Source organism: Variovorax sp. MHTC-1, assembly GCF_003984645.1.
In the GTDB taxonomy this organism is placed as follows: domain Bacteria; phylum Pseudomonadota; class Gammaproteobacteria; order Burkholderiales; family Burkholderiaceae_C; genus Variovorax.
Genome location: NZ_RWKI01000016.1, coordinates 56,292 through 110,620, shown reverse-complemented (window position 1 = coordinate 110,620; position 54,329 = coordinate 56,292). Strand labels below are relative to the sequence as shown.

The following is a 54,329-nucleotide window of genomic DNA, read 5'->3' as shown; positions in this document are numbered from 1 at the left end:
TGTTCTACATGGGCACGTAGCATCCTTGCTCAGACTCGGCGTTGGAAGAAGCGGTCAATTGACCGCTTGCAATTGAACTGCAACCGAGGCCAACTGCCCGGGACGGCGGAGAGGATTTGGTGCGTCGTCAGTCGATGCAATCAGGATGTCCGTGAGCATGCTTGATGGGTCATTGGGTTGAAGTCGCGAGGCTGCCTGTAGCTTCTGCAGGGCCGTCCGAAAGGCGATGGCGTCTCGAAACTGGAGGCCAGGGACGTACTTCCGCTCCTGGCGCTTCCCGTCAGAAGCGCAGACCTCACTCCTCCGCCTGCAACGACAGTGCGACATGGCGGACCTGCGGAACAAACCCCCCATCGAACAGGGAAGAGGCTTCCCCTCATTGAGATGAGCCCCGTCTCCTTGGCGCAGGTAGAGCCGTCTCGTTCCAACTGCAATCGCACGTCCGCACCAGGCACCAACTCAATTGTCGGTGGCGGAGGAATCAGCTTCTCGAAAACCGGAATCGAGCTTGATGCGAACACGTTGCAGAAGCCGACGTACAGACCGTCCCTCAACCAAGCAACATGCAGAGGTCGAGCCGTTTGGTTGCGAACGGTGTAGTACAGGATGTCGTTGCCTGTCGATTTGGTTGCGTATTCTTGTATCCTCCCGCCTCCAGGCAAACCGACCGCCCTGGCGCGGTGCTAACAGCAATGAGGGGCTGAGGGCGATGGCTTTGGTGAATGTAGGGCGCGCGCTCGCGCTTGTCTGGACCATCGCGGTCGGACTTATCGGATGTGGCGGGGGTGGTGGCGAGGCGCCTGTGTCGGATTCCTCCGCGTCCTTGACAAAATCCGAAGAGACCGCCTTTGTCGAAGGTCTCAAGGGCACTGCGGTTCTGCGAAGCGGTGGTGGCGGGGAGCCGGTCGTCGCTGCGGAGAGAGCATCTGACGCTCGCATCCCTCCCGGTTCGGGATACCAGCTGCGCACGGTTCCAGTGGCGACATTGCCCGGAGGGCAGGTCCAGGTCGTCACTGGCGTCAACCCAACGCCTGCGCCGACGTCGCTTGGCTACAGCAAGCCGAGCGCCCTGTACAGCGTCGGCCAGCCGATCATGTCCAATCAGCCGGCGAGCACCGGCGGCGTCATCACCAGCTTCAGCGTGTCGCCTGCACTACCGGCTGGACTGAGCCTGGACACGATCAGCGGTGTTATCAGCGGCACTCCCCAGAATCTCCAGCCGGCTACCACCTACACCATCGCCGGCAGCAACGCGGCCGGCACTGCTTCTGCGACGGTGTCCATCGCCGTGGTGGCGCCAGGCTCGTTCCAGCCAACCGGTTCGATGGTCCTTGGCCGCTCTGCAGCCACCGCCACACTACTTTCAGACGGCAGGGTGCTCATCGTGGGAGGGTACGTTGGGCCCGGCGGCTTCGACCCCCCGACGAGAACAGCGGAACTCTATGATCCGTCCACCGGCCAATGGAAGCTCACGGGTTCCATGAGGGACGCCCGGGAATTTCACACCGCGACACTGTTGCCCAATGGCAAGGTACTCGTCGCAGGCGGGATCGACTCCGACCCCTTCACGTCAAGAAGCTTGAGCACAGCAGAGTTGTACGACCCCGCCACCGGGCTGTGGACTGCGACCGGATCGATGAACAGGGTGCGCGACGGCCACACCGCAACACTGTTGGCCGATGGCAAGGTACTGGTCATGGGATCGCGCGACCCCGGCGGGAATGCGAGCACGGCTGAGCTCTACAACCCCGCGACGGGCTTGTGGACTGAGACCGGCTCAATGAACGGCGCGCGTGCCAGCCACACCGCAACGCTGCTGACCGATGGCAAGGTGCTCGTCTTTGGAGGGGCGTCGAGCGGTTTCGCTTTGGCGACGGCGGAACTGTACGACCCGGCCACAGGCACTTGGACGGCTACCGGCTCGACGATCGAACCGCGCATCGGGCACGCCGCGACGCTATTGCAAAACGGCAAGGTCCTGGCCGCAGGAGGGCTCGCTGGCCTCCAAGCACTGCGTACTGCCGAGGTCTACGACCCGTCCAACGGCCAGTGGACCGCCACCACCACGTCCATGACCGACGGCCGTACCCATCACACCGCGACGCTGTTGGCCGATGGCAAGGTGCTGGTCTTGGGAGGAACCTCCGACGGCGGCAACACCCATCCCCTGGGCATGGAACTCTACAACCCCACCACCGACCAGTGGGCAGTTTCGGGCTCGATGAGCGAAGGGCGCCTCGGCCACACCGCGATCCGCCTGCTGGACGGAATGGTGCTCGTCGCAGGGGGAATACGCCCCAGCCTTTTATTGAACACGGCGTATCTGTATGTGCCTCTTCCGTGAGGCCACGACAAACGCCGCGGCTGGAGCTTGAACTCTGTGCCGGGTTCAGCTATTCGACGTGCCGAACAAATGTCAGGTCTCTTGGGTGCGGATTCACCCCGTCGATGGAACGGTTGGCTGAAGGTGTTAGGAAGTTGAGAGTCTTCGCTGGTCGCTCACGGCGCTGTCGAATGACTGGTTATGGCCGAACCTCAGAGCCAGGCGCGCGCTTCAGCCGGTTGACGCGCCGCTCTTCACCCCAGTTGCCGGCGTCCGAACATAGAGCGGTCCCACTCGGTTTCCTCGACCAGCTCAAAGCCATGTCGCGCATAGAAGCGAATCGCTCTCCCGCAGCGCGCCGACTCGAACAGGCATCCCTTGTGCATCTGCATCGGCGAACACGACTGCAAGGGCTGCCGCACCGATGCCCTCGCCTTGATGCGCAGGGGCCACGTAGAGATGGTCATGTGCGGCTTGTGCGTGTCCACCAGAACGGGGGATCGGAAGCGGCAGTCGATCGGCAGTTCCTGGGCGCTTCTCGCTCAGGCCGCGGCCTTCGAGGCCGCTGTTTTCGGCTTCTGTGCGAGGCATTGCTCCAGACCTTGAAGGATCACATCCTTGGGCAGCTGCTTGCCGATGAAGACGATACGGCTGTCACGCGGCTCGTTCTGCTTCCACTTCGGACCGGCCTCGGTGCCCATCAGCATGTGGACGCCCTGGAGCACGACCCGAGAATCCATGCCGGTCACCGCGATCACACCCTTGTAGCGCATCAGGTGGGTGCCATAGATGCGAAGGATGGCGCCGAAGAAATCCTCCAGCCGAACTGCGTCGAAAGGCCACTCCGCGCGAAACACGAAACTCGAGACCTCGTCGTCGTGCTCGTGGTCCACGTCAGTCAGGAACGCTGGTTCGATCTCCAGGATGGCATTCAGGTTGAATCCTCGGATGTCGAGCAGATCCTCGATCCAGGCCTGTCCGAAGTGGGCGGCGGTGATGGGTGCTCGCGGGTTCATGCGCTTCAGGCGGTGTTCGAGATCTCGCACTTCGTCGGTCGAAACCAGGTCGCTCTTGGAGATCAAAATACGGTCGGCGAAGCCAACCTGCTCCTGTGCCTCATGGTGCTCGTCGAGTTGTGCCATCGCATGCTTGGCATCGACCAGAGTGACTATGGCATCCAGTAGATAGGTCTGGCTGATCTCTTCGTCGACGAAGAAGGTCTGCGCCACGGGAGCCGGGTCGGCCAGTCCGGTGGTTTCGATGATCACGCGCTCGAAGCGCGCGCTGCCGTTCCTGCGGCGCGCGGCCAGCTCGCCCAGGATGCGCACCAGGTCGCCACGCACGGTGCAGCAGATGCAGCCGTTGTTCATCTCGACGATCTGCTCGCCTTCGTCCTGCACCAGCAATTCGTTGTCGATGCCGGTTTCGCCAAACTCGTTCTCGATCACGGCGACACGGTGACCGTGGTGTTCCTTCAGGATGCGGTTGAGCAGCGTGGTCTTGCCGCTGCCGAGAAAGCCGGTGAGGATGGTGACTGGGATTTGGCTCATGGTGGGGTCTTGGTCTAAGGTGAGGGCGATGGGTGGTCGTGCAAAAGATCAGCGCTACGCCGAAAGGGCTGCGACGATGGTCGTCGCGTTGTGGGCGAAGAGCTTCAGGTAGGTGTCTGCCTCTGTGCCCGGCGCGGACAGCGCATCGGAGTAGAGGCGACCGCCGACGGTGACTGCGCCTTCGCGCGCGATGCGCTCGATCAAGCGGGGGTCGGTGATGTTCTCGACAAAAACCGCGCGCACGTCGTGGCGTCGGATCTGATCGACGAGCCGGGCGACTGTGGCGGCGGAAGCTTCGCTGTCGGTGCTCATGCCCTGCGGGGCCAGGAACTCGATGCCGTAGGCCACGCCGAAGTAGCCGAAGGCGTCGTGCGACGTGATCACCCGGCGGCGGCTCTTCGGCAACGCATCGAAGCGCGTACGCACCTCGGTGTCGAGTGCTGCAAGGCGTTGCACGTACGCGATGCAACGGCCGGTGAAGTTCGTGGCGAGCGCAGGCCGGGCTCGGCTCAGTGAGTTGCGAATGTTCTCGACATAGCGCTTCGCATTGGAAAGGTCCTGCCAGGCATGGGGATCCGGCGCGCGACCGAGTTTTCGTGCGGCGGTGCCGTCGCTCGCCACCACGATGGGGCCGCGATAGCCCGAGGCGCGCACCAGACGATCGAGCCAGCCTTCGAAGCCGAGGCCGTTGACCACCACCAGGTCGGCGTCCGCCAGGCGCCGAGCGTCGACCGGACTGGGCTGGAAGACATGGGCGTCTGCGTCGGCGCCGACCAGCGCGGCGACCTCGACATCGGCCCCTCCGACGTTGCCCACCAGGTCCGCCAGGATCGAAAAGCTCGCCACCACGCGCAGCGGGCGCATGGCTTGCGCCAGCGTGGGCCCGGATGCGAGAGCGCACAGCGTCGTGATCGCGGAGCGGCGCGAGAGATTCATGTCAGGCATTCAGGTGTGAACGGCGCAGCAGGCGCCAGATGAGTCCATCGCGCGGCCCTGCGGTCAGCGAAAGCAGGTAGATCGCGCCAGCCACGAGAACGATGGCCGGTCCCGAAGGCCATTGCGCATGGAACGAAAGCAGCAGGCCCGCGAAACCCGACAGTGCCGAGACTCCGCCCGCCACGAGTGCGAGGCTCCAGACCTCGCCGGCCCAGAAGCGCGCCGCGGTCGCCGGCAGCATCATCAGTCCCACCGCCATCAGGGTGCCGAGTGCCTGAAAGCCAGCCACCAGGTTCGCCACTGCAAGCACGAGGAAGACGCCGTGCACGAGGTGACCGCGTCCGCCCACGTTGCGCAGAAAGCCGGGGTCGAGGCATTCGACGATGAGCGGCCGGTAGATCGCCGCCAGCGTCAGCAACGTGACGCTAGCGACACTGGTCATCAGCAGCAGCGCGGCATCGTCCACCGCGAGGATGCTGCCGAAAAGCATGTGCATCAGGTCGACGCTGCTGCCGTGCGTGGAGATCAGCATCACGCCCAACGCAAGCGCGATCAGGTAGAAGGCTGCGAAGCTTGCGTCCTCGCGCTGCGAAGTCACGCGTGCCACGAAGCCGGCCGCCAGCGCCACGGACAGCGCAGCGATGAAGCCGCCCACGCTCATGGCCGCCAGCGAGAAGCCTGCGACGATGAAACCCAGCGCCGCACCCGGCAGCACGGCATGTCCCATCGCGTCGCCGACCAGGCTCATGCGGCGCAGCACCAGCAGCGTGCCGATCGGCGCGCTGCCCAGGGACAACGCCAGGGTGGCAGCCAGGGCACGGCGCATGAAGCCGTAGTCGGCGAATGGCTGCAGAAGCAGCGAGGCGGCCGTCATGCCGCTTCCCTGCATATCGGCGCATCGTCATCCCAGGCCTCCGCCATCCGGCGCGCGCGAAACAAGTTCTCGGCGTGCAGTACCTCGGCGGTGGGTCCCCAGGCAACGCAGCGCCGCGCCATCAGCAGCGTGCGGTCGAAATGCAGGCGCACCTGTTCGAGGTCGTGCAGTACGGCGATGACCGTGCGCGCTTCGACGTGCCAGCGCGCCACCACCGCGAGCAGGTCAGCCGTGGTGCGCGCATCGATCGCGTTGAAAGGCTCGTCCAACAGGATCACCGGCGCGTCCTGCAGCAGCACGCGCGCGAAAAGCACGCGCTGGAACTGGCCGGCGGAGAGTTCTGCAATACCGCGGCGCTCGAAGCCACCGAGCCCGACGGCTTCGAGCGCGCGGTGGACGGCATCGCCGTGCGTCACCGCCACGCCCTTGAAACTGCCCAGGCGTTCCCAGTGCCCGAGCGCGACAAGATCGAACACGCGGATCGGAAAACTTCGGTCGATCTCGGCCTGCTGCGGCAGCCAGGCGATGCGGCTGCGCGAACCGGGGTCGAACTGAACATCACCATGGCTTGGCCGCACGCGGCCCATGATCGCTGCCAGCAGGCTGGTCTTGCCCGCGCCGTTCGGCCCGACGATCGCAGTGAGGGAGCCCGGCGTGAATTCGCCCGATAGATGGTGAACGGCCGGATGGCCGCGGTAGGCAACCGTCACGTTGCTCAGCCGGATCGCTGATGGATTGAGCTTGGTGTCCATCAGGGTAGCGCCCAGGCGACGGCCAGCCAGAGCAAGCCGACGAGCACCGCCGCTCCAAGCACCCTGCGCCACACCCCCGCCATGAGAAGGCTGGTACGGATGCCGTCAGCTGTCACGACGCGTTCTCCCGCTTGCGCAAGAACGGATGGGTCGAGGCGATGCCGCATTCGACGTGACGCAGTGCCGCCACTCCCTGCGGGTTCGAAGGAGCGCATTCATCGCCTGGCGCTCCGACTGGCGCCTGTGCAATCCGCGCATCGCCCGTGCAGCGTCAGATCGTGGCGCTGGACTTGGAAGCCTTGGGGCGCCAGATCCTCCATGTGCCCCGGGCAGCCGTGGATCGGAAACACCCGGTCGCAGTCGTTGCAGTGGAAGTGATGATGATGGTGGTCGGCTTGCCCGTAGTCGGACTCGCACAGCGCCTCGTAGCGTGTGGGTTGGCCTGGCAGATCGACGCGCAGCACCTCGCCATGCGCGAGCAGATCCTTCAACTGTCGGTAGACCGTCGAGAGATTGAGGCGAGGGACCGAGCGCTGCGCAAGATCGCAAATTTCCTGCGGCGTGAGCGATCTGTGGCTGTCGGACAGCGCAGTCAGCACGGCGTCGCGTTGGCGTGTTTGACGTTCCATGTTTTGATCATATTGCAAATGCGATTGCATTTGCAATTGATCGTTTCGTCGCTATGATCCACGCTCCCCGCCATGCCCACCCCTCGTTTTCTCCTCTGGTTGGTTCTTGCCTTCGCGTTCATCAACGCGGGCGCGGGCACATCGCACGGTTTCGAAACGGAGACCGGACAGCACGCTTCCCCGCCTCTCGAACTCGCTATCGGCGGAAACGAAGAGGGCGGTGATGAAGGCGGCGAGGCCCATTGCCATTGCAGCGGGTGCCTGGCACATCCTCACCAGGTGATGCTGGCTTCCAGGCCGGAGCTTCCAGCCAGCCCGCCTCCCACACGCCTTCGGCGCCATTGCCTGGCGCCGACGCACGTCACCGCAGTTCCTGCGCACCGGGGCGCTCCGCCCAGGGGTCCGCCCCAGAGCGTCTGACGCCGCCGCGCACGCGGCGAACTTTCACTCGAATCGATGCAGACGTTGGCGCCAAGCCAGCGTGGCTGCCGCTTGACGCACCCATTTCTCTTTCCATGAACCGATCATCTTTGGGGTGCCACGCGCCCATGCCCCTCGCGTTTGCCATTGCCGCGTTCCTGACCACTTCCGCTCAGGCTCAAACTCCTGCGGCCACGCTGAACGAAGTGCGCGTGACCGCCGAGGGCGATCGTGTCGACCTTCCGGGCAAGCGCACGCAGATCACCAACGACAGCACCGGCCTGCCCGCGGGCGTCACAGTCATCACGCCGGAAGAGCTCGGCACGCTCAATATCGGTCGCGACATCTCGAATGTGTTCCGCCGCGTGCCGGGCGTGGTCGCCAACAATATCGATCAAGGCGACACGGGCAACGGCTTTCGCATGCGCGGCTTCGCCACGCAAGGGACGCACGGCGCGGACACCGCGGTGTACGTGGACGGCGTGCCTCAGAACATGCCGTCGAGCCAGGCCGGCGCCGGCCATGGACCTGCCTACCTGGAATGGTTGACGCCCGACATGATCGGGCGCATCGACGTGATCAAGGGGCCCATCTCAGCGTTGTACGGCGACCAGAATCGCGCCGGCGCCGTGAGCATCATGACGCAGACGGCGCCCGCATCCTCCAGCGTCGGGGTCTCGCTCGAAAGCTACGGCGGGCGTCGCGGTTCGCTGGTGCTGTCCAACCGATTCAACGAAGTGCAATCGCTCTTCATCGCCGATGCATATCGCACGGACAGCTACCGGCGCGACGGCCGCATCGAGCGGGACAATCTGTTCTGGAAGCTTTCGACCCGGCAGGGTGACGGCCTGTACAGCCTGCGCCTGAACCACTACCGCTCGGAATCGAGCGCGCCCGGCTACCTGCTGCTGTCCGATCTTCGGCGCGGCGCTGTGGACCCAAGGTCGACCCAATTCAACCTGCCGGGATTCGGCAGCGGCGAACGAACGGCGCTTGTCTTCAATCGCGCACCGGCCCACGGCGAGGCGGGCTGGTACGCCACGGCGTACGGCGAGAATTTCGAACGCGTGCGCGGCACCTCGACGAGCAACGTGCTGCAAACGGTCGGCGCGGACGCCCGGCATTTCTATGGCGGACGGCTGGCGCAGAACTTCGTCTTCGGCGACGCGGCATCGCTTTTCGTGGGCGGCGAGCTGCGGCGCGACAAGGGCGATGCACTGCGTCGCATCTGGCGCAATGGCGTGCCCACCGCCAACTACATCAACAACCAGAAGCTGGACTTGTTGACCTACGGCCTGTTCGCCCAAGGCCAGTACAAGCTGACGCCGAACTTCAAGCTGCTCGGCGGTGTGCGGCGCGACTGGTTCGACTACGACATCGTCAATCGCAAACTGCCCGCCGCCTCGACCGCTTACACCGATGCCGTGACGACCCCGAAGATTGGGGCGGTGTGGAGCGTGACGCCTGCGCTCGACATCTTTGCCAACGTGGCCGAAGGCTTCCGATCGCCGGCCGCGGAGCAGATCAGCAGCAGCGGGGCGACCGGCCCGCTGGGCGCGCGTGGCGGCACCGTGTTCGATGTTGCGCCCTCGAAGGTCAAATCCCACGACCTCGGCTTCACGGCGGCGCTCACGCCATCCTGGAGCGCTTCGGGCGTGGTCTATCACACCCTCAACCAGGACGAGATCGTCGCGCAGCCCGACGGCTCGTTCAAGTCGGTGGGCGAGACCACGCGCAAGGGCTTCGAACTCGAGTCGAGGCTGAGGATCGATAGTGCGTGGTCAGTCTACGGCAGCTATGGCCGCGTGCTCGAGGCGCGCGTCAACAACCCGTTGCCCAACACCGGCGAGCGGCTGTCGGTGCCGCGGCACCAGGTCAAGCTGGGCGCCGAATACCGGCAGCGCCTCGGCGAGGGCCGCCTCACCATTAACGCCGACGCCTATCTGACCTCGGGCAATCCGTACTACGAAGGCACGCCGCAGATCCAGCTGCGCCTGATGCCGACCTACACGCGCTACGACCTCAAGGCGAGCTACGACTGGCAGCAGTTCCAGTTCTCGGTGTTCGCGATCTTTCAGCCGCGACGGTTTGCGAGCGACATCGCATACGGCACCTCGGCCGGCTTGCTGGTGTCGCCGCAGCCGCGCACACAGGTCGGCGCGTCCATGCGCTACTTCTTCTGAGGGTCCGCATGGTTCACGAAGTGCTCTCGGCGCGGGGTCTGGTCGTCAGATTGGGCGGCCGCCGCGCAATCGATGGACTCGACCTGAGCGTGCCGGCGGGGAGCGTCTACGCGCTGCTGGGCGGCAATGGCGCAGGCAAGACAACCACCCTGAACGCTCTCCTGGGCTTCGTGGTGCCGACGGCAGGGAGCGTCCAGGTCGACGGACTCGATCCGATTCGCGATGCGGCTGCGGCAAGACTTCGTCTGGCCTACCTGCCGGAGAACGTCGCCCTGTACCCCTACCTGAGCGGCATCGAGAACCTTCAATACTTCTGCGCGCTTGGCGGTGTGCGGCTGGCCGATGCCGCGGCCAGTGCTTTGCTGGACCAGGCCGGCTTGCAGGGGCCGTCGCACACAGCGCGCGTCGCGACTTACTCGAAGGGAATGCGCCAGAAAGTCGGCCTCGCCATCGCGCATGCCAAACACGCGAAGGCGATGCTGCTCGACGAGCCCACCTCGGGCCTGGATCCTGGCGCGGCCAACGACTTCGCACAGCGCGTGCGCGCGGCGGCTGACGCGGGCATGGCGGTGCTGATGGCCACGCACGACCTGTTCAATGCCAAGCAGGTCGCCGATCGCATCGGAATCATGAAGGAGGGCCGCCTTGTCGCCGAGTTCGATACGCACACGGTCAGCCACGACGATCTGGAACGCTCCTACCTGGTCTACACACGCGCTGCGCCGCCGAGGTCCGACGCATGAGGGCGCGCGCCGTGCTGCAGAAGGAACTGCGCGCAATCCTGCGCGACGGACGTTTCGTTGTCCTCGCCATCTCGCTGTCCCTGCTGCTGGCCGGTCTGCTGTTCGTCTCGGCCCAGCAGCATCGCCGGGTCGCGCAAGAAAAGGCAGAGGTCAGCGCGCTGGTGCGGCAGCAATGGGATTCGCAGGGCGACAAGCACCCGCATCGCGGCGCGCACTTCGGTCTTTACGCGTTCCGGCCCGACTCCCCGCTTGCGGTGGTCGACCCCGGCCTCGGTCCCTACCTGGGTCAGGCGCTCTGGCTCGAGCCGCACCGGCGCAACATGACGCGCTTTCGTCCCGCAGCCGACGAGCCGCCGTCGGTGCGTTTCGGTGCCTTGACGCCGGCCTTCGTTCTGCAGGCGCTGCTGCCGCTATTGATCTTCGCCTTGGCCTTCAACGCCATCAGCCTGGAACGCGAGAGTGGAACCCTGCGCATGCTGCACAGCGTCGGCTTGCCGGGCCGCATGTTGCTGGCAGGCAAGCTCGTGGCGCTGCTCGCAGTGGTTTCGCTGGCGCTGTTGGCTGCTGTTTGGGCGGGCCTCGCCCTTGTAACGGCAGGCGCGTGGCCCGATGCCGATGCACTTTGGCGCGCAGCGGTGCTGGCGGGCGCCTTCCTGATGTACTGCGGCGTCTTTGCCGCGCTCGGACTGGCGGTGTCAGCCTCGCTTGCGAGCAGCCGGCGCGCGCTGTTCGTCCTGTTGGGCCTGTGGATTGCCTTCGTGTTCGTCGTGCCGCGCCTGGGAGCCGCGAACGCGCAGCGCGCGGCGCCGCTGCCGACGGCCGAACGCTTCTGGGGCGACATCCAGCGTGACTACGCCGAAGGCTTGCCGGGCGATGGTGCACTGGCCGCGCGGACCCAGCGTTTCGATGCTGAGCTTCTGCGCCGGCACGGGGTGCGGCGCCTGGAGGATCTTCCTTTCGGCGCCTATGCCCTGCGCCGGATGGATCGCGACGCGTACGCCGATCGCGTGCATGCCATCCACTTCGACCGCCTGTGGGAGCGCTACGCAACGCAGGAGAGCGTGGCGCGCATCGCATCGGCATTCAGCCCGACGGTGGCCATGCGTGCGGTCTCCATGAAGCTGTCAGGCACCGACCTCGCGCATCAGCGCCACTTCGAGGAAGCGGCCGAGCAGTACCGCCGCCGCGTGAACGTCAAGATCGACCAGTGGGACGTCGACAACACCCGCGGGCTGACCTCGTTCGACGAGAAATACGCGGGAGACGCTCTGTGGCGGTCGGCCGATGCCTTCGACTACCGGCCACCGAGTGTGGTTTTCGCGCTGCGTGCAGCGCTGCCCGATCTCGGCGTCCTGCTGGCCTGGGCCGTGGCGGCCTGCGGGCTGTTGGCGCTTGCGGCGCGGAGGTTGCAGCCATGACGAATCTCATCCTGCGCGCGGAATGGCGTCGCTTCATACGCCAGCGTACCCATCTCTGGGTGCTCGCCACCTTAGGGGCGCTGCTGTGCATGAGTGCGGTCTGGTCGGGGCTTTCAGCCAGAGAGCTGCGTGAACTGAATGCGCAGGAGATGGCCGTCTGGGAACAGGTTCGCGCTAGGGCACGCGAGGGTGCGGCCGCGATGGAAGCCGCGACGCCGCGTGACGATACAAAGGCCATGATGGCCGCGTTCCAGTTCGCTCGGCTCGGCGCGCCCCCCGCACATCTGTCCGCGCTCGGCGGCCTCGCCCTCGGAACCGGAACATTCGATCTGCTGAGCCCGACGATGCGCGTCACGGTCGAGAGCCGCCATACCGACGCTCGCAAGAGCGATCGGATCTCGAACCCGTTGCTCGAAGACTTGGGGCCGCCCGATTTCGCGACGCTGGTCGCGCTGCTGCTGCCGCTCGCCGTCCTGGGACTGTGCTACGGACTGGTGCAGGAAGACCGTGAGCAGGGCCGATGGCGGCTCGTGATCGCGCAATGCGCGCAACCCTGGAAAGTCTTCGCGATCGCGCTCTGCATTCGCGCGGCGATGGCATGGGCCGTGGCCGCTGGTGCATCGCTGATCGGGTTTGCGCTGGACCCCGGCTCGACGTGGCACGCCATGGGGGTCTGGCTGGCAACGCTGGCCGCCTTTGCTTCCTGCTGGACCGCTTTGGCGGGGCTATTCTGCTTGTTGCCGGTGTCGTCGGGCGCTGCGGCGCTCGGAATGCTCGGTGCCTGGCTGCTTGCCACGTTCGTCGTCCCGGCCGCCCTGGCGGGCATGGCGGACAGCCAGGCACCGATGCCGTCGCGACTGATGGCAGTTGCCGAACTGCGCGCCGCGCAGCAGGAGGCCGAGGTGCACATGGAGGACCACCTGGCCGCTTGGTATGCGGCCCATCCGGCTGACAGACCGGCCCTGCGCGACAGCCACACCTGGCCCGTCAGCTTCCTGCCCAGGTATCTGGCTCAGGACCTCAAGGTCCGACCGTTGATGGCTGCTTTCGACGAAACGAGGGCACGCCGCTTCGTACTGCTCGAGCGGTGGTCCTGGCTATCGCCGGGCTTGGCGCTAGCCATGACTGCGGATCGGCTCGCTGGCATCGACGCGCCACGCTACGCTCGTCATGTGAACGCCGTCAATTCTTACGAGGATGCCTGGCGCGCCTATTTCGTGCCTCGAATCATGAGCTACCGAGGGCTGACTGCGGAACACTATGACAAGCTGCCAATGTTTCAGCCTTTGGCGATGCGCGCAGACAGAACGAGGTGGCGAGGTGCGATGGCGTTGAGCATCCTAGCAATCGCGCTGTCTGCCGCGGTGGTCCTTGGGCGCGCCGGTCTTCAAAGACATTGATAGGGTCGCTCTCTGTCAAGGGGGCCATCACCAGGGCCGGCGTATCGCGAGAAGGCTGCTTCCCACAGGCAGCGGTGGGATCGGCTTAAGCTGCGCGACGCCGGGTGACGATCTCCAATGGACCTCCAATGCAAAACCGCTACTTGCTCGGGCTGCTATTGCGGGGCCGTCCGGCTCACCCTGACCGCAATACCAACGAGCGTTATCAACTGCCATTGCAGTCAATGCCGACGGCTGGGCGGCGCTGCCTATACGACATGGGTGAGCTTTCCGCGGGCTAGCTTGCAAGTTCAGGGCGAGGAGCACACGGGCAGGTTTCAGGTGACCGCGAACGTAGAACGGCACTTTTGCCGTTACTGCGGCACTCACGTTCACTCCTATGACAGCAGGATGCCAGAGCTTGTCGGCGTATCAGCGGGCGTGATTCAAGAATCCATAGCCATTTCACCAAGCGCTCACTTCTTCATAGATGACGAGGCGCCTTGGCACGAAGCTTCTGAGGATCTTCCGATGAATGGTGGAGAGTCTGCCTATGACCGCGTTCAAGACCAGATGACGGGTCCGCAGGCAACAAATGGTGCGCCCGGAGCGAGAGATTGAATGCGGCCAGAAGCGGCCGGCCGAGGTGCCTGTCCGTTTCTCTACAAGTGCGAACAATGCCCGAGGATCGAATGCGGGCCGAACGGCTTACGGCTCCTGTCGACGTTCGACCGCGCCGGCGTGCATGCCGCGCCATCGAAAGCACGCCTCTCGAACCTCGTCGACCAATTCCGACAGAGGCTCCGGCGCCGCATTGCTGTTGCCGCGCTGGATCACGAAGCGGGCTGGCGGCAGAGCCGGCAAGAAGGTCCCGGGCGGAATGGATCGCAGGCCCGGCGGCATGCCCGAAGGCGTCAGCACGGTGATGGCCAGTCCCGCGGCGGCCGCTGCGGCCAGTGCGCCAGAACTCTGCGCCGTCAGCACGATCCGCCAGTTCGAGTCGTGACCGGCCAACGATGCGAGTGCGGCCTCGCGAAATGGACAGGGTTCCGAAAGAAATGCGAGCGGAGCCGGCGCGTCGGGATCGAGCAATGCTCGCTCGGAAAAAGCCCAGACCAGCGGCTCCATCCAGAGTGTTTCCGTGTCGTCCCCCGCGTCGCAGACCGTTCCAACCATCAGGTCCAGCGACCGCTGCCGCACCTGCCTGGTCAGCAGCGTGCTGATGCCGCACATGACCTCCACGTGTACGTCCGGCCGGCGCTGGCGAAAGCTCGCGAGCGCGGCGAACAGCCATTCGCTGGGAAACCCTTCGGAGCATCCGAGGCGCAGCGTCGCCGGAGCATGGCGGGGCGCGGCGAGCCTGGAGACCGCCTGCTGCTGCAGGTTGAGGATGCTCCTCGCATAGCTCAGCAGCACGCTGCCTTGTGCCGTGAGTTGCAGCGATCGGGTGGTGCGCTCGAAGACGCGGCAGCCTAGCTGCTCCTCCAGCCGTTTGATCTGCGCACTGACGGCCGATTGTGTCAGGTGCATGGCATCGGCCGCGCGCGTCACGCTGGCGTGGTCGGCGACCGAGACGAAGGCGCGCAGCAGCTGGGAGTCAAGCATGGCCGTTCAGTGCGGTTGATTCTGAATAGATGCAAATTATGTTGCTTGTGTGCTTTGTTCCGGGTGCCTAGCCTCGGCTGACCTGAACTACTCACCGCACGCCATGAAAGAACTGCTGTACATCGAGACCTCGCCGAGAACGACGCGCTCCGCCAGCATCGAAGTTGCCGGGGCGTTCATCGACGAGCTGACGCGCCTCCATCCGGAGTGCCGCGTAACCACCCTGAACCCCTGGACGATGGAGCTGCCCGAGCTATCGCAAGACATGCTCGACGCCAAGTACGCCGGCATCAACGGCGTGCCGCTCACCGCCGCCCAGCAAACGGCGTGGGACGAAGTGCGGCGCATCGCCTCGCCCTTCCACGCCGCGGACCACATCGTGCTGGCGATGCCGCTCTGGAACTTCGGTGTTCCCTACAAGCTGAAGCACCTGATCGACGTGGTGTCGCACAAGGACGTGCTGTTCCGCTTCGACGCGTCTGGCCTCTCGGGCATGCTCCAGACCCGCATGGCGACGGTGGTGTGCGCAAGGGGGCTGGACTACCCGCTGGGGAAAGACGGCTCCGCGCACGCGCTCGACTTTCAGCTGCCCTACATCGAGACTTGGCTGCGCTTCATCGGCGTGCGCGAAGTGCGCTCCGTCGTCGTCGAAAAGACGCTGATGGGGCCGGAAGTCGATGCCGGCGCAAGAGCGGAGGCCAAACGCAGAGCCGCCGAGCTCGCCGAGGGGATCTGAACCAGCCGGTTGCAGGGTCGCGCGGACTCGATGTGGCGCGGCTGCCCGAGAAGAAGGGCGGCGGCGAATCCGCGCTGAGCGACCGGCTCGATGATCCGGAGATCATCCGCCCGTCCTTCGCGCCACCGTTCCTGATCGACGGCGACATCGTCGTCGGGCAGACCGCCGCCATCCGTCCCTACCTCGGCCCGAGGCCTGGCCCCGCGGGCGCCGGCGAAGCCGACGGCCTGTGGACGCATCAGTTGCAGCCCACCGACGTGGCGGCGGAGGCGCACGCCACGCACCGCCCGATCTCGACCGGCGCCTACTACGAAGACCAGCGCGATGCGGCCATGCAGCGCGCGCGGGCCTTCCGCGAAAAGCGCATCCGAAGAACGTGCGGAATCGTCGGTCGCCACCAAGCACTAGACACCATCTGGCGAGGCAAGAAATGACGACCGCGTTCCTGCCGGAGGCGCCAAAGCCGATGTCGGACGTCTCCAGCACCGCGGCGCTTGCGCCGCCCTCGCGAGGTGAAGTGCTGCCGATGATCCGGTATACCCTGCGCCGATGATCGCGACTTCGACCGCTATCCGCTCCGCCAGCGCTTGCGTCTTCGGCGGCAGCGGCGCGGAGGCCTCCCACAGGCCGTGCGAAAGCCGATCGCCGTTCATTGGGAAGCTTTGCATTGCTCTCGGGCGCGATTGATGAAGATCAAGATTCTGCCGGCAAAGACGGCCTTCGCTGCGTTGCGGGCATTCCGCCTCATCGATGTGCTCAAGAAGAGGCTTCACCCTTCAGGTTGCAGTGCCGCCTCGAACTGCAAAAGGCACCAGCTGCAAAAATGTCGGCGTTGTCGGAAGCACGTTGAAATCGCCGACCAGGACGACGGGCGCGCTGGTGTCGAGCAGTCGACCCGCATGAGCGATCAGCCGCTCTCCCCGCGTCTTTCAAAGGGGCCGCTCTGACCAGCAGTCAGTCGACCGTCAGCGCAGTGCGGTGTCGAACACCCGCCGTGCCATGACGATCTCCGCGTGGTGCCGCGCGGCCCAGTCGACAAGGCCTCTGAGCGGCTCCATGATCGACTGCCCTAGCACCGTCAGATCGTATTCGACGCTCGGCGGCTTGGTGGGAAGGACAGTGCGGCGCACCAAGCCATCCCGTTCCAGGTCGCGCAGTGTCTGCGTGAGCATGCGCTTGGAGATGTCGGGCACCGCACGGTGCAGCTGATTGAAGCGTTGCGTACCCGCATAGAGCGTGAGAAGCAGCAACGCCGTCCACTTGGTGCCGACGTGATCCATCACGTCGCGCACCGGACAGGGGTCCACGCCGGGCGGGCAGGGCAGCACGGCGGGCACTTCGCAGTGGTTACTTTCGAGTGTCCTGGACACGAGCGGGTAACTCCTTCTCAAGGTACGGGCAGGTCTCTACTATAGACCTCGACTCCCGTAGACCCCCTTGCCACGAAGCGAGCGATGCCGTCATTTGAATCTCCAAACCTCTTGATGCGCGCCCGCGTTGCGGCGGCAGCCGCCTTTCTCACCGCCTTGAATCTGGTACCGGCCGCCCACGCACAGGAGGCAGTCACGGGCGCTGCAGACGCAGAGAGCCTGTTCGCGAGCTCCGATCCGAAGCTGCATGCCAACAAGCAGGTGGCCTACCGGATCATTCGCGACCTGCTCGAGGCCGGCCAATGGCAGCGTGCGGACGAGTACCTGACCGAGCGCTATGTCCAGCACAACCCCAACGCAGCGTCCGGGCGCGCAGCGGTCGTGCACTACTTCGTCAGCGTCCTCAAGGTGCGGCCGCGCCCGATTCCCGCCCGCATCAAGACGCCGATCGTCGCCGTGCTGGCCGAAGGCGATCTCGTGACCGTGATGTACAGGCGCGTCGTGCGCGATCGCGGCGACCCGAATCGCACATACACGACCACGTGGTACGACACCTGGCGCATCCGGGACGGCAAGGCCGACGAACACTGGGACCCGGCGCTCAGGGGCGAGTCGCCTGATCTGTCGTCGCGCTGAGTCGACCGCCGCACGCACCGAATTTCTCTCGACCCTTCCCCACCATGACAACCTTCGAACTCAATGGCCGCAGCATTGCGGCTGCCGCGGATCCTTCCACGCCACTGCTGTGGGTGCTGCGCGACGAACTCTCGCTCACCGGCACCAAGTTCGGCTGCGGCCTCGCACAGTGCGGCGCCTGCACCGTGCACCTGGACCGGCAGGCGGTGCGCAGCTGCGTTACGCCGCTCGCCGCCGTGGCCGGCAAGCGGGTGACGACGATCGAAGCCGCGGCGCGCGACAAAGTCGGCGCGGCCGTGCAGGCGGCCTGGGTGCGCCACGACGTGGCGCAGTGCGGCTATTGCCAGAGCGGCCAGGTGATGGGTGCCACGGCCCTGCTGCAGCGGGTCAAGAAGCCGACCGACGCGCAGATCGACGAGGCCATGGCTGGCAACATCTGCCGCTGCGGCACCTACCCGCGCATCCGCGCTGCGATCCACGACGCCGCCAAGGCGCTGGCCTGAAAGGAAGCGCTGTGATCCTCAACCGCCTGACGCAGCTGTCCAGCGAGACGCACAACCACCACGTCGCGGTCACGCGGCGCGCCTTTGCCACCCTCAGCGTGGGGGGTGTGCTCGGGGTCGCATTGCTCCCGTCCGTTCGGGCGAACGGGAATGGTCAGGGCGATGGGCTGAAGCCGCACCAGATGCCCGCCGCGTTCCTGTCCATCGCGGCCGACGGGACGACCACGATCCTGTGCAACCGGCTGGACATGGGCCAGGGTGTCGAAACATCCCTCGCGATGATTTGCTGCGAGGAGCTCGACGGCGACTGGAGCCGCGTGCGCACCGGCTTCGGCAATCAGTCGCCGGCATTCGTCGACCCCGTGGCCGGCATGCACCTCACCGGCGGCTCCAACGCCGTGAAGAACAGCTTTAGCCAGTATCGCGAGCTGGGCGCACGGACGCGCGCGATGCTGCTCGCCGCAGCTGCACAGGCATGGAAAGTTCCGGTGTCTTCGCTGACCGCCGCCAATGGCGTGGTCAGCGGTGGCGGGCGCCGTGCCGGTTACGGCGAACTGTTCGCGGCTGCGATGCAGCATCCGGTGCCGCCGGAGGTGACGTTGAAGGACCCGGCCCGTTTCACGCTGCTTGGAAAGCCCACCGGGCTGAAAGCGGCTGCGGCAAAAAGCAGCGGCCGCCAGGCTTATGGCATGGACGTGCAGCTCCCCGGCATGCTGACCGCCGTGGTGCTGCGCCCGCCGGTGTTCGGCGGCAAGCCGCTCAAGGTCGACGACACCGCCGCGAGGCAGGTGCCCGGCGTGAAGGCTGTGCTGCGCGTGCCGCTGGACCGCGGCGAGGGCGTCGCGGTTATCGCCAGCGGCTACTGGGCGGCACAGCAGGGACGCAACGCCCTGCAGGTCGAATGGGACACCGCGACCGTTGACAAGGTCGACAGCGGCCGGCTGCTCGAGCAGTTCCGCACGCTCGCAGCCAGCCCGGGCAAGCCGGCGCCGCAGCCGCACTTGCGCGCCGACCTGACGCCGCTCGCCAAGGCGCCGCGCAAGCTCGTCGCCGAGCTTGTGTTTCCATACTTGAATCACGCGCAGATGGAGCCCCTGGCCTGCACGGTCGACCTGCGCGCGGACCGCTGCACGATCCACACCGCCTCTCAGATGCCGGGCATCGACGCCGCCGCTGCGGCGCGGCTCACCGGGCTGCCGGCGGAGAAGGTGGACATCGTCGTGCAGATGGGCGGCGGCGGCTTCGGGCGGCGTGGTGCGCCGACGGCCGAGTATGTGCGCGAGGCCACAGCCGTCGCGGTGGCGCTGGCAAAGAAGGGACAGGCGGCGCCGGTGAAGGTAGTGTGGAGCCGCGAAGACGACATGCGTGCCGGGTGGTACCGGCCGTTCACGCTGCACCGTGCCGAGATCGGTTTCGACGACGATGGCCGCATCCTGGCCTGGGACCACCGCATCGTCAGCCAGAGCATCGGCAGCGGCACGCCCTTCGAGGCCTATGTCGTGAAGGATGGTGTCGACGCGCTCAGTACCGAAGGCATGCGAGAGCCTTACCGGGTGCCGATGCAACTCTCGGTGCACCACCCGCAGCTCAACGTGCCGGTGCTCTGGTGGCGTTCGGTGGGTTCGACCCACACCGCCTACGCGATGGAGACGCTGATCGACGAGGTCGCGGTGGCGACGAAGCAGGACCCGGTGGCGTATCGGTTGAAGCTGATGGACGGGCATCCGAAGGCGTCGCGTCACCGGGCGGCGCTGCAGCTGGCCGTGGACAAGAGCGGCTATGGGCGCCGCACCCTGCCGGCAGGGCACGCCTGGGGCGTCGCCGTGCACGAGAGCTTCGACTCCGTGGTGGCCTACGTGGTCGAGGCGCGCATGGAAGGGAAGGGCGCCGAAAGACGGCTGGTGCTCGTGCGCGTGACGGCCGGCGTGCACTGCAACTTCTGCGTCAATCCGCGCACGGTCGAGGCGCAGGTCCAGGGCAGCGTCATGATGGCGCTCGCCACGACGATGCCCGGCCACGCGATCACGCTGAAGGACGGCGTCGTCGAGCAAGGAAACTTCCATCAGTACACGGTGCCGCGCATGCCCGACGCGCCGCGCATGGACGTGCACATCGTGCCCAGCCAGGACCCGCCCACGGGCATGGGTGAGCCGGCACTGCCGCCACTGGCGCCCGCACTGGCCAATGCGGTGGCGCGGCTGACGGGCGAGCGCCAGCGCTCGCTCCCCTTTCATTTCGCATGAGCGCGCAGCGCGCCGCCATTGCTGGCCTCGCCGCATTGGTGGCGCTGGCCGCTGGACGCGCCATGGCTGCCGGCGAAGACATCGACTGGATGCCGGTCGACTCGTTCGAGATCGCACGCACCGAGACGACGATCGGCCAGTTTCGACGTTTCGCCGACGCCACCGGCCGCGTCACCGAGGCTGAACGCGCCGGTGGCGGAACGGTCTACGAGACCGGCTGGGTCCACAAGCGGGGCTGGACCTGGCGCAATCCCTTTGGCGGCAGCTCGGCTGCCGCCGCCGACGAACCGGCGGTGCACCTGAGCTACGACGAGGCGCAGTCGTTCTGCCGCTGGGCAGGAGGCCGGCTGCCCACCGACGGCGAATGGGTGCTGGCAGCCTACACCGAAACACGGGCGAACCCGCCGACCCCGTTCGTCAGCGGGCGCCGCTACGCCTATCCCGCCGGTGACAGCCCGGCTGGAGCGCAGTGCCTCGACGATTGCGGCGCCGAGGCACAGCGCCGCGCCGTCCGCAACGGTGCCGCGCTGGCGCGCGGTCACGGCCATGCGCGCGTCTCATCCACGCCTGCGGGTGTGAACGGGCTGCACGACATGGGCGGCAATGCCTGGGAGTGGATCGGCGAGGCCAACGAGGGCGGTCCCGATACCGAACGCGCGATGCGGGGCGGGTCGTGGTGGTACGGTGCGGCACAGATGCGCGCCGACCACGTGCAACGCAAGCCTGGAGGCACCGCGGCCGTATACATCGGCTTTCGCTGCGCACGCGATCGTGGGAGGCCGCGTTGATCGGCGCGCGAGGTTTCCTGGCGGCGCGCGTGTTGCTGACCATCGCGGTCATGCTGCGCTGCGCGATGGCCCCTGCCCAGGCCGATCCAGTGTGGGGTGCGCTGCGCGATGGCGACATCGTTCTGTTCCGGCATGCCCAGGCGCCGGGAATCGGAGACCCGCCGGGAATGCGCCTGGACGATTGCAAAACCCAGCGCAACCTCGATGACACCGGTCGTCGTCAAGCACGGCGCATCGGCGAGCGATTCCGCGAGCGCGGCATCGTCGTGTCGGCCGTCGTCACTTCCGAATGGTGCCGCGCGCGGGAGACCGCGGCCTTGGCCTTCCCGGCGGTCCGGGCACAGGCCGACAGTGCGTTCAACGCCTTCTTCCTCGATCGCTCCACCGAGCGCGAGCAGACTGAGCGCGCACTGGCGCGGCTCTTGCGCTGGCGCGGGCCAGGCGTGCTCGCGGTGACCACGCACCAGTTCAACGTCAGCGCGCTGGCGGGCATCGCTCCGGCGTCCGGTGAAGGGGTGGTCGTGCGAGTCCGACAGGGCGCGTTGACGATGGTGGGCACGCTACCCGCCGACGCGCCATGACATGGACGAGCACATCGAACCCGAAACTTGCCTCGACACAGACTGCTTCGGCATCGCGACAGGTGATGGTGAGCGAGCCTGGCAGCTCACCCATTCGCAGACCTGAAGCTATTGAGACCGACGTCCTGCGCCACATTGAAAGATCCGCTGCAGAATTCCTGGCCGCCCTCCGCTGCAGCATGTCGTCCCACCGCAAGGGGCTCGACGTCAGAGATTCCACCGACTATTCACGATCAGCGCATCCTGGGTCATGACCGCAATCTGACGATGAAAAAGTCGGTCGCACTCGCTCCAAAGTGCCTGCTGATCCGGACCGGTGATGTCGACGACATCAGAAATCCGTGCAGCAGCAGCACGGCTGGCTTGGACACCTCACCTGCGGGTGAAAGACAATTCCGTACCGCAGGCAGGTGAAGTCTTTGCCGGCTCGCTGGGTTCATGCCAGAACTCCTCTCCTCGGCCGATAGATCACCCGCAGTGTTTTCGAAGGGGCAATCGTTCGCGCATCCTGGTGGCCGTGAGCAGGAGCAATGAAGGTCGATGCAAGAGCCAATGGGCCGGCGGTGTGTGTGGCGCGGAAGTTTTTCATGGCGTGGTACGCCTGATGAAGTCGAGCATGAGCGGCACGGCTGCCGCCGAGTGCGTCTCGAGCAGCAAGTGGCCGGCGTCCAAGACGTGGGCCTCCATCCTCGGCAAAGCGCGCATCCACGACAGCGTTTCGGCGAGGTCGAAGAATGCGTCATGCCTTCCCCAAATCATCAATGCAGGCGGTTGCCGGCGCGCGAGATAGTCGGCGATGGCATCGAACCGCTCGATGTAATGCCCGTAGTCCCTGAGGAGCGCTCGCTGTGTGTTCATCCGGCCGGGCAAGTTCATCACCCGCCAATCCTCTTCCCAGCGCTCGGCCGGGATCCGCGCAGCCACTTCCGATGGGACACCGGAGAGGTACTGATCGCGTGTACCCTCGAATGTCAGGTGCGCAGTCGCGGCCGCCTCGTTCTCCGGATTGGGCTGCGAATAGTAGGCCAGCACGCTATCCCATTGCGGCCCGAAACCCGTTCGATGAGCGTTGGCGTTTTGAACGATGAGGCCGAGAACTTTCTCCGGCGCCTGCATCGCGAGGTGGAAACCCACCGGCGCCCCGTAGTCATGAAGGTAGATGTAGCGCGGTCCGATCGCGAGCCGGTCCAGCAGCTCCGAGATGGCCTGACCGCAGGCGGAGAACGAGGGCGCCGGCAGGACGTCGGACTCGCCAAAGCCAGGTAGATCGGCCGCGATCACATAGGCATCTTGGGACAGCTCGGGCACGACCTCACGAAACATTTGCGAGGAATTTGGAAGTCCGTGCAGGAGCAGTACGGCGGGCTTGGATGCATCTCCTGCCGTGATGAAGGCCAACTCCGTGCCGCCAGACAAGCGAAGTCGTCGTCGGGTTGCTGGGTTCATGTCTGAACTCCTCTCAGTGACCGATTGCCTGCGCACGACCACCTCAGGTCTTCTCAAAGGCGGCTCTGAAGACCGTGGCCGCGAAATGCGCGAGCGTCGTCGGGGTGATCTCTGTAGGACCGTTATCGTACTCACCATCGAGGCGCCCTGTGGAGAAGGCCGCGCTCATCTCCTCTAGCTGCGCGGCGACGCTCGCGGAGAAGCCCTGCTGCATCAGCGCTGTCTTGCCTTGTTGCGGATCGGATTGGACGTATGCGAGGTTTGGCTTGTCGATGGCCGCGCCGAGCAGCGCTGTCACTTCTCTCATTGTGTAAAGGCTTGGTGCGCGCAGATGGAGCACGCGCTTGCCCTTGCCTGAGGGCGTGCTCAACTCGCGCGCTACGACTTGCGCGATGTCGGCGGTCGCCACCATCGGTAGCGGTGAATCGGGCGCAATCATGTCCGCATACGCGCCGATCGTCCGGATCATCTCTATCGCGATCAGGTGGTTCTCGAAGAAGTGGCCGGGTCGCAAGTGCAGCACGTCCACACCGGCGAGTTCGTCCAGGCGCCGCTCCTGCCGATGCAGGCCGGCGATCGGTCCGGTCCCCGAGTTCAAACGCGCTCCGACGCTGCTCAGATTCACGACGCGTTCCACGCCGGCCACAGCGACTGCGCGCACGATGGCATTGCTCAGTCGATCTTGCTGGGCCGCCATGTCGTGCGCTGCGTAGTCGGTCGGGATCATCGTGTAGACGGCCGTGGCGCCGGCGAATGCGTGGGCCAGGAAGCCTGCATCGCCGATGTCGCCAGCCGCGATGTCCGCATCCGCAGCCTTGAGGGCGGCGAGCGACCTCGCGTTGCGACCGACAACGCGGACTGCGGTCCCTTGTGCGAGCAGCAGTGCTGCGACTTTGGAAGTGACGTTGCCGTTGGAGCCGAGGAGCACGTACATGGCAGTTCCATTCATTGGTGAGGTTGCGATGGGTGCCATGGTGCGCGTCGCGATTGTTTCCAGAAAGCGCCTGCGAGAGAATTCATTGTCCAGTTCTGGAGAACGATCGCATGAAGGCTCCTGCCATCTCCCTTGGCCGCCTGGCGGCCTTCGCTGCAGTCGCCGAGGCGGGATCCTTCACTGCCGCTGCCGAACGCCTGAACATGACCAAGTCCGCAGTCAGCCAGGCGGTCGCGGTGCTCGAGCGGGAGTTGGGTGCCCAGTTGTTGCAGCGATCCACACGCAAGCTCGCGATCACCGAAGCAGGGGAGGCATTTCTCTCCGACTGCCGTGCGCTGCTGGCCGGCGTCGAGGCTGCGATGGAGCGGGCACGCACCGGCCGCGCGCAGCCATCGGGGACGCTGCGGCTTACCAGCCCGCAGGGATCAGCCGGCATGGTCGCCGGCTGGATCGCGACGTATCGAGAACGCTATCCCGCGATGCGCGTCGACTATGTGCCAACGGACCGCAAGCTCGACCTTATCGCCGAGCACTTTGATCTCGCGATCCGCATCGGACCGATGGCTGATTCCGGACTTCGCGCGGTCGTGCTGGAGGAGGTCGGGGTTTGGATCGTCGCGGCCGCCAGCTACCTTGCTCGGCATGGCACTCCGCGCAAGCCTGCGGAGCTTGCGCATCACGAGTGGGTCGCGCTGTCGCTGCTGCCCGCTCCGTGGTCGATCGATTTCGCGCGCGGCGGACGCAAGGTGCGCGTGAAGCTGCGCGGGTCGATATCAGTGGCGAGTACTGACGCGGTGCTTCAACTGGTGATCCAGGGCGCAGGCATCTCTGCCTTTCCGGGTACGGCAGATCTGCGCGGTGAGGTGGAGGCGGGGCGCCTCGTTCGTCTCTTTCCTGGCTGGACGACGGGGCGCATGTTTCTCTACGCGGCGTATCCGGGCAGCATCGCTGCTCCCGCAAAGACGCGCGCCTTCATCGACCTCGCGAAGGAAGCGGTGCGATCTCCAACTCCATAGGGGACACGGAAGGGGCGATGAGCGGCGCGTTCGTGCTCCAGATGCCGAACGAGCAGCCGACACATCCGCGCTCCTCGCCGGGACCAAACACGAAGTGCTTGACGATCAGTTGGCTGCACCCATCGAAGAGATCGGCGCGCGTTGACCCAGGGCAGCGCACCTCGCTGCGCACTGATCTGGTCGCGCAGACGAGCGAATTCCTTCTCTCGCTGCAGCAGTTCTTTTCGAGCGATCAGCCACTCGTCTTCAGATGCGATCCTTGGGTGCTCACGGGTACTTGGGGCGGCCATGTGACACGCTCCTTTGATTGATGCTCGTGTGTGCAACGACGGCGCCGATGATCGTGTCCCAGTCAGCCCGGTGCAGTTCGTGACCGCCGCCGTCGATGCGGACGACTTTCGTGCCGGGGACTGCCTTCGACAGAGCGATCCCGTGTTCGAACGGAAACACAGGATCCGCGGTCCCGTGAATGACCAGCAACGGCACGCGCATTTCTTGCAACCGGCGCTTCGACACTTCACTCATCAGTGCGCCGTGATTCGTCGCGCTCAGGTAGCCGCCTGCGCGGTCATAGTCCCGTTCGATAAACGCTCTAACTTGCGCTTCGTCGAACGGGTGCGCGGTGCTCGCGGTCATGCGCGCGTCGTCCACCATGAAAGCGATCACCTGGGTACGGTCTGACCAATCCACTTTCTCGCTAGTTGTCGCCTGATGCTCCACCCAGGCTTTGCCGCTCGCGGGAAGCAGGGAACTGTCCGCCCCAACGGGCGTGCTGCTGATTGCCGTCAACGACAGGACGCGTGACGGGTATCCGACGGCAGCAAGCTGACCGATCATGCCGCCGAGAGACATACCGATGAGGTGAGCGCCTGCAATGCCGAACTCATCGAGCACGCCGATCGCATCTTTGACGAAATCGTCGAGAGCGTAGGCAGGCTTGCCAAGCGGATATTTCGTCGAATGGCCCGTGTCACGCTGGTCATAGCGAATGACATACCGGTTGTGGCCCGCCAATCTCTTGCAGAACTCGTCGGGCCACCACAGCATCGAAGCCATCCCGCCCATGATCATAAGCAGCGGCGGATGCGCCGGATCACCGAATGCTTCGGCTGCGAGTTCGGCCCCATTCGTGCGGATCATTCGCTCGGTCATGCTCTTGCCCCCAATCCATTCTCCGCCCGTGAGCGCGTCGCCAGCGCCGCCACCAGCATCAACGCCGCCGCCGCCGTCGGCAGCGCTGCAAAGCCGAAGGCGGTGTAGATAGGGCCGAATGCCATCGTTCCGGCGAACACGGCGAGATAGGTCACGGCGCTGTTGAGCCCCATGATGTTGCTCCGCTGGACTGGATCGATTGCAGCCAGACGCAACACCAGCGCATTCAGTCCGAAATGGTTAATCAGGCCCCAGGCGAATACGACCGTTAGCAGCGCCGCGAAGGTTCCACTGGCGGCAGCGAAGGCCAGATAGACCAGGGCGGCCGACGCAAACGCAGTACTCAGGGCGCGGTGTGCGCCTATCCTGTCGATCACCGAGTCGAGCAACGCCGCGGCGCCGAATCCAACACCATAGGCGAGGGCGGCCACGCCATTGGCGCTGACCGGCCGGTGAAGGCCGCTGTGCAGGTGGTCTCCGAGATAGCCGTAAGTGCCGTAGAACGCGATCGAGAACGAACCGCTGGCAATGAGGAGCGGCACGACGCCGGGAATCTTCAACGCGACGATGGGCGAATGCGTGGCGCGCTGCCCGGAGGGGTCTCGGTAGCCGCTGAAGGAAATGGCCGCGGCCGCGACGAGGGCGAGCAGCGCAACAGCGGCGTAGACGACCCGCCAATGAACCAGATCCGCCAACGCGGCCGACAGCGAGACACCAGCCACCATGCTGAGCGTCCAGCCGGTCAGCACGACACCCAGGGTCTCGCCGGTGCGGCCGTGCGGCGCAACGGCGGCGGCGAGCGCGTAGATAGACGGAATTGCAATTCCCGAAGCAAGCCCCGCGAGCAACTGCGCGGCGATGAGCGCAGCCACGGTCGGTGCGGCGGAGCTCGAGGCCAGCGCCACCGCGAGGATGAAAAGCGCGGCCCGCAACATGCGACGTGCGCCAAAGCGGTCGATGAATCGGGCGAGCAGCAAGGCGCCGAGCGCCGTGCCCACGCCGAAGGCGGCTGCAGCGGTCATTACCGTCTGGGTCGAAGCTGCGAATGACCGCGCGACCTCGGGAGCGATCGGCGCGAGCAACAGCGAATTCGATCCGATCACTGCGACTGATCCGGTGAGCAGCCACGCGATCGCCGGGATCGATCCACGCGCCGGCGAGGCCGTTTCCCCTGATTGAACTGAATTCGTCATAAGCGCACGATATCGAAATCACCTTCGGCTTCAATAGGAATTCATCTGATGTCACGAAATACAGATGGCGTTCGGCAGAACGCTACGACGGGATACGAGATCGACGACTTCGACCGAAAAATATTAAGCGTTCTGGTCGAGGATGCGACCGTCAGTTACGCCGAACTTGGCCAACGCGTCGGTCTCTCGGCACCAGCCGTGCATGAGCGCGCGAAGCGGCTCAGGCGCTCGGGAGCAATCCGGCGCACTTCGGCGTTGATCGATCCGACCGCCATGGGCAAGCCTCTGCTTGCTTTCATTCATGTCGACACGACGGGCTGGTGCAAGTCGCAAGCGCTGCTCGCGATCGAGCGCTTCCCCGAGGTCGAAGAAATACACTCGGTCACTGGCGACACCTGCTTGTTGCTCAAGGTACGCGCCGGGAGCACGCAAGCGCTGGAGGGGTTGCTCGCCCACCTCTACGCCACGCCGGGCGTGTCCGCGACCCGCAGCTATGTCGCGCTGTCGACCCAGCTGGAGCGGCCGGTGCAGCCCGGTGTCACGGAGTCATGGCCTCTGCGTGAGAAGTTGGACCGCGCAGGCGCGGAGCCATCTCCCTAAGACGAAATAGGATCGGATTTCTCTCGGCGACTGCCTTCGTCAAGCACACAGATTCGCGTTGACGTCGTGCTGACCGAATCGGGGATCCTTGATTGCCCCGCTTGCAGACGTTCTTGTCGATGGCCGAATCTTGAACAGTAGTTGTCGGCGCTCGGAGTCGAGCTTTCGATGACAAGCGATTCGCGGCACGACAGCTTGATGAAACAGGCTGCGCCCTCACGGCGACTTCATCCTATGGAGCGCTGGCGGTACTTCACCTGGCACTCAGAGGCAGAGGCCCGACAGGCGTGCATACTCACGGTCCGCTCGCCACCCTGACAGGCCGCATTCGCCCGGAAGCGACGGCCATTGAACGCATGTACAAAACAGCACCACCCGACGCAGCAAACCGCTTCAGCGAGAAGGCGTGACAACAAGACTATCGCACCCCTCGTCGGTGCTCGTCCTTGCGTTTCTCACGGTGATATGCCTCGGGACTGTGCTACTGATGCTTCCTGCATCCCACGCCGCAGGCGAAAGTGCTCCGTGGCTGACAGCCCTCTTCACGGCCACATCTGCCGTCTGCGTCACCGGACTGGTCGTTGTAGATACCGGAACTTACTGGTCGGGCTTTGGGCAGGCCGTCATCCTGGGACTGTTCCAGCTCGGAGGCTTCGGCATGATGACCTCTGCGACGCTCCTTGGCTTGCTCGTCAATCGGCAGCTGCGCCTTCGATCGAGGCTATTGCTTCAGGCAGAGACGCGCTCGCTCGGCTTGGGGGACGTCAAGAGCATCGCGAAGCTGGTCTTGCTTGTGACTGTTGTCGTCGAACTCGTCATCGCGCTGGTTCTCAGCGCCAGGTTCGCCGTCGGCTATGGCATGGGTTGGAGTGAAGCTTTGTGGCACGGCATGTTTCATGCTGTGTCGGCCTTCAACAACGCCGGGTTCTCCACTTGGAGCGACAGTGTCGTCAGATTTGTGCAGGACGTCTGGGTGTTGGGACCTTTGATGTTCGCCATCATCGTCGGCGGCCTTGGATTCCCGGTGCTGTACGAGACGATCGTCCGGCGCGAGCGTCGCCAGGCGAAGTCTATCCACACCATATTGACCATCTGGGGCACTGTCTTCCTTGTCGTGGGTGGCGCCCTGCTTCTTCTGCTGGCCGAATCGGGGAACAAGGCGACGCTCGGATCCCTCGATTGGCCCACTCGCTTGCTTGCCGCCACTTTCACTTCCGTTTCTGCGCGGACCGCCGGTTTCAATGCCTTGGACATCGGGAGCCTGAGCGTGGAGTCGCTGAATCTGCACTTCCTGTTGATGTTCATCGGCGGCGGTAGCGCCGGAACAGCTGGCGGCGTCAAGGTCACGACGTTCTTCGTCCTCTTGCTTGTGGTGTGGAATGAGATTCGCGGACATCAAGACGTGGAGTTCCAAGGACGGCGCATCTCCACGACGGTCCAACGACAGGCACTGACAATCCTCGTGCTCAGCGCGGGTGCCATCGTTCTCGCCACCCTCGCCCTTGTGCCGATGACCTCACTACCCTATGAGAAGGTGCTTTTCGAGGTCATCTCCGCTTTTGCCACTGTCGGATTGTCAACAGGCATCACCGCCGAGTTGCCGCCAGCGGGCCAATTCATTCTTGTTGTCCTGATGTTCACAGGACGTGTCGGTGTTGTCACATTGGCCGCGGCGATGGCCGTGAACTATGCGCGGCGCGCCTATCGATATCCTGAGGAGAAGCCAATTGTTGGGTAGAACTAGTACGGACAGTGTGGTCGTGATCGGGCTTGGCAGGTTCGGCTCTGGTGTGGCGCGAGCACTTGCGGAGTTAGGCCACGACGTGCTGGCGATCGACACGAACGCTGAGGCGGTTCAGGAACACGCCGGTGCTCTGGGCCATGTAGTACAGGCAGACGCAACGGACCTGGAGTCGCTTAAGCAACTGGGAGTACCCGACTTCAAGCATGCTGTGGTCAGCATCGGTCAGAACCTCGAGGCGAGCGTTCTCACGGTGCTGAACCTGAGCCAGATGGGTATCAAGGACATCTGGGCGAAGGCAAACAACCAGCAGCATGGCAGGATTGCTGAGCGAGTGGGCGCCCATCATGTGGTCTACCCGGAGTCGGACATGGGCCGGCGTGTCGCGCATCTGGTGACGGGCAAGATGATCGACTTCATCGAGTTCGAAGATGGTTTCGGGATCGCAAAGACGAGGGCCCCGCGCGAGACGCACGGCAAGCCGCTTTCCGAGTCGGCTGTGCGAACCAGACACGGCGTCACAGTGGTCGGCATCAAGCGAAGCCACCAGGACTTTCTCTACGCGAGGGAGGACACGGTTGTAAAAGCTGGCGATCTTCTGATTGTCTCGGGTCCTACCGAAGCCGTGGAGCGCTTCGCCGCGCGTGTTTGATGGTGCCTTGCACCGACACCGCATGGCGGCCAGAAGCGATCGCCAGGACCAGGACGCCGGCCCGGAACCCGAAGACAACCTCACGCGCTTCTGCCATATCGATCTTGTCAGGCAGAGCCCGGCACGCCACTGCGCTACTGCAGATCCCAATCGATGAGAATTTCTATCCATACGCTTGGAACGCGCGGCGACGTCCAGCCGTATGTCGCACTCGCAGTGGGCCTGCAGCGCGCGGGCCACCAAGTGCTTCTCGCCGCACCGGCCCAGTTCTCGGACTTCGCGGCAAGCCATGGCATCGGTTTCGCTGCGCTCCCTCCTGAATTCCTCCAACTGCTGAACGACCCGGAGTTCAAGGCTGCTGCGGCGGGTGGAGCGGGCCCAGGTTTCATCCTGAAGCTGCTGAAGCGGTTCAAGCCGATGATGGGCGGCTTGCTCGACGCCGAATGGGCGGCCGCGAACTCGTTTCGCCCCAATGTCATGGTCCATCATCCGAAGGCGCTGGGTGCTCCTCGCATCGCCGAACACTTGGGCATTGCGGCCATCCTTGCTTCGCCGCTCCCCGGTTTTACGCCCACATCGGCATTTCCGACACCGCTGCTCCCGTTCGCCAACCTGGGGCCGCTGAATGCGCTGAGCCATACGCTGACAGCTCGCTCGTCGACGCTGCTTTTCGGCGGCATGCTGCGCGCTTGGCAACGCAGTACCCTCGGCTCCGGGCGCTCGGTGCGGCGCATTTCTCGCAGCAGCGCTACGCTGTACGGCTACAGCGCGTCGGTAGTTCCTGTTCCGAGCGAATGGGGCAGCGACGTTCTCGTTAGCGGCTATTGGTTTCTGGACGACAGCCGCTGGCAACCGCCGCCAGCGCTGGCGTCGTTCCTGGCGGCGGGGTCGCCGCCTGTCTACGTGGGATTTGGAAGCATGCCCCTGGCGGATGCGGCGGCCACGACCGAACTGGTCGTGGCCGCGCTGAACAGCTCGGGTCGGCGCGGAGTGCTGGCCGCCGGCTGGGGCGGCCTGGGCGGTCGAACTCTCCCCGCGAGCGTGCATCTGCTCGACAGCGCACCGCACGATCAGCTTTTTCCGCTGATGTCGGCGGTTGTGCATCACGGCGGCGCGGGCACGACGGCGGCAGGACTACGGGCTGGCAAGCCGACTGTGATTTGTCCATTCTTCGGAGACCAGCCCTTCTGGGGGCGCCGCGTCGCGGAGCTCGGTGCTGGTCCGCCCCCGCTGCCCGCCAGGCATTTGTCTTCACAGCGGCTGGCCGCTGCACTCGATACCGCAGATGACCCTGGTATTCGCGCGAATGCAAGGCAGCTGGGAGAGAAAATCTCGGCAGAGCGCGGAGTTGACGCGGCAGTGGCGTTCATTGAGGCCCGCAGCGGAAAATTCCCAAGCGCCGGACGCCGATGATTGTCTACCGCGGGTCTGGCAATGGCATGCCAAAGTACAGCTCATCTCCAGAATACGGCGCCAACAGTCATTCGTCGGTCAAGGCTCGCTCTCCTGCCTTGGCGGCGAACTTGGTTTGGCGCAGCGTTTCCCGCAATGCTCTCGTTGATCCGAAGCAACGGCCTCGCAGCGGGCCATGATGTGCCGACGGCTGTTTGGCGTGCCCGGGAGGGAACATGTCGCGCAATGCGAGACCGATACACTGCGCCCACTTTTTTCTGGCTTCAGTGAGTCCGCCATGCCCTTCACCTGTCGACGCGTCTCGCACCTTGCTGCGCTCTGGGCCGCCTGCCTCGGCATCGCCTCGGCCGCCGAAGCGCCGACGCCCCGCACGATTCCGCTGGAAGCCTTCGCAACGCTGCCCGCGATCCAGCAGCCCAGGCTGTCGCCCGATGGGCGCAGCGTCGTGCTGGTGCAGAACATGGACGGCAAGAGCTATGTGGTGGTGACAAGCTTCGGCGCCAAGCCCAAGGTCGTGCTCCACACCGACAACCACAAATACACCTTGACCTGGGTGCGCTGGGCCGGCAATGAGCGCTTGCTCATCGGCGCCCGCTATCCGGAGGAGCGGCGCGGCATACGCGCGGTCGAGACGCGGCTGATCGCGATCGATCGCGATGGTGGCAACCTCAAGGGCGACCTTACGAACGCTTTGAGGCGCGGCTTCCTCGAGCGACCGACGTACCTGCCGCAGTTTCAGGATCGCATCATCGGCACAGTTCCGGGCGAGCCCGACACCGTGCTTCTCGCCTTCGCCTCCAAAGCGCCCGGACAACCGGACGTCTATCGTCTCGACGTCCGCAGTGGCAGGTCGCAGCTGGTGCAGCATCACCTTGGCGGCGTACACCACTGGATGGCCGACGCACAGGGCGAGGTGCGCCTCGGAATCGGTGCGATCGGAACGACGCAGCGTGTGCTGGTCAAGCCTCCGGCCTCGGCGGGGCGCTCGCCAGAATGGATCACGCTTGTCAGCCACGACGTTCTCGACGCCGCCCAGGCGCGCGTGCGGGCGCTGACACCGCTGGGTTTCGATGCCGATCCGCGATTCCTCTACGCCCTCGCTCCCGTCGACGGACGCGACGCACTGGTGCGCCTCGATCTGCAGGACCCCGCCTTTCCGCGGGAAACGCTGCTGGCCGATGCCCGCTTCGACGTACGCGGTGCCCTCCTGCGCGATCCGTCGACGCAGCGCGTCGTGGGGATCGACTACATCACCGACGTGCGGCGCTCGCTCTACTGGGACGACGCAACCAGCCGCCGGCAAGAACTGCTGGACCGCGCATTGCCCGGGCGCAGCAATCGCGTCGTCAGCAGCGATGAGGGCGGGCAGCGCAGCATCGTGCTGTCGGTCCAGGACGCGCGGCCTGGCCAATATTTCTTCATGGATTGGACCGATGGCCGTCCCGCACACCTTGGCGACATCCAGCCGGAGCTGGAGAAGCAGCCGCTGGCAACGCCGAGACGCATCACGCTGCGCAGCCGCGACGGCCTGCTGCTGGAAGGCAACCTGACTCTGCCGCCGGTCGACGAAGCGAACGCTGCCGCCGGTGCGCAGCCCTCGAAACCCCTGCCCGCCATCCTGCTGCCGCATGGTGGCCCCGCTGCAGCCTACGCCACCTGGTCGCAGTTCTTCGCCAGCCGGGGCTGGGCCGTGCTGCAGCTCAACTTCCGCGGCGCGAAGGGCTACGGCCAAGACTTCCGCGAAGCCGGCCGCCGCCGCTGGGGTCTCGAGATGCAGGACGACCTCGCCGACGGCCGGCGCTGGCTGGTCGGCCAGGGCATCGCCGATACGAAGCGTGTCTGCATCGTCGGAAGCGGCTTCGGTGGCTATGCGGCGCTCATGGGAGCGGTCAAGGACCAGGCGCTCTACCGTTGCGTGGTCAGTTTCGCGGGCCCCACGGACCTGCGCGACCTGCTCGGCCACGCACAGCGCTTCCTGGGCTACGAGCTGGGCGCGGAGGCGGAGATCGGCACCTGGTGGGGCGACCGAGAACAGCTGCGCCAAACTTCCCCGGCCCTGCGCGCCGCCGAGATCCGCATTCCGGTGCTGCTGATGCACGGCGCCAACGACCTCACCGTTCCGGTCGAGCAATCGCGCGACATGGCCGACGCACTTAAGAAGGCGAACCATGCTGACGCGCGCTACGTCGAACTGCCGCTGGGCGACCATGGCCTCAGCCGCCAGGAAGACAGGACGCGCGTGCTCACCGAGATGGTGCGCTTCCTCGCAAGGCATTTGGACGATGGGAGATAGCAGGCGAGCAGCGATCCGGTACGTAGAGGCCCCGCAGCGAGCGCCACGACGACCGGACAAACCGGCGAGTGGGAAGCTGCGCGCTCGTCGGCCCCGCCTGCCGCCCTAGTGGCCCGATCTACCAAGGCCCGCTCTGCTGCACGTTCAGGCAGAGCGCTCGATGTCCAGGCGACGTTGCGGGTGTGCAGCCGCCGGCTCAGACGCTGATCTTTTCCAGGGCCTGCCAATCGAAGTCGATTCCGTGACCTGACCTGTTTGGCGCGATCGCCATGCCTTCTTCGATCCGCAACGGCTCGGCGACATACTGGTCCAGTCGAATCCATGGGCCTGCCACTGCAAGTTCTGCCAGCGAATGACGGGTGCAACGTCATACGCAGAGTCAATGTATCCGGTAGACGCGGTTCAGTTCTCGGGCGAGCCGATGGCACGGTACTCGCACAGATCGGAAAGTAGTTCAAAGCAGGTGCATGTTCACTTCTGCACCAAGTGCGGCACCACGATCACTCTCACGTTTTGAGCGCTGGCCCGAGTACCGTGCGATCTGCGGATTCAACCGGTCGATGCAACGATTTGGCTGAACATCTCAGCCGGTGTGCGGAAGTCGAGAGCTTTCCTTGCCGCTCTTGATGCCGCGCGAGCCAGCGGTAGAAGGCGTCGCCGACCGCAAACTCCTGGACGAAAGAAGGCTTGCGCCCTGCAGGGTCCGAGGAAAGCCGGCACGCGGAGAAGTCGGTGTTTTTTACGCTTTCTTTACGCCGCCCAATGCACTCTATCGCCCGTTTTTACGCAACCGTGCGGACACTGACTGCATTGTTTCTCGATGCAGGAGTAGTGAATGGACTTCATATGGATCGCCCTCATCGCGGCGCTGTGGGTCTTGATGGCCGAAGCCGTGCTCGGGTTGTGCAAGCTCGACGCACCCGAGGGAGAGCGCACGTGATGGGCCTCGATGCTCTCTATGGCTTCGCAGGCCTCATCGCCGTGATCCTGTTCGCGTATCTGGTGTTCGCGCTGATCTGCGCCGAGGAATTCTGAGATGGACAGCTCGGCCTGGCGCCTGCTGGCCCTCTACCTCGTTGTGCTGGGCCTCTTGGCCTGGCCGCTCGGCCGCTACCTCGCGGCGCTGTGCGAGGGCCGGCTGCCGCGCTGGATGCTGCGCGTCGAAGCGCCGCTCTACAAGCTCGCCGGCGTCTCGCCCGAGCAGTCGATGCACTGGCGCAGCTATGCGCTGGGCCTGCTGGCCTTCAATGCCGTCGGTGCGCTCGCTGTCTACGGCCTGCAGCGGCTGCAGGCCGTGCTTCCGCTCAACCCGGCCGGCATGGGCGCCGTGCCGCCCGACTCGGCCTTCAACACCGCGGTCAGCTTCGTCTCCAACACCAACTGGCAGGGCTATGCCGGCGAATCGACAATGAGCTACCTCACGCAGATGCTGGGGCTCACGGTCCAGAACTTCCTCTCGGCCGCCACCGGCATGGCGGTGGCCTTCGCGCTGGCGCGCGGCTTTGCGGCGCGCCGCACGGACGGCAAGGGTTCCGTCGGCAACTTCTGGGTCGATGTCACGCGCATCACCGCCTGGCTGCTGTTGCCGATCTCCTTTGCGATCGCCATGGTGTTCGCGGGCCAGGGCGTGATCCAGAACTTCGACGCCTACAAGACGGTCACCACCGTCGAAGCCAGCGCGAGCAGCGCCACGCAGATGCTCCCGATGGGCCCGGTCGCTTCGCAGGAAGCGATCAAGGTACTGGGCACCAACGGCGGCGGCTTCTTCAACGCCAACTCGGCGCACCCGTACGAGAACCCCACGGCGCTCGCCAACTTCGTGCAGATGATCGCAATCTTCCTGATTCCGGCGGCGCTGTGCTTCGCCTTCGGCCGCGTGGTCGGCGACCAGCGGCAGGGGTGGGCGATCCTCGCCGCGATGACCCTGATGTTCGTGCTCGCGGTGGTCACCGTCATTCCGGCCGAGCAGGCCGGCAATCCGCTCCTGCCGCCGCTCGGCGTCGATCAGGCCGCGAGCGCATGGCAGGCCGGCGGCAACATGGAAGGCAAGGAAGTGCGCTTCGGCATCAGCGCTTCTGCGCTGTTCGCGGCCATCACCACGGCCGCCTCCTGCGGCGCGGTGATTTCTATGCACGACTCCTTCACGCCGCTGGGCGGCATGGTGCCGCTGGTGTTGATGCAGCTCGGCGAAGTGGTGTTCGGCGGCGTCGGCACCGGGCTCTACGGCATGCTGATCTTCGCGGTCCTCGCGGTCTTCATCGCCGGCCTGATGATCGGCCGCACGCCCGAGTACCTGGGCAAGAAGATCGAGGTGCACGAGATGAAGCTGACCTCGATCGCGATCCTGGTCACGCCGATCCTGGTGCTGGCAGGCACCGCGCTCGCGGTCGGCATGGGAGCCGGCCGCGCGGGCATCGCCAACCCCGGCGCCCATGGCTTCTCCGAGATCCTCTATGCGTTGAGCTCGGCCGGCAACAACAACGGCAGCGCCTTCGCAGGCCTGTCGGCCAACACGCCTTTCTACAACGCGCTGCTCGCGGTCGCGATGTGGTTCGGCCGCTTCGGCGTGATCGTGCCGGTGCTCGCCATTGCGGGTTCGCTGGCCGCCAAGAAGCGCCTGCCGGTCACGGCCGGCACCATGCCCACGCACGGCCCGCTGTTCGTGACGCTCTTGATCGGCACCGTGCTGCTGGTGGGCTTGCTCAACTATGTGCCGGCGCTTGCGCTCGGCCCGGTCGTCGAACACCTGATGCTGTGGAAATGAGACCGCAGACCATGAAAAAGATTGCCTCTCCTATCTCCCTGGGCGAGCCTGCCCAGCCGGCGGTCGTGATCGAAGCCAAGGCCTTGGCCAGGCAGAAAAAGCAGCTCTCGCTGTTCGACGCCGCGCTGGTCAAGCCCGCGCTCTGGGGCGCCTTCGCCAAGCTGAGCCCGCGCGTGCAGTGGCGCAACCCGGTGATGCTCATCGTCTACATCGGCAGCATCCTGACCACGCTGCTGTGGGTGCATGCGCTGAGCTTCCCGGGCGACACCGGCGTGCCGCCGGCCTTCGTGCTCGCGGTCTCGATCTGGCTCTGGTTCACCGTGCTGTTCGCCAATTTCGCGGAAGCCCTGGCCGAGGGCCGCAGCAAGGCGCAGGCCGCGTCGCTGCGCGGCCTGCGCAAGGACACCTGGGCCAAGAAGATGGTCGAGCCTTGCCACGGCGGGAAGTGGCTGCCTTTGCAGGCGCCCGAGCTGCGCCGCGGCGACGTGGTGCTGGTCGAGCCGCACGACGTGATCCCGCTCGACGGCGAGGTGATCGAAGGCGTGGCCTCGGTCGACGAGAGCGCGATCACCGGCGAATCCGCGCCTGTGGTGCGTGAATCGGGTGGCGATTTCTCAGCCGTTACCGGCGGCACGCGCGTGCTGTCCGACTGGTTGCTGGTGCGCATCACGGTCAACCCGGGCGAATCCTTCCTCGACCGCATGATCGGCATGGTCGAGGCCGCCAAGCGCCAGAAGACGCCGAACGAGATCGCGCTGACCATCCTGCTGGTGGCGCTGACGCTGGTGTTCCTGATGGTCACCGTCACGCTGCTACCGTACTCGATCTTCAGCGTCGATGCGATGGACGCGGGCAGCGTGGTGTCGCTCACGGCGCTGGTCGCGCTGCTGGTGTGCCTGATCCCGACCACCATCGGCGGCTTGCTGTCGGCCGTCGGCGTGGCCGGCATGAGCCGCATGATGCAGGCCAACGTGATCGCGACTTCGGGCCGCGCGGTGGAAGCCGCGGGCGACGTCGACGTGCTGCTGCTCGACAAGACCGGCACCATCACGCACGGCAACCGCCAGGCCAGCGCCTTCCTCGCGGCGCCCGGCGTCCCGCAGGACAAGCTGGCGCGTATCGCTCTGCTTGCTTCACTGCCCGACGAAACACCCGAGGGCCGCAGCATCGTCGAGCTCGCGCGCCGCGGCGGAACCGACGACCGGGGCGTGGAAGGCGCGCACTTCGTGCCCTTCACGGCCCAGACCCGCATGAGCGGCGTCGACCTGCCGGCGGCGCCGGACAGCCTGGACGCCGATGCGATCCCGCTGCGCAAGGGCGCGGTCGACGCGCTGCGCCGGCATGTGGAAGCGCTCGGCGGCTCGATGGCGCCCGAGGTGCTGCGCGCCGCCGATGAGGTCGCGCGCCGCGGCAGCACGCCGCTGGCCGTGGCCGAGGGTTCGCGCGTGCTCGGCATCGTCGAGCTGAAGGACATCGTCAAGACCGGCATCCGCGAGCGCTTCGCCGAGCTGCGCGCGATGGGCATCAAGACCGTGATGATCACCGGCGACAACAAGCTCACGGCCGCTGCGATCGCGGCCGAGGCCGGCGTCGACGATTTCCTGGCCGAGGCCACGCCCGAGGACAAGCTGGCGCTGATCCGCAAGTACCAGTCCGAAGGCCGCCTGGTCGCGATGACCGGCGACGGCACCAACGACGCGCCGGCGCTCGCGCAGGCCGACGTGGCCGTGGCCATGGGCAGCGGCACGCAGGCCGCCAAGGAGGCCGGCAATATGGTCGATCTCGATTCGAACCCGACCAAGCTGCTCGAAGTGGTCGAGACCGGCAAGGCCCTCTTGATGACGCGCGGCTCGCTCACCACCTTCTCGATCGCCAACGACGTGGCGAAGTACTTCGCCATCATCCCGGCGATCTTCGTCTCGACCTACCCGCAACTCGGCGCGCTCAACGTGATGCGGCTCGCGAGCCCCTCGTCGGCCATCCTGTCGGCGGTGATCTTCAACGCGCTCGTCATCGTGTTCCTGATCCCGCTCGCACTGAAGGGCGTGCGCTACCGGCCGGTGGGCGCCGCGGCGCTGTTGCGCCGCAACCTCGCGATCTACGGCCTGGGCGGCCTCGTCGTGCCCTTCATCGGCATCAAGCTCATCGACTGGCTGCTGGTCGCGGTCGGTCTGGTCTGAGGACATCACCATGACAAGCATTCTTCGTCCCGCGCTCGTGCTCTTCGTGCTGCTGAGCGCGCTTACCGGGCTCCTCTATCCGCTGGCCGTGACCGGCGCCGCGCAGGCGCTGTTCCCGGCACAGGCGGCCGGCAGCCTGGTCGTGCGCGACGGCAAGCCCGTCGGCTCCACGCTGATCGGGCAGAACTTCAGCGATCCGAAGCACTTCTGGGGCCGCCCCTCGGCCACCGCGCCGATGCCCTACAACGCGGGCGCATCCAGCGGCTCCAACCAGGGCCCGCTCAACCCCGCGCTGACGGAGGTGGTCAAGAGCCGCATCGAGGCGCTGCGCGCGGCCGACCCGGGCAACACGCAGGCAGTGCCGGTGGACCTGGTCACGGCTTCCGCCAGCGGACTCGACCCGCACATCAGCCCGGCCGCGGCGCGGTACCAGGCGGCGCGTGTGGCGCGCGTGCGCGGCATGCCCGCCGAGCGCCTCGAGCAGCTGATCGCGGACCATACTGAAACGCCGCTTTGGGGTGTTCTTGGCGAGCCGCGCGTGAACGTGCTCGCGCTCAATCTGGCGATGGACGCGGGATGAAGCTCACTCCCAAGCTTGCCCACTTCGTGTGGCCGCCAAACATGCCGCGGCACGGAGGCCTTGGCCCTTCCGGCCGTCCAAGCCTGCGCAGGCAGGCTTGGAGCCGCGGCCTTCAGCCCTCGCCGGGGGCAACACCAGCGGCCCGGCAAAGCCGGTTCCGCGGTGTTCCCCGAACGGGCCTCGCTTTGCTTGTCCCTGGTTCATGGGTCGTACGTGCCATGTGGTGTCATGGCTTTCCGAGAAGTGGAACTTGCCATGCACGATGATCTGTTGCATGCGCTGTGCGCGCTCGCGGCCTTCTTCATCCCGATGGGTTTCGCATGGTTCATGGTGGCGCGCACCGCGCGGCGCCACGCCCGTCGCCACAGTCGCAAGGAGCGGCGGATGCGATAACCTGCCACGCACCGCATGAATGAAATCGCCCGCCCCGACCCCGACGCGCTGCTGGCCCAGTTGCGTGCGGACGAGGAGCGCGCCCGGCGCGGCAAGTTGCGCATCTACTTCGGCGCGAGCGCCGGCGTCGGCAAGACCTGGGCCATGCTGAGCGCCGCGCAGCGTGAGCGCGCGGCCGGACGCGACGTGGTGATTGGCGTGGTCGAAACGCACGGCCGCAGCGAGACCGCGGCGCTCCTGACCGGCCTCGAAACGCTGCCGCTGCGCGACGTGCCTTACCGCGGCCGCCTGCTTGCCGAGTTCGATCTCGACGCCGCGCTCGCGCGCAAGCCGGCCGTGCTGCTGGTCGACGAACTCGCGCATTCCAACGCGCCGGGTTCGCGCCATGCCAAGCGCTGGCAGGACGTGCAGGAATTGCAGGCCGCGGGTATCGAGGTCTGGTCGGCGCTCAACGTGCAGCACCTGGAAAGCTTGAACGGCACGGTCGGCGCGATCACCGGCGTGCGCGTGCACGAGACCGTGCCCGACACGGTGCTCGACGAGGCCGACGAGGTGGTGCTGGTCGACGTCACCGCGGACGAACTCACCGCGCGGCTGGCGGCCGGCAAGGTCTACCTGCCGCAACAGGCCGATCGCGCGGCGCAGAACTTCTTCCGCAAGGGCAACCTGATCGCGCTGCGCGAGATCGCCTTGCGCCGCACCGCCGAACACGTGGAAGACGACGTGCGCGGCTGGCGCATCGAGCAATCCGGCCGCGAGGGCGAGGTCGGGCCGCCGGCATGGAACACCTCGGGTGCGCTGCTCGCCTGCGTCGGCCCGCACGAGGGCGCAGGCCAGACCGTGCGAACCGCGGCGCGCCTGGCCGGCCAGCTCAACGTGCGCTGGCATGCGGCATACGTCGAAACTCCGCGCCTGCAGCGGCTGGCTGCGCCGCAGCGCGACCGCATCCTCGCGGTGCTCCAGCTGGCCGAGGAGCTGGGCGCCGAAACCGCTGTGCTGACCGGCGTCGACGTAGCCGAGGAACTCGCCGCGCAGGCCCGGCGGCTCAACTGCGCGACGCTGGTGGTGGGCCGCGCCGAGTCGGCCCGGGGCTGGCAGCGCTGGTGGCCGCAGCGCGTGCTCACGCGCGAGCTCGCGCGCCATGCGCCGGGCATCGACATCGTCGAGGTCGCGCGCGCCGACAGCGCGCGCCGCATCTCTCATATGCGCCCCGGCGGCCGCCGCCGCGACCCCGAGGTGGAGGACAGCGACCGCCCGCATGCGCGCTGGCCCGGCTATGCCTGGGCGGCCGCCAGCAGCGTCGCGATCACGCTGCTCGCCGCGCCGCTGGTCGGCGTGCTGGAGCTGGCCAACATGGTGATGCTGTTCCTGCTGGGCGTGGTCGGCGTCGCGATGCGCTTCGGCCGTGGGCCCGCGGCCTTCGCCGCCATGCTCAATGTGGCAGCCTTTGACGTGTTTTTTGTGCCCCCGCGCTTCTCCTTCGCGGTCAGCGATGTGCAGTATGTCGTGACCTTCGCCGTCATGCTCGGCGTCGGCCTCCTGGTCGGCCAGCTCACCGCCGGCCTGCGCTTCGCGGCCGGCGTGTCGACCAGCCGCGAGCGGCGCGCGCAGTCGCTTTTCGAGCTCACGCGCGAGCTCTCTGCGGCACTCGAAGCCAACCAGGTCGTAACGCTCGGTGCGGCCGCGGTGCAAGGCCACTTCGGCGGCCACGCGCTGGTGCTGGTGCCCGACGCATCCGACCGCCTCGTGATGCCCGCCCAGCCGCCGGCCGGCTTCGATGCCAGCGTGGCCGACTGGACCTTCAGGCAAGGCCAGCCTGCCGGCCTCGCGACCGCCACGCTGGCCGCGCAGCCCTGGCACTACGTGCCGCTCAAGGCGCCGATGCGCGTGCGCGGCGTGCTCGCGCTCGAGCCGGCACAGCCGCGCTGGCTTCTGATCCCCGAGCAGGCGCAGCAGCTCGACACGCTGGCGCGCCAGATCGCGATCGCGCTGGAGCGGGTGCACTACGTCGACGTGGCGCAGCAGGCGGTGGTCGAGATGGAATCGGAGCGGCTGCGCAATGCGCTGCTCGGCGCGATCTCGCACGATGTGCGTACGCCCCTCACCGCGCTGATCGCGCTCGCCGAATCGCTGCAGGCGCTGCCGGAGGCGCCCGGCGATCAGCGCCGCATCGCGCTCGCCATCGTCGCGCAGGCGCACCAGCTGCATGCGCTGGTCAACAACCTGCTGGACATGGCGCGGCTCGAAAGCGGCATCGCCGGCGGCGCGGTCAACCTCCGGCGCGAGTGGCAGTCGGTGGAGGAGGTGGTCGGCTCGGCCATCCGCGCCGCGCGGCCCGCGCTCGGCGACATGGCGGTGCAGACCGCGCTGCCGGCCGAGCTGCCGCTGGTCGAGTTCGACGCAGTGCTGATCGAGCGCGTGCTGGTCAACCTGCTCGAAAACGCCGTGAAGTACGGCGCGGCGCCGATCGAGGTCGGCGCGCGCGCCACCGAGCGCGCGCTGGTGCTCGCCGTACGCGACCACGGCCCGGGGCTGCCGGCCGCGCTCAAGGGCCGCGAGCAGACGCTGTTCGACAAGTTCACGCGCGGCCAGGCCGAATCGGCCACGCCGGGCGTCGGGCTCGGCCTTGCGATCTGCAAGGCGGTGGTGAGCGCCCATGGCGGCGAGATCGGGGCGGCCAACGCGGCCGGCGGCGGGGCAGAATTCACCGTCACGCTGCCGCGCCGGGATCCACCCGAGCCGGCAGAGTCGAGCGACATCAGCGCCTGAACCATGCCCAACCCCACCGCCATCGTGATCGAGGACGAGCCGCAGATCCGCCGCTTCGTGCGCGGCGCGCTCGAGGCCGAGGGCTGGCAGGTACACGAGGCCGCGACGCTGCGGGAGGGCCTGGCCGCGGCCGGAACGCGCCAGCCCGACCTGCTGGTGCTCGACCTCGGGCTGCCCGACGGCGACGGCGTCTCGCTGATCCGCGACGTGCGCGGCTGGTCGGGCGTGCCGATCATCGTGCTCTCGGCGCGCACCGACGAGGCCGACAAGATCGCCGCCCTCGATGCCGGTGCCGACGACTACCTGACCAAGCCCTTCGGCACCGGCGAACTGCTTGCCCGCGTGCGCGCCAACCTGCGCCGGCGGCGCACGGCCAACGGCGGCGAAGAGCCCGAGCCGGTGTTCCGCTTCGGCGAGGTCGAGGTCGACCGCACAGCGCGCCTGGTGCGGCGCGCCGGCGCCGAGGTGCACCTCACGCCCACCGAGTACCGGCTGCTCTCGGTACTGGTCGCCAATGCCGGCCGCGTGCTCACGCAGCGCCAGCTGCTGCGCGAGGTGTGGGGTCCCTCGCACGGCGAGCAAAGCCACTACCTGCGCATCTACATGGGCCATCTGCGGCAGAAGCTCGAAGCCGATCCAGCGCAGCCGCGCTACCTCCTGACTGAAACTGGCGTGGGCTATCGTCTCGCCATCTAAAACAAAACCAACGAATGGACCGGGGCCGGTGGCGCGCGCGGAGCCGAACGAAGACGAGACCGGTATAGATGACGCCCTTGATCACGAAGCTTGTCCACGCGCGGCTGCCCGTGGGAAGCGCTGGCAGGTTGGCAAAGGGCGCGAGCATGACGGTGCCGACGCACACCTGCGGAGCCGTCGCCGCTCGGCGTCTTGAGATGCGCAGCCTCGACTGCGCGATGGAGCCGGACTTCGCGCGCCGGCGTCGCGGCGCGCAGAGCCTGCCGGAAGATTCAGCACATGCACATGCACATGCACATGCACGTGCTCATGTAAAAGCCTGCTGCACCGCAATGGCACAAACAGACTGGCGTCGCGCGCCGGGCTGGCCTACAGTGGCCTTTCAGCACCATGAGGAACTGCCAAATGCCGATTCGTACTGCGTCATTGACCAAGAGGATCTCGGCCAACGGCCAAGCGCTGCATCGCGCGATGAAGGCCCGGATGGAAGCTGGAGGGGCGGACAAAGAGCCGTCCGAAGCCGAGTCCGCCCTGATCGAGGAGCGCCGGCTGCTCAAGGAGGAGCGGGACAAGCGCAAGGCGCAGGCGCTGCAACCCAGGCCGAGCGCCCTCGAGCGGCTGATGCGAACGCATCATCCCCAGGCCAAGGACAAGAAGGTCAGGAAGGAAACGCCGGCCGCCAATGAAGCAAAGAAACCCAAGCCGCGCAGAACGCGCGCCGAGAAGCACGCGGAGAAGGCCGCGGCGCTGGACGCCGCGCGCAGGTCGCCGAAGAAGGCGGCGAAGTGACCCAGGTGGCGCGTGCATCTGCTGCGTCGGTCGTGTTCGGCTGGACAAAGGGCCGAATGCCCCCGTGGTTGCCTCGCCGCGCGAGGGCAGTGCAGCGCTTCGGCGCGTTCGACCACTTCGGCTAGGGCCTGTTAACGCTATTTGCGGGGTCGCGAAGGCCTGCCAGGGCGGGCCAATCAAGGCGCGCGACGCCGTGCGTGCGTCGGCACGCACAAGGAGCGCAACGCCGAGTGGCGCGCCCTGGCAGGCCTTCCCTGCGGGTTGCCCAGCCAAGGGGCCGTCTGCGGCGTTGCCCGCGCTTGCAAGGCGTGAGCCTTGCTGCGCGCGGGCGCCTTGCATCCAGCCCCTTGGCTGGGCAACGCGATCCCCGCAAATAGCGTTAACAGGCCCTAGACCCTCTTCGGGCCCATGCGCGCTACACCGCGCAGCCGGCATTGCCGCGCCATGCCGTGCAGTGCACGGCGCGCCGCGCTACCGACGCCGCGCCAGAAATCGTCGATCGCCGCGCGGCGCAGCACCGCCGCATAGGCCTTGGCCTGCACCATCAGCTGACCGTCGTCGCCCCGGTTCGGATCGGTGTTGTTCATGGTGTGTTCCTTTCGTTGCTCGCGGTGCAGCCACTCTAGGAGCCGCTCGGGCGCGGCGAAACGGGGCGCGGCGCAAAGCGCCTTTGCGCGGCGTGCAAGGCCGGTTGGCTACCATCGTGCGCATGCGGGAACTGCACCTCGACGATCTGTACCTGTTCACGCGCGTGGCGCTGTGCGGCACGCTGTCGGCCGTCGCGCGCGAGCGCGATGTGCCCGTGAGCCAGATCTCGCGCACGCTGGCGCGCATCGAGAAGGCCTGCGGCGCGCGGCTCATCCACCGCTCGACGCACGGGCTGTCGCTCACCGCCGAGGGCCAGACCTTCCTGGTCCACTGCGAGCGCATGCTCGAAACGCTCGACGAGCTCGAGGGCGAATTCGCCGGCAGCGCGGCAGAGGTCGGCGGGCTGGTGCGGGTCACGGCCAGCACCGTGCTGGCGCAGCACCAGCTCGTACCCAGCCTCTGCGGGCTGCATGCGCGGCATCCGCGCCTGCGCGTCGAACTCGTCGTAGGCGACCAGATGCTCGATCTCGCGCGCGACGGCATCGACATTGCGGTGCGCACCGCGAGTGCCGAGAACCCGCTGCCCGATGCCGCGGTGGCGCGGCGCATCGGCACGCTGACGCGCGCGCTCTATGCGGCGCCGGCCTACCTGGCCGCGGCGGGGCTGCCCGCACGGCCTGAGGACCTGCGTATGCACCGGCTCGTCACCAACGGCCTCGTGACGCCGCTCAACCGCTGGCCCTTCGTGGTCGAGAGCAAGCCGCAGCTGATCGTGGCCGAGGGGCACTGGCGTACCAACGACACCAACATGGCGGCCACGATGGTGCTGCAGGGCCTGGGCATCGGGCGGCTCGCGACGCTGGTGGGCGATCCGCTGGTGCGGCAGAAGCTGCTGGTGCCGGTGCTGGCGGAGTTCGTCGATGCGCGCAGCGAGGTGCCGGTGTTCGCGGTCACCGCGCGCCAGCGCCACCGCCTGCCGAAGATCAGGGCGTGCATCGACTACTGGGCCGAGTGGCTGGGCGGCCCGCCCTCCGCCGCCTGATCCGCAGGCAGCGCGGCCGCCGCTCGCGTGCATGGCCACCATTGGCTTCGCCCATGAATTTTCCGTCCTCGATGCCCGCGCCGGCCTTCGGTGCAATTCCTTCCTGGAATCCATATTGCAGCGCCAGCCGACCCGGGCCGAAGATCCCTCAGGTGTTGAGGAAGCAGCGAGTCGTAGCCATCATCCGCACGCTTCTTGTCGAGTTGACCGACGGCGCGTGCAAAAGACGAAGGTCCATCAGGAAGACGTCACCTGCGCGGCCGGACATCTCCACGGGATGCAAGCGCTGCTCGGCCGGCGGTGGGTGATGCAGACAAGCAGCGCGGCAGCCTGCTCCTTGCGAGGTCCAGCTGCCTGACTACGATTTATAAGCCTATAGCCAAAACGCACGCACCGTTCCCGGCACAGCGCCCGGATGGGAGCACGTGGCGGCGGGAGAGCCGAGCAGAAGGCCGTAGCGGTGTTTATAGAGGCGGCCGGCCTGACTGGGAGAGCATCATGACGACCGCAAACAGCCGGTTAGGGCCCGCCACCACGAGAACGGCACGGTGTTGTCCGAAGGCCAGTACGACGAGCCAGCCGCTTCACTCTGCCGCTACGGCTCGGGCAGGACGTTGAATGATGGAGTCCGAGGCGGCATAGCCGCCGCCCCTGAGCAAGCTGGTGTCCGTCGATTGGAACTTGCAGAAGGCCGGCACCGGCGTGAGGGATCTGCTCATGCCGAAGCCGAATCTCAAGGCGCGCTCCTGATTTGGCTCGATCGTGACGGTGGTCACGGCGTCCGGAATGGGGGCGCCGTCCGGCTGAGTTTCCTCAGTGTGGTAGGTGACGGTCACTTCCCTGGCGACAGCGCCCAGGTTCAAGAGCGCACACGCACCAGTTTGATTGGTCTCCAGGAAGAAGGGTGGCGTTGCCAGGACCGTCGGCGCCCGTTTGCCCGCGCCGCCGGAGCGTTCGGGATGGCCTTCGTTCGGGTCGGCCGATGCGGGAATCGATGTCACCATCGATCCGATGGCCGCCAAGGCGCATGCGGCCGCCCGATGAGCGAATCCGCGCTTTGTGCGTCGTGCTGCCGAAAAAATCAGGTTGTTCATGACTGGGCCTCCATCTGAACTGCCGCGATCGGGACTGACTCGGATCTGCGGCGAAGTCGAGTCGGGGTGCATGCGAATACCGACGGGCTTCACTGGGCCACGATGGTGCTGAGAATGCGATCTCCATCCCGGATCGCGGCGCTCGCCCGGAGCACGCTGGTGTCTGCCGATTCAAAAACGCACCAGTTCCCCGTAGGAAAAGGCACCACTCTCGGGACGCTGAATCCAAAGGACCGGATGCGCCCTGGCGGCAGTGTGATGGTCTCGACAATGTCCGGAAAGGGGCCTCCCCCGCCGATGAGCCTGAACTCCGTGTGCATAGTCACAGTGACTTGCTGGGGTGCCGTGCCCACGTTCGCGACCGAGCAGATGAAACCCTCGAGGTTGTTCCAGTACAGCGGTGGCGTCGCCAGGAGCGTCGGCGGCTTCTTGCGCGATCCGCGGTCGTCATCTGCGCGTTCGTTCTGGTCGGCCGATGCGGGGATCGATGCCGCCATCAATCCGAGGGCAGCCGCGGCGCAGGCGGCCACCCCATGCGCAAGCCGGTGGCCCGTGCCGCGCGCGGCTGAGGGAACAAGCTCTTTCATGGCTCGATCTCCAACTGAGGTGCCGCGGGGCGGACGACTCGAATGTGCGGCGGAAGTCGAGCCGGGGCTCACGTTGCTGGCCGGACGACGACGGGGGTCGTCGAGATGGACATGCCCGTGGTAGCGAAAGTGTAGGCGTCGCTGGATGGAGTTCAAGCTCAGAACTGGGTCGACAGCCAAGGTCGTTTTTCCCGGTTGAGTGGTCTCGGCACCCAGTCCGGAGTTGACGATCTGTTCACCCGGCGGGGGATAAGGGATGTGGAAAACAAGGGGGTGAATCGCTGAACCCCGACGCCGTGCGGCGTGCGGCTGGGTGGCCCGTCGACACCGAGTCGTCGAAACCGGCTCTGCTTCTCATCGACGCCGACTCAGGACCTCAGGGTTCACCACGTTGATCGGGTTGCCGGCAGCGTACGCAACGATTTGATCGAAGACGTCCGTGAACTGGACTTCGTACTCGTCGCGCGACACGTAGCCGATGTGAGGCGTGCAGATCACGTTGTCCAGCTCCAGCAGCGGATGGCGCGGATCCCGCACGGGCTCGTCTTCGTAGACGTCGACCGCAGCGCCGCCGGGTCGCCCGGCCTTCAATGCTGCAACCAGCGCCCCCGGCGCGATCAGGGCGGCGCGGCTGGTGTTGACCAGCAGCGCCGACGGCTTCATGCGCGCCAGGTCCTCGGCGCCGACGATGCCGCGTGTGCGGTCGACCAGGCGCAGATGCAGGCTCAGTACATCGCATCGGCTGAAGAAATCGGCCTGGCTCTCGGCAACGCGAAAGCCATCCGCGCGTGCGCGGGCCAGCGACGCTTCGCTCGACCAGATCAGCACCTCCATGCCGAACGCCCTCGCGTAACGGGCGACCTCGCTGCCGATGCGGCCGTATCCGAACACGCCCAGGGTCTTGCCTCGCAGCGTGGTGCCCACGCCGATCTGCCAGCGTCCGGCCTTCATCGCGGCCACCTGCTGAGGGATCTGGCGCGCCGCGGCAAGCACGAGCGCCCAGGTCAGCTCCGCTGCCGCGTAGGAGGGCGTGCCGGGATGCTGGCTCGACGACACCACGATGCCAAGCCTGGTGCAGGCATCGACGTCGATATGGGGAAACACGCTGCGTTGGCTGATCAGACGCAGCTTCGGCAAGCGCGCGAGCAGCGGTGCGCGAATTTGGGTCCGCTCGCGAATCAGCACCAGCGCCTCGGTGTCGCGCAGGCGCTGCGAGAGCCCTTCGTCGTCCTGAACGTGGTCGTTCCAGACCGTGACTTGATGGCCCTCGAGCTTGCGGAAGCACTCCAGGGTGCGCAGCGTGTCGAAGTAGTCGTCGAGGATGGTGATTCGCATGGCTGGGCTCCAATCGATGGCTGACCGTTTGCCGGCGACGCGCGATGCGGTCGAGCGCAGAAGATTAGCAGCTCGTCGTGCAAAGCTTGCCTGCACGAGCTGGCCGTCGGTGGGCCACGCTCCTTCGAGCTGCCGCCGAAGGATGTCCTGGTACTTCAGGAGATCCTGCCAGGCACGATCTCCGATAGCCGCCGCGAGCTCAGTCGAGCCGGCGATGTCGGTGAACAGGACGGTCTTCAGTTCGCGCGCTACGCCCCTCGGCGCGCGGTGTCGCCCTGGAGAAGCCGCTTGTGAACGGCCAGCGTCGCGGGACTGGGGGAGACGCCGAGCTCGTCGGACAGCAATCGGCGCAAGCGCTCGTAGATCAGCAGCGCCTCGGCGACATTGCCTTGGAGCGAAAGGATTTCCATCATGAAGCGGTATCCCGATTCCCGGTAGGGCGCCAGTTTCATCAGCGCGCGCGCCGAACGCGCGGCCGATGCCAGCTCGCTCCGGCGCAGTGCGAGACCGGTGACGGCGACGCACTCGTGGGCTCGGAGCAGGACGTCTTCGATCTGTTCGCGGGTCGCGTCGACCCAGGGTGCGTCATAGCCTGGAAGAAAGGGCCGCATGGCAATGTGCAAGGCCACGCGGGCCGGCCCCCATGCTGCCGTCCAATCCTGGCGCGAGACGGCAGACTCCGCCCGATGCAGTCCCTCGAGGGCGGCTTCCAAGTCGATCCAAGCATCGGCGGGAAGCACCAGCCGCAGCTCCTGCTTTCCGACTACGGCGTGCGTGCCCAGCACCCCTCGGAGCTTGGTGAGCAAGGCGCTGAGTGCCGCGTCGGCAGCAGGCGGAGGATTGTTCGGCCAGAGCGCGTTCGTGAGCTGCGATCGAGTAACGGCGTGCCTGCGTTGCGCTGCGAGATAGGCGAAGAGAAGCCGGCCTTGCCGCCCCGGCAAAAGTTCTTCGATGCGCCGTCCCTCGAGCTTGGCCACCAGGCGGCCGCACAGCTGGATCCGCGTTTCCGCCCCGGGCGCCAATGTTTCGCCAAGGTTTTCTCCATCCTCGTCTGGCACCATACTGACACCCCCGTTGAAAGGAGGAAGACATGGCAAAGCTGATCAACTGCGAATGCGGCGAAGCGGTCCGTGGCTCCACCGATGAGGAACTTCTCGCGGCAGTACAGGCGCATGTGAACCGCGACCATCCTGAATTGATCGGGAAGCTCTCGTCCCAGGACATTCTAAGTATGGCCGAGGAGGACGACGACGACGCGAAGGACGCCAAGCGCACGTCGTCATCGTCGGGCTGAGGCGGGGCCGGCTTGATCGGGCGGCACCCGTGGCAGCTCGCAAAACCGCGGTAGCTCGCGATGCTCCATCCGAGATCGCCGCAAAGCTCAGGCCGCCGCAGCCCAGCTGACGAGCGAGAAGCCGCGCACCGTCGATGCGGACGGTGCCTCGTCCGCCGCCTGATGAAGCATTGAGCGACTGCTGTCAGGCTTCAAATCGCTACCAGCGCACCTGCAGTTGCAGGCCCCAGCTCACAGCTCTCGGGCTGGTGCGGTGCGGCCCTGGCCAGCTGCCTCGGCCTTCGGCAAGCGCTGCCGCCGCCGCGGGTGCTGACGGGCCGATCGGCCGGATGGGCGCCAGGCTGATCTGGGTTTCGACGCCGAAGATTCGATCGGTCAGGCCATTGAGCGCGCCCAGAGGGTCGGTGAGGACCAGTGCGACCTTGTCCATGGCGTCGAGCTCGCCCGGCTTCGCCTTGATCGACTCGCGGATGGGCGAGAACACGTACTCCCCGAGCAGCCAGCCCGCCAGGGGCGTGATGACGAGGTCCTGGTAGGAGACCGGCTCGAACAAGGCCTCGGCGCCGAATTCGTAGACCGCCGAGAGCAAGGCGGAGTAGCCCAGGGACTGCCAGCGGTCCAGGCCGCGCTCCCGGGCCCGGATGTAGTACGCCGCACCCCAATAGGGATGGAGCACGTAGTTGACGAAATGATTGTCCCGGTCCCAGACCGGGTTCGTGACGTTGTCGCGCCACTTGCCGTAGCTCGCGCCGCTCCGGTCGAAACGCGTCTGCTCGGCCGGTAGCGCGTAGAGCACGGCGATCGTCGCAGCCTGATAGCCCACGAAGTACCAGGTGTCGCGCCGAAGGCCTTCCCAGTCCGCGCTTGCGATGACGGGGGGCTCCGTCGCAGCGGAGAGTTCGAGGATTTCATTCCTGGTCTCTGCGGGGGCGCAGGAAACCGACCTCGCAAGCCATGGCGATAGTGCTAGAACGGCAAGAACGGCGAAAACGAAGGGGCTTCGCGACATTCAGGATTCAATGCGGAGTATGGCAGTCGCCGGTCGAACTGGAAAGGCCGCCTCCTCAGCCCAGATAGTCGGTGAAGGGCTGGCAGTGCCGCCTTGGCGGAGGACGATGTCGGTGCGCAGCAGGCGGCCCCGGGCGCGGTGGCCGATGTCAGTGCTCGATGCCGTGGCTCCGCTGCCTGGGGCGCATCGTCGCCGAAGGTACTCAGCGCACCAGATCCTGGAAACGGTAATAAGCGCCGACGATAGGAAGAAACCATGGCTTGCCGAAATGGCCGGGAATCGCCGGCCAATCGAAATCCCGCCATGGGTTCAGGTCCGCGCGGCCATCCAGCACCTCCGCCATGATCGCGCCCATGTAGGTCGACATATGGGTTCCGTGCCCACTGTAGCCCATGGAATAGAAAAGGCCGTTGCGCTCTCCGGCCCGCGGCAAGCGATCGCGTGTCATATCGACCATGCCGCCCCAGCAGTAATCGATGCGGGTATCTCTCAGCTCGGGGAAGACTTCCACGAGTGATCGTTGCAGGATGGCGCCGCTCTTCATGTCCGATTCGGGGTTGGTCGTCGCAAAACGCGCGCGGCCACCGAACAGCAAGCGGTTGTCCGGTGTGACGCGGAAGTAGTTGACGAAGTTTTTCGTGTCCGTCGTCATTCGGCGCCGCGGCGTTAGCCGATCGAGCACTTCGACCGACAGCGGTTCGGTCACGATGATGAATGCACCCACGGGCACGATGCGACGACGGAACCAGGCCAATGGCCCCACGGTCGACGTACCGGTCGCAAGCAGCACCTGTTTGGCGCGGATGCTGCCCTTAGGTGTTTCGATCTGATGCACTGAACCGGCTTGGCGTTTGAGGCCAAGGACGGGCGCATTCTCGTAGATGCGCACGCCGCGCTTCGCTGCCGCCACGGCAAGGCCGTGGCCATAACGGCCCACGTGCATGCCTGCGCTCTTGCGGAAGACCAGACCGCCAAAATACTGATCCGACCCGATCTCGTTCCGCAGTTCTGCCCGCGTCACCATATAGGTGTCTGGATCGCATTCCTTCTCCATCAGTGCCTGCGAGCGGGCCAGCTTGTCGTAGTGCTCTGGCTTGGCAGCGAGCTTGAGCTTGCCGACACGCTTGAAATCACAGTCGATGCCTTCCTCCGCGATCAGCGACTCCACTTTGCAAACGCCCGCGTCGAAAGCGCGATAGAGCATGTTGGCGCGCTCTCGCCCGAGTCTGTTCGACAAAGCGCAATAGTCCTGTGCGAAGCCGTTATTGCACATGCCGCCGTTGCGACCGGAAGCAGCATTGCCCACGGTTCCGACGTCGAACATTGCAACGCTTGCGCCTTTCTTCGCCAGTGCGATTGCTGCGGACAAACCGGTAAAGCCTGCACCAACCACCGCCACATCGACGTTGCCGCTGGGCGCCTCCGTCTGCCCATCGGTGAATTTCGGCGAGGTATCGAGCCAGTAGGGCATCAGTTTCATATTCAAATTTCCATCATCGCGGAGGACGCATTTGCATGGATGAGTCGGCGAGTCAGCCGAACGACTGGTTGGAAAGGGCAAACAGGCGCACGCCCACATCAGCATCGATCGGGCGAGCCTGGGTGTCGCGCACCATTGGCACTGCATGGCCGACGCAGGGCAGCCCTATGTCGGTCAGCCATGCAGAGAGACCGCTGCTCTCGGTCACGTCAATGCGAAGGAACCGGCCGCGGGCTCGGCCGGCGAGTGCGGCGATGAGGTCCATCGCATCAGCAGCACTACTTGCTCCCGTTGCGACCACCGGCCCGATCACCACGCCATGTCCAAATTCCCGCGCGCACGCGTAAGCCGACACACCGACGCCCCGATCGATGACCATCGTCGTCCCGGCTCCGAACAATGCATCCAACAATGCAGTCCGGTCCATCCCCGTGGCGGCCAGGTCCAACCGGCGCACCCTTTCGCCATCTCCTGCTTGGATGGGACGTACGCCCGCCGGTGTGGGGGCAAGAACGGTTTCCGCGGGCAGTACGGCCTGATGCTGGAACACCTGCCCGCGGGCGACGAACCCGAGTTGCGTGTAGAGCGGGAGCCCCTCCTGAGTGGAGTTCAGGAAAACCGTACGGTTGCTCGTTTCACGGAGCAACTGTCCCATCAAGGCACGCCCTAGGCCTCGCCCTTGCATGCCTGGGTCAACGATGATCATGCCCACCGAGGCATGGGTCTCGCCATAGGGCCACCACATCGCCGTGGCGACCAGCCGGCCATCGACTTCCGCCGCGAACCCGCTGCCGAGATCGAACGCGAAGCGCCAGTCGGCCTCGCGATATGGCCATCCCAGCGCGGAGGATTGTCTGACCGCGTCCGGCAAGTGATCGACGCGCAGCGCGGTCAGGTGCGGCGCCATTTTGTCCGCCGGTGCGTGCAGGCCACGGGAGGGATCGAACGTCATGGGCTAGCTCTAGAAGTCCGCGACCTTGCCCCACGCCGAAGACAGGAATCTGTCCGGGTGGTACGGGCGGGGATCGACGAGGGGTTCGGCGCCGCTGACGATGTCGGCAATCAGATGGCCGGCCCCAGGGCCAATACCGAAGCCATGGCCACTGAACCCGGCCGCCAGCACGAGTCCACGCAGGCTCGACATCTCGCCGATGCCCGGGACGCCGTCAGGCGTGCTGTCCACATAGCCGGCCCAGGCTGCCGTGACCGAACTCTCCATCAGCATCGGCACCATCTCTACCGCACGCTTGTACGTCAGGTGAACAACCGATGCGTCCACCTTCGGATCGAGAATGCGCATCCGCTCCATCGGCGTCGGCTTGTCGAGCCGCCAGCGAAACCAGCCTTCATGGCCCGAGCGGACGCCTTCCAGTCCGCCGGGCGCTAGATTGCGCCATCTCCGTTGGAACATGGGCAGGAACTGCGGTGCGAAACGGAGAAGTTGCGGCGTTGGGTCAACGCGTCCTCGACCGCTGATGGCCAAGGTATATCCGCCGTCCACACGCCGCGTCATGGAAACGTTGGTCGTGTGGAGCGCAGCCGGCATCTCCTTGCCACTCTTGGCAACCGACAGCACCGTCTGCCGGATCGCAGCCTGGGGAAACCGAATGCCATGCTGGC

Annotated in this window: 52 protein-coding genes and 1 pseudogene (1 of these 53 only partly in view); 32 read left to right on the top strand and 21 right to left on the bottom strand. The window is 66.0% G+C overall.

Going from position 1 to position 54,329, the window contains the following annotated elements:
* Nucleotides 1–823: 823 nt before the first annotated feature.
* Complete coding sequence (locus EJI01_RS21925; RefSeq protein WP_260602581.1) at nucleotides 824–2,344, top strand: kelch repeat-containing protein; 1,521 nt, start codon at nucleotides 824–826, stop codon at nucleotides 2,342–2,344.
* Between the two features lie 521 nt (nucleotides 2,345–2,865).
* On the opposite strand, the gene EJI01_RS21915 is transcribed toward EJI01_RS21925, so the two are convergent.
* The 5 genes from EJI01_RS21915 to EJI01_RS21895 all read right to left on the bottom strand — a co-directional run bounded on the left by EJI01_RS21915 (nucleotide 2,866) and on the right by EJI01_RS21895 (nucleotide 7,094).
* A complete protein-coding gene (locus EJI01_RS21915) occupies nucleotides 2,866–3,873 on the bottom strand; it encodes a CobW family GTP-binding protein (protein WP_126839238.1) in 1,008 nt (335 codons plus the stop codon).
* Nucleotides 3,874–3,927: 54 nt separating this feature from the next.
* Nucleotides 3,928–4,809, bottom strand: coding sequence for a metal ABC transporter substrate-binding protein (locus EJI01_RS21910; protein WP_126839237.1), 882 nt, complete (start codon nucleotides 4,807–4,809; stop codon nucleotides 3,928–3,930).
* A 1-nt stretch (nucleotide 4,810) separates the two neighbouring features.
* On the bottom strand, nucleotides 4,811–5,683 hold the full coding sequence (locus EJI01_RS21905; protein WP_126839236.1) for a metal ABC transporter permease: 873 nt from the start codon (nucleotides 5,681–5,683) through the stop codon (nucleotides 4,811–4,813).
* A complete protein-coding gene (locus EJI01_RS21900) occupies nucleotides 5,680–6,435 on the bottom strand; it encodes a metal ABC transporter ATP-binding protein (RefSeq protein ID WP_126839235.1) in 756 nt (251 codons plus the stop codon). The genes EJI01_RS21905 and EJI01_RS21900 overlap by 4 nt, the downstream gene beginning before the upstream one ends.
* Before the next feature lie 215 nt (nucleotides 6,436–6,650).
* The gene (locus EJI01_RS21895; protein ID WP_409513974.1) at nucleotides 6,651–7,094 is read right to left on the bottom strand and encodes a Fur family transcriptional regulator; all 444 of its coding nucleotides are present in this window, start codon (nucleotides 7,092–7,094) and stop codon (nucleotides 6,651–6,653) included.
* A 518-nt stretch (nucleotides 7,095–7,612) separates the two neighbouring features.
* On the opposite strand from EJI01_RS21895, the gene EJI01_RS21890 reads away from it, so the two are divergent.
* The 5 genes from EJI01_RS21890 to EJI01_RS29705 all read left to right on the top strand — a co-directional run bounded on the left by EJI01_RS21890 (nucleotide 7,613) and on the right by EJI01_RS29705 (nucleotide 13,828).
* The gene (locus EJI01_RS21890; RefSeq protein ID WP_185879009.1) at nucleotides 7,613–9,667 is read left to right on the top strand and encodes a TonB-dependent receptor; all 2,055 of its coding nucleotides are present in this window, start codon (nucleotides 7,613–7,615) and stop codon (nucleotides 9,665–9,667) included.
* Between the two features lie 8 nt (nucleotides 9,668–9,675).
* Complete coding sequence (locus EJI01_RS21885; protein WP_126839233.1) at nucleotides 9,676–10,410, top strand: ABC transporter ATP-binding protein; 735 nt, start codon at nucleotides 9,676–9,678, stop codon at nucleotides 10,408–10,410.
* Between the two features lie 11 nt (nucleotides 10,411–10,421).
* Nucleotides 10,422–11,828, top strand: a complete 1,407-nt coding sequence (locus EJI01_RS21880) for a DUF3526 domain-containing protein (protein WP_185879008.1) — start codon at nucleotides 10,422–10,424, stop codon at nucleotides 11,826–11,828.
* Nucleotides 11,825–13,228, top strand: a complete 1,404-nt coding sequence (locus EJI01_RS21875) for a DUF3526 domain-containing protein (RefSeq protein ID WP_126839231.1) — start codon at nucleotides 11,825–11,827, stop codon at nucleotides 13,226–13,228. The genes EJI01_RS21880 and EJI01_RS21875 overlap by 4 nt, the downstream gene beginning before the upstream one ends.
* A 117-nt stretch (nucleotides 13,229–13,345) precedes the next feature.
* Nucleotides 13,346–13,828 carry a GFA family protein gene (locus EJI01_RS29705; RefSeq protein ID WP_126839230.1) on the top strand — a complete coding sequence of 161 codons (483 nt, stop codon included), beginning with the start codon at nucleotides 13,346–13,348 and terminating at the stop codon, nucleotides 13,826–13,828.
* 87 nt (nucleotides 13,829–13,915) lie between these two features.
* Here EJI01_RS29705 and EJI01_RS21865 read toward each other — a convergent pair whose 3' ends face one another.
* Complete coding sequence (locus EJI01_RS21865) at nucleotides 13,916–14,812, bottom strand: LysR family transcriptional regulator (RefSeq protein ID WP_126839229.1); 897 nt, start codon at nucleotides 14,810–14,812, stop codon at nucleotides 13,916–13,918.
* Nucleotides 14,813–14,915: 103 nt separating this feature from the next.
* Here EJI01_RS21865 and EJI01_RS21860 point away from each other — a divergent pair, with 103 nt between their 5' ends.
* The 4 genes from EJI01_RS21860 to EJI01_RS28855 all read left to right on the top strand — a co-directional run bounded on the left by EJI01_RS21860 (nucleotide 14,916) and on the right by EJI01_RS28855 (nucleotide 16,495).
* On the top strand, nucleotides 14,916–15,548 hold the full coding sequence (locus EJI01_RS21860; protein ID WP_126839228.1) for an FMN-dependent NADH-azoreductase: 633 nt from the start codon (nucleotides 14,916–14,918) through the stop codon (nucleotides 15,546–15,548).
* A gap of 32 nt (nucleotides 15,549–15,580) precedes the next feature.
* Nucleotides 15,581–15,982, top strand: a complete 402-nt coding sequence (locus EJI01_RS21855) for a hypothetical protein (protein ID WP_260602580.1) — start codon at nucleotides 15,581–15,583, stop codon at nucleotides 15,980–15,982.
* The gene (locus EJI01_RS29395; RefSeq protein ID WP_260602579.1) at nucleotides 15,979–16,101 is read left to right on the top strand and encodes a hypothetical protein; all 123 of its coding nucleotides are present in this window, start codon (nucleotides 15,979–15,981) and stop codon (nucleotides 16,099–16,101) included. The genes EJI01_RS21855 and EJI01_RS29395 overlap by 4 nt, the downstream gene beginning before the upstream one ends.
* Before the next feature lie 133 nt (nucleotides 16,102–16,234).
* A complete protein-coding gene (locus EJI01_RS28855; RefSeq protein ID WP_185879007.1) occupies nucleotides 16,235–16,495 on the top strand; it encodes a hypothetical protein in 261 nt (86 codons plus the stop codon).
* An 18-nt stretch (nucleotides 16,496–16,513) separates the two neighbouring features.
* On the opposite strand, the gene EJI01_RS21845 is transcribed toward EJI01_RS28855, so the two are convergent.
* The gene (locus tag EJI01_RS21845) at nucleotides 16,514–16,918 is read right to left on the bottom strand and encodes a winged helix-turn-helix transcriptional regulator (RefSeq protein WP_260602577.1); all 405 of its coding nucleotides are present in this window, start codon (nucleotides 16,916–16,918) and stop codon (nucleotides 16,514–16,516) included.
* A 114-nt stretch (nucleotides 16,919–17,032) separates the two neighbouring features.
* Between EJI01_RS21845 and EJI01_RS21840 the strand changes: the two genes are divergently transcribed.
* From EJI01_RS21840 to EJI01_RS21820, 5 genes are read left to right on the top strand one after another with little or no spacing between them, the layout of a single operon-like run.
* Nucleotides 17,033–17,554: a nuclear transport factor 2 family protein gene (locus EJI01_RS21840; protein ID WP_126839227.1), complete on the top strand. Its 522-nt coding sequence runs from the start codon at nucleotides 17,033–17,035 to the stop codon at nucleotides 17,552–17,554.
* Nucleotides 17,555–17,598: 44 nt separating this feature from the next.
* Entirely contained in the window at nucleotides 17,599–18,057 is a 459-nt protein-coding gene (locus EJI01_RS21835) for a (2Fe-2S)-binding protein (RefSeq protein ID WP_126839226.1), read from the top strand.
* A gap of 11 nt (nucleotides 18,058–18,068) precedes the next feature.
* Nucleotides 18,069–20,300 (top strand): molybdopterin cofactor-binding domain-containing protein, encoded by a 2,232-nt coding sequence (locus EJI01_RS21830; RefSeq protein WP_409513973.1) that lies wholly within the window; start codon nucleotides 18,069–18,071, stop codon nucleotides 20,298–20,300.
* Nucleotides 20,297–21,088 (top strand): formylglycine-generating enzyme family protein, encoded by a 792-nt coding sequence (locus EJI01_RS21825; protein ID WP_126839225.1) that lies wholly within the window; start codon nucleotides 20,297–20,299, stop codon nucleotides 21,086–21,088. The genes EJI01_RS21830 and EJI01_RS21825 overlap by 4 nt, the downstream gene beginning before the upstream one ends.
* Nucleotides 21,085–21,669 carry a histidine phosphatase family protein gene (locus EJI01_RS21820; protein ID WP_260602576.1) on the top strand — a complete coding sequence of 195 codons (585 nt, stop codon included), beginning with the start codon at nucleotides 21,085–21,087 and terminating at the stop codon, nucleotides 21,667–21,669. Before EJI01_RS21825 ends, EJI01_RS21820 begins: the two co-directional genes overlap by 4 nt.
* A gap of 585 nt (nucleotides 21,670–22,254) precedes the next feature.
* Here the strand turns inward: EJI01_RS21820 and EJI01_RS21810 are convergent.
* Entirely contained in the window at nucleotides 22,255–23,115 is an 861-nt protein-coding gene (locus EJI01_RS21810) for an alpha/beta fold hydrolase (protein WP_126839224.1), read from the bottom strand.
* A gap of 43 nt (nucleotides 23,116–23,158) precedes the next feature.
* A complete protein-coding gene (locus tag EJI01_RS21805) occupies nucleotides 23,159–24,049 on the bottom strand; it encodes an NAD(P)H-binding protein (RefSeq protein ID WP_185879006.1) in 891 nt (296 codons plus the stop codon).
* 110 nt (nucleotides 24,050–24,159) lie between these two features.
* On the opposite strand from EJI01_RS21805, the gene EJI01_RS21800 reads away from it, so the two are divergent.
* Nucleotides 24,160–25,065 (top strand): LysR family transcriptional regulator, encoded by a 906-nt coding sequence (locus EJI01_RS21800; protein ID WP_126839222.1) that lies wholly within the window; start codon nucleotides 24,160–24,162, stop codon nucleotides 25,063–25,065.
* Here EJI01_RS21800 and EJI01_RS21795 read toward each other — a convergent pair.
* The 3 genes and pseudogenes from EJI01_RS21795 to EJI01_RS21785 all read right to left on the bottom strand — a co-directional run bounded on the left by EJI01_RS21795 (nucleotide 25,022) and on the right by EJI01_RS21785 (nucleotide 27,410).
* Nucleotides 25,022–25,355, bottom strand: a pseudogene (locus EJI01_RS21795) (DUF899 family protein). The gene EJI01_RS21800 and the pseudogene EJI01_RS21795 overlap by 44 nt on opposite strands.
* Nucleotides 25,333–26,217, bottom strand: coding sequence for an alpha/beta fold hydrolase (locus EJI01_RS21790; protein ID WP_126839221.1), 885 nt, complete (start codon nucleotides 26,215–26,217; stop codon nucleotides 25,333–25,335). Before EJI01_RS21790 ends, EJI01_RS21795 begins: the two are co-directional and overlap by 23 nt.
* Complete coding sequence (locus EJI01_RS21785; protein WP_126839220.1) at nucleotides 26,214–27,410, bottom strand: MFS transporter; 1,197 nt, start codon at nucleotides 27,408–27,410, stop codon at nucleotides 26,214–26,216. Before EJI01_RS21785 ends, EJI01_RS21790 begins: the two co-directional genes overlap by 4 nt.
* A 48-nt stretch (nucleotides 27,411–27,458) precedes the next feature.
* Between EJI01_RS21785 and EJI01_RS21780 the strand changes: the two genes are divergently transcribed.
* The 14 genes from EJI01_RS21780 (at nucleotide 27,459) to EJI01_RS21720 (ending at nucleotide 44,280) form a co-directional block, all read left to right on the top strand.
* Nucleotides 27,459–28,010 (top strand): Lrp/AsnC family transcriptional regulator, encoded by a 552-nt coding sequence (locus EJI01_RS21780; protein ID WP_126839219.1) that lies wholly within the window; start codon nucleotides 27,459–27,461, stop codon nucleotides 28,008–28,010.
* Between the two features lie 406 nt (nucleotides 28,011–28,416).
* Nucleotides 28,417–29,748 (top strand): TrkH family potassium uptake protein, encoded by a 1,332-nt coding sequence (locus EJI01_RS21775; RefSeq protein WP_126839218.1) that lies wholly within the window; start codon nucleotides 28,417–28,419, stop codon nucleotides 29,746–29,748.
* Nucleotides 29,699–30,403: a potassium channel family protein gene (locus tag EJI01_RS21770; RefSeq protein ID WP_126839217.1), complete on the top strand. Its 705-nt coding sequence runs from the start codon at nucleotides 29,699–29,701 to the stop codon at nucleotides 30,401–30,403. The genes EJI01_RS21775 and EJI01_RS21770 overlap by 50 nt, the downstream gene beginning before the upstream one ends.
* Before the next feature lie 153 nt (nucleotides 30,404–30,556).
* The gene (locus EJI01_RS21765) at nucleotides 30,557–31,816 is read left to right on the top strand and encodes a glycosyltransferase (protein ID WP_126839216.1); all 1,260 of its coding nucleotides are present in this window, start codon (nucleotides 30,557–30,559) and stop codon (nucleotides 31,814–31,816) included.
* A gap of 277 nt (nucleotides 31,817–32,093) precedes the next feature.
* Nucleotides 32,094–34,109, top strand: coding sequence for a S9 family peptidase (locus EJI01_RS21760; RefSeq protein WP_185879005.1), 2,016 nt, complete (start codon nucleotides 32,094–32,096; stop codon nucleotides 34,107–34,109).
* Nucleotides 34,110–34,461: 352 nt separating this feature from the next.
* Entirely contained in the window at nucleotides 34,462–34,626 is a 165-nt protein-coding gene (locus EJI01_RS29390; RefSeq protein WP_312846073.1) for a GFA family protein, read from the top strand.
* A gap of 419 nt (nucleotides 34,627–35,045) precedes the next feature.
* Entirely contained in the window at nucleotides 35,046–35,144 is a 99-nt protein-coding gene (gene kdpF / locus EJI01_RS21750; protein WP_126839214.1) for a K(+)-transporting ATPase subunit F, read from the top strand.
* Between the two features lies 1 nt (nucleotide 35,145).
* Nucleotides 35,146–36,873: a potassium-transporting ATPase subunit KdpA gene (kdpA, locus tag EJI01_RS21745; protein ID WP_126839213.1), complete on the top strand. Its 1,728-nt coding sequence runs from the start codon at nucleotides 35,146–35,148 to the stop codon at nucleotides 36,871–36,873.
* An 11-nt stretch (nucleotides 36,874–36,884) separates the two neighbouring features.
* Nucleotides 36,885–39,053, top strand: coding sequence for a potassium-transporting ATPase subunit KdpB (gene kdpB / locus EJI01_RS21740; protein ID WP_260602573.1), 2,169 nt, complete (start codon nucleotides 36,885–36,887; stop codon nucleotides 39,051–39,053).
* A gap of 10 nt (nucleotides 39,054–39,063) precedes the next feature.
* The gene (gene kdpC, locus EJI01_RS21735) at nucleotides 39,064–39,633 is read left to right on the top strand and encodes a potassium-transporting ATPase subunit KdpC (RefSeq protein WP_126839212.1); all 570 of its coding nucleotides are present in this window, start codon (nucleotides 39,064–39,066) and stop codon (nucleotides 39,631–39,633) included.
* A 255-nt stretch (nucleotides 39,634–39,888) separates the two neighbouring features.
* A complete protein-coding gene (locus EJI01_RS28850) occupies nucleotides 39,889–40,026 on the top strand; it encodes a hypothetical protein (protein WP_185879004.1) in 138 nt (45 codons plus the stop codon).
* Nucleotides 40,027–40,041: 15 nt separating this feature from the next.
* Nucleotides 40,042–42,795, top strand: a complete 2,754-nt coding sequence (locus EJI01_RS21730; protein WP_126839211.1) for a DUF4118 domain-containing protein — start codon at nucleotides 40,042–40,044, stop codon at nucleotides 42,793–42,795.
* A gap of 3 nt (nucleotides 42,796–42,798) precedes the next feature.
* Nucleotides 42,799–43,491 (top strand): two-component system response regulator KdpE, encoded by a 693-nt coding sequence (gene kdpE, locus EJI01_RS21725; RefSeq protein WP_126839210.1) that lies wholly within the window; start codon nucleotides 42,799–42,801, stop codon nucleotides 43,489–43,491.
* A 471-nt stretch (nucleotides 43,492–43,962) separates the two neighbouring features.
* Nucleotides 43,963–44,280 carry a hypothetical protein gene (locus tag EJI01_RS21720; protein ID WP_126839209.1) on the top strand — a complete coding sequence of 106 codons (318 nt, stop codon included), beginning with the start codon at nucleotides 43,963–43,965 and terminating at the stop codon, nucleotides 44,278–44,280.
* Nucleotides 44,281–44,669: 389 nt separating this feature from the next.
* On the opposite strand, the gene EJI01_RS21715 is transcribed toward EJI01_RS21720, so the two are convergent.
* Nucleotides 44,670–44,867, bottom strand: coding sequence for a hypothetical protein (locus EJI01_RS21715; protein ID WP_126839208.1), 198 nt, complete (start codon nucleotides 44,865–44,867; stop codon nucleotides 44,670–44,672).
* A 122-nt stretch (nucleotides 44,868–44,989) separates the two neighbouring features.
* Here EJI01_RS21715 and EJI01_RS21710 point away from each other — a divergent pair, with 122 nt between their 5' ends.
* Nucleotides 44,990–45,910 carry a LysR family transcriptional regulator gene (locus EJI01_RS21710; RefSeq protein WP_126839207.1) on the top strand — a complete coding sequence of 307 codons (921 nt, stop codon included), beginning with the start codon at nucleotides 44,990–44,992 and terminating at the stop codon, nucleotides 45,908–45,910.
* 584 nt (nucleotides 45,911–46,494) lie between these two features.
* Here EJI01_RS21710 and EJI01_RS21705 read toward each other — a convergent pair.
* The 4 genes from EJI01_RS21705 to EJI01_RS21690 form a co-directional block, all read right to left on the bottom strand.
* Nucleotides 46,495–47,004, bottom strand: coding sequence for a hypothetical protein (locus EJI01_RS21705; protein ID WP_126839206.1), 510 nt, complete (start codon nucleotides 47,002–47,004; stop codon nucleotides 46,495–46,497).
* An 89-nt stretch (nucleotides 47,005–47,093) separates the two neighbouring features.
* Complete coding sequence (locus EJI01_RS21700) at nucleotides 47,094–47,591, bottom strand: hypothetical protein (protein WP_126839205.1); 498 nt, start codon at nucleotides 47,589–47,591, stop codon at nucleotides 47,094–47,096.
* A 354-nt stretch (nucleotides 47,592–47,945) separates the two neighbouring features.
* A complete protein-coding gene (locus EJI01_RS21695) occupies nucleotides 47,946–48,926 on the bottom strand; it encodes a D-2-hydroxyacid dehydrogenase family protein (protein WP_126839204.1) in 981 nt (326 codons plus the stop codon).
* Between the two features lie 248 nt (nucleotides 48,927–49,174).
* Nucleotides 49,175–49,987 carry a BTAD domain-containing putative transcriptional regulator gene (locus EJI01_RS21690; RefSeq protein WP_126839203.1) on the bottom strand — a complete coding sequence of 271 codons (813 nt, stop codon included), beginning with the start codon at nucleotides 49,985–49,987 and terminating at the stop codon, nucleotides 49,175–49,177.
* Between the two features lie 29 nt (nucleotides 49,988–50,016).
* On the opposite strand from EJI01_RS21690, the gene EJI01_RS21685 reads away from it, so the two are divergent.
* Complete coding sequence (locus EJI01_RS21685; RefSeq protein WP_126839202.1) at nucleotides 50,017–50,220, top strand: DUF1059 domain-containing protein; 204 nt, start codon at nucleotides 50,017–50,019, stop codon at nucleotides 50,218–50,220.
* A gap of 199 nt (nucleotides 50,221–50,419) precedes the next feature.
* Here EJI01_RS21685 and EJI01_RS21680 read toward each other — a convergent pair whose 3' ends face one another.
* The 4 genes from EJI01_RS21680 to EJI01_RS21665 all read right to left on the bottom strand — a co-directional run.
* Nucleotides 50,420–51,043, bottom strand: a complete 624-nt coding sequence (locus tag EJI01_RS21680; protein WP_185879003.1) for a DUF3943 domain-containing protein — start codon at nucleotides 51,041–51,043, stop codon at nucleotides 50,420–50,422.
* Nucleotides 51,044–51,431: 388 nt separating this feature from the next.
* Entirely contained in the window at nucleotides 51,432–52,709 is a 1,278-nt protein-coding gene (locus EJI01_RS21675) for an NAD(P)/FAD-dependent oxidoreductase (protein ID WP_126839200.1), read from the bottom strand.
* Nucleotides 52,710–52,761: 52 nt separating this feature from the next.
* On the bottom strand, nucleotides 52,762–53,661 hold the full coding sequence (locus tag EJI01_RS21670) for a GNAT family N-acetyltransferase (RefSeq protein ID WP_126839199.1): 900 nt from the start codon (nucleotides 53,659–53,661) through the stop codon (nucleotides 52,762–52,764).
* A 9-nt stretch (nucleotides 53,662–53,670) separates the two neighbouring features.
* On the bottom strand, nucleotides 53,671–54,329 hold the 3' end of the coding sequence (locus tag EJI01_RS21665; RefSeq protein ID WP_126839198.1) for an NAD(P)/FAD-dependent oxidoreductase. The gene runs 667 nt beyond the window's last position; the window shows 659 of its 1,326 coding nt (coding positions 668–1,326); its start codon lies off the right edge, out of view; it ends in the stop codon at nucleotides 53,671–53,673.

What these genes read in the sequence shown, in the direction of transcription:
- EJI01_RS21915 (WP_126839238.1), bottom strand. Translation starts at nt 3,873, where the DNA reads ATGAGCCAAATCCCAGTCACCATCCTCACCGGCTTTCTCGGCAGCGGC.
- EJI01_RS21910 (WP_126839237.1), bottom strand. Translation starts at nt 4,809, where the DNA reads ATGAATCTCTCGCGCCGCTCCGCGATCACGACGCTGTGCGCTCTCGCA.
- EJI01_RS21905 (WP_126839236.1), bottom strand. Translation starts at nt 5,683, where the DNA reads ATGACGGCCGCCTCGCTGCTTCTGCAGCCATTCGCCGACTACGGCTTC.
- EJI01_RS21900 (WP_126839235.1), bottom strand. Translation starts at nt 6,435, where the DNA reads ATGGACACCAAGCTCAATCCATCAGCGATCCGGCTGAGCAACGTGACG.
- EJI01_RS21895 (WP_409513974.1), bottom strand. Translation starts at nt 7,094, where the DNA reads ATGCAATCGCATTTGCAATATGATCAAAACATGGAACGTCAAACACGC.
- EJI01_RS21890 (WP_185879009.1), top strand. Translation starts at nt 7,613, where the DNA reads ATGCCCCTCGCGTTTGCCATTGCCGCGTTCCTGACCACTTCCGCTCAG.
- EJI01_RS21885 (WP_126839233.1), top strand. Translation starts at nt 9,676, where the DNA reads ATGGTTCACGAAGTGCTCTCGGCGCGGGGTCTGGTCGTCAGATTGGGC.
- EJI01_RS21875 (WP_126839231.1), top strand. Translation starts at nt 11,825, where the DNA reads ATGACGAATCTCATCCTGCGCGCGGAATGGCGTCGCTTCATACGCCAG.
- EJI01_RS29705 (WP_126839230.1), top strand. Translation starts at nt 13,346, where the DNA reads ATGGACCTCCAATGCAAAACCGCTACTTGCTCGGGCTGCTATTGCGGG.
- EJI01_RS21865 (WP_126839229.1), bottom strand. Translation starts at nt 14,812, where the DNA reads ATGCTTGACTCCCAGCTGCTGCGCGCCTTCGTCTCGGTCGCCGACCAC.
- EJI01_RS21860 (WP_126839228.1), top strand. Translation starts at nt 14,916, where the DNA reads ATGAAAGAACTGCTGTACATCGAGACCTCGCCGAGAACGACGCGCTCC.
- EJI01_RS29395 (WP_260602579.1), top strand. Translation starts at nt 15,979, where the DNA reads ATGACGACCGCGTTCCTGCCGGAGGCGCCAAAGCCGATGTCGGACGTC.
- EJI01_RS28855 (WP_185879007.1), top strand. Translation starts at nt 16,235, where the DNA reads ATGAAGATCAAGATTCTGCCGGCAAAGACGGCCTTCGCTGCGTTGCGG.
- EJI01_RS21840 (WP_126839227.1), top strand. Translation starts at nt 17,033, where the DNA reads ATGCGCGCCCGCGTTGCGGCGGCAGCCGCCTTTCTCACCGCCTTGAAT.
- EJI01_RS21835 (WP_126839226.1), top strand. Translation starts at nt 17,599, where the DNA reads ATGACAACCTTCGAACTCAATGGCCGCAGCATTGCGGCTGCCGCGGAT.
- EJI01_RS21825 (WP_126839225.1), top strand. Translation starts at nt 20,297, where the DNA reads ATGAGCGCGCAGCGCGCCGCCATTGCTGGCCTCGCCGCATTGGTGGCG.
- EJI01_RS21810 (WP_126839224.1), bottom strand. Translation starts at nt 23,115, where the DNA reads ATGAACCCAGCAACCCGACGACGACTTCGCTTGTCTGGCGGCACGGAG.
- EJI01_RS21805 (WP_185879006.1), bottom strand. Translation starts at nt 24,049, where the DNA reads ATGTACGTGCTCCTCGGCTCCAACGGCAACGTCACTTCCAAAGTCGCA.
- EJI01_RS21800 (WP_126839222.1), top strand. Translation starts at nt 24,160, where the DNA reads ATGAAGGCTCCTGCCATCTCCCTTGGCCGCCTGGCGGCCTTCGCTGCA.
- EJI01_RS21790 (WP_126839221.1), bottom strand. Translation starts at nt 26,217, where the DNA reads ATGACCGAGCGAATGATCCGCACGAATGGGGCCGAACTCGCAGCCGAA.
- EJI01_RS21785 (WP_126839220.1), bottom strand. Translation starts at nt 27,410, where the DNA reads ATGACGAATTCAGTTCAATCAGGGGAAACGGCCTCGCCGGCGCGTGGA.
- EJI01_RS21780 (WP_126839219.1), top strand. Translation starts at nt 27,459, where the DNA reads ATGTCACGAAATACAGATGGCGTTCGGCAGAACGCTACGACGGGATAC.
- EJI01_RS21770 (WP_126839217.1), top strand. Translation starts at nt 29,699, where the DNA reads ATGCGCGGCGCGCCTATCGATATCCTGAGGAGAAGCCAATTGTTGGGT.
- EJI01_RS21765 (WP_126839216.1), top strand. Translation starts at nt 30,557, where the DNA reads ATGAGAATTTCTATCCATACGCTTGGAACGCGCGGCGACGTCCAGCCG.
- EJI01_RS21760 (WP_185879005.1), top strand. Translation starts at nt 32,094, where the DNA reads ATGCCCTTCACCTGTCGACGCGTCTCGCACCTTGCTGCGCTCTGGGCC.
- EJI01_RS29390 (WP_312846073.1), top strand. Translation starts at nt 34,462, where the DNA reads ATGACGGGTGCAACGTCATACGCAGAGTCAATGTATCCGGTAGACGCG.
- kdpA (WP_126839213.1), top strand. Translation starts at nt 35,146, where the DNA reads ATGGACAGCTCGGCCTGGCGCCTGCTGGCCCTCTACCTCGTTGTGCTG.
- kdpB (WP_260602573.1), top strand. Translation starts at nt 36,885, where the DNA reads ATGAAAAAGATTGCCTCTCCTATCTCCCTGGGCGAGCCTGCCCAGCCG.
- kdpC (WP_126839212.1), top strand. Translation starts at nt 39,064, where the DNA reads ATGACAAGCATTCTTCGTCCCGCGCTCGTGCTCTTCGTGCTGCTGAGC.
- EJI01_RS28850 (WP_185879004.1), top strand. Translation starts at nt 39,889, where the DNA reads ATGCACGATGATCTGTTGCATGCGCTGTGCGCGCTCGCGGCCTTCTTC.
- EJI01_RS21730 (WP_126839211.1), top strand. Translation starts at nt 40,042, where the DNA reads ATGAATGAAATCGCCCGCCCCGACCCCGACGCGCTGCTGGCCCAGTTG.
- kdpE (WP_126839210.1), top strand. Translation starts at nt 42,799, where the DNA reads ATGCCCAACCCCACCGCCATCGTGATCGAGGACGAGCCGCAGATCCGC.
- EJI01_RS21720 (WP_126839209.1), top strand. Translation starts at nt 43,963, where the DNA reads ATGAAGGCCCGGATGGAAGCTGGAGGGGCGGACAAAGAGCCGTCCGAA.
- EJI01_RS21715 (WP_126839208.1), bottom strand. Translation starts at nt 44,867, where the DNA reads ATGAACAACACCGATCCGAACCGGGGCGACGACGGTCAGCTGATGGTG.
- EJI01_RS21710 (WP_126839207.1), top strand. Translation starts at nt 44,990, where the DNA reads ATGCGGGAACTGCACCTCGACGATCTGTACCTGTTCACGCGCGTGGCG.
- EJI01_RS21705 (WP_126839206.1), bottom strand. Translation starts at nt 47,004, where the DNA reads ATGAACAACCTGATTTTTTCGGCAGCACGACGCACAAAGCGCGGATTC.
- EJI01_RS21700 (WP_126839205.1), bottom strand. Translation starts at nt 47,591, where the DNA reads ATGAAAGAGCTTGTTCCCTCAGCCGCGCGCGGCACGGGCCACCGGCTT.
- EJI01_RS21695 (WP_126839204.1), bottom strand. Translation starts at nt 48,926, where the DNA reads ATGCGAATCACCATCCTCGACGACTACTTCGACACGCTGCGCACCCTG.
- EJI01_RS21690 (WP_126839203.1), bottom strand. Translation starts at nt 49,987, where the DNA reads ATGGTGCCAGACGAGGATGGAGAAAACCTTGGCGAAACATTGGCGCCC.
- EJI01_RS21685 (WP_126839202.1), top strand. Translation starts at nt 50,017, where the DNA reads ATGGCAAAGCTGATCAACTGCGAATGCGGCGAAGCGGTCCGTGGCTCC.
- EJI01_RS21675 (WP_126839200.1), bottom strand. Translation starts at nt 52,709, where the DNA reads ATGAAACTGATGCCCTACTGGCTCGATACCTCGCCGAAATTCACCGAT.
- EJI01_RS21670 (WP_126839199.1), bottom strand. Translation starts at nt 53,661, where the DNA reads ATGACGTTCGATCCCTCCCGTGGCCTGCACGCACCGGCGGACAAAATG.